The 57671-nt window shown below is 50.8% G+C and carries 58 protein-coding genes (1 of these 58 running past the window's edge); 45 read left to right on the top strand and 13 right to left on the bottom strand.

The window, feature by feature from the left end; genetic code table 11:
- Together DW819_RS06565 and DW819_RS06560 are read left to right on the top strand one after the other, a co-directional pair.
- Window positions 1–398, top strand: the 3' portion of a protein-coding gene (locus DW819_RS06565; RefSeq protein WP_243025656.1) for a Na+/H+ antiporter NhaC family protein. The gene continues 985 nt to the left of window position 1, outside the view; 398 of the gene's 1383 nt are visible here — the last part of the coding sequence; its start codon lies off the left edge, out of view; the stop codon is at window positions 396–398.
- Between the two features lie 9 nt (window positions 399–407).
- Entirely contained in the window at window positions 408–1583 is a 1176-nt protein-coding gene (locus DW819_RS06560) for a M20 family metallopeptidase (protein WP_118732605.1), read from the top strand.
- A gap of 74 nt (window positions 1584–1657) precedes the next feature.
- On the opposite strand, the gene DW819_RS06555 is transcribed toward DW819_RS06560, so the two are convergent.
- Together DW819_RS06555 and DW819_RS06550 are read right to left on the bottom strand one after the other, a co-directional pair.
- Entirely contained in the window at window positions 1658–2005 is a 348-nt protein-coding gene (locus DW819_RS06555) for a type II toxin-antitoxin system RelE/ParE family toxin (protein WP_118531469.1), read from the bottom strand.
- A 3-nt stretch (window positions 2006–2008) separates the two neighbouring features.
- Window positions 2009–2254 carry a type II toxin-antitoxin system prevent-host-death family antitoxin gene (locus DW819_RS06550; RefSeq protein ID WP_118531467.1) on the bottom strand — a complete coding sequence of 82 codons (246 nt, stop codon included), beginning with the start codon at window positions 2252–2254 and terminating at the stop codon, window positions 2009–2011.
- A gap of 242 nt (window positions 2255–2496) precedes the next feature.
- Here DW819_RS06550 and DW819_RS06545 point away from each other — a divergent pair, with 242 nt between their 5' ends.
- From DW819_RS06545 to DW819_RS06515, 7 genes are all read left to right on the top strand, one after another.
- Window positions 2497–3453: a substrate-binding domain-containing protein gene (locus DW819_RS06545; RefSeq protein ID WP_118732604.1), complete on the top strand. Its 957-nt coding sequence runs from the start codon at window positions 2497–2499 to the stop codon at window positions 3451–3453.
- A 204-nt stretch (window positions 3454–3657) separates the two neighbouring features.
- Window positions 3658–4509: a phosphate ABC transporter permease subunit PstC gene (gene pstC, locus DW819_RS06540; RefSeq protein ID WP_118732603.1), complete on the top strand. Its 852-nt coding sequence runs from the start codon at window positions 3658–3660 to the stop codon at window positions 4507–4509.
- Window positions 4510–4520: 11 nt separating this feature from the next.
- Complete coding sequence (gene pstA / locus DW819_RS06535) at window positions 4521–5414, top strand: phosphate ABC transporter permease PstA (RefSeq protein WP_243025654.1); 894 nt, start codon at window positions 4521–4523, stop codon at window positions 5412–5414.
- 12 nt (window positions 5415–5426) lie between these two features.
- Window positions 5427–6176 (top strand): phosphate ABC transporter ATP-binding protein PstB, encoded by a 750-nt coding sequence (gene pstB, locus DW819_RS06530; RefSeq protein ID WP_118732601.1) that lies wholly within the window; start codon window positions 5427–5429, stop codon window positions 6174–6176.
- Window position 6177: 1 nt separating this feature from the next.
- Window positions 6178–6825 (top strand): phosphate signaling complex protein PhoU, encoded by a 648-nt coding sequence (phoU, locus tag DW819_RS06525; protein WP_118531462.1) that lies wholly within the window; start codon window positions 6178–6180, stop codon window positions 6823–6825.
- Between the two features lie 13 nt (window positions 6826–6838).
- The gene (locus tag DW819_RS06520; protein WP_118732600.1) at window positions 6839–7513 is read left to right on the top strand and encodes a response regulator transcription factor; all 675 of its coding nucleotides are present in this window, start codon (window positions 6839–6841) and stop codon (window positions 7511–7513) included.
- On the top strand, window positions 7510–9195 hold the full coding sequence (locus DW819_RS06515) for an ATP-binding protein (protein WP_243025652.1): 1686 nt from the start codon (window positions 7510–7512) through the stop codon (window positions 9193–9195). Before DW819_RS06520 ends, DW819_RS06515 begins: the two co-directional genes overlap by 4 nt.
- 9 nt (window positions 9196–9204) lie before the next feature.
- Here DW819_RS06515 and DW819_RS06510 read toward each other — a convergent pair whose 3' ends face one another.
- Window positions 9205–10065, bottom strand: coding sequence for a class I SAM-dependent methyltransferase (locus DW819_RS06510; RefSeq protein ID WP_118732599.1), 861 nt, complete (start codon window positions 10063–10065; stop codon window positions 9205–9207).
- Window positions 10066–10348: 283 nt separating this feature from the next.
- Here DW819_RS06510 and glf point away from each other — a divergent pair, with 283 nt between their 5' ends.
- From glf to DW819_RS06490, 4 genes are read left to right on the top strand one after another with little or no spacing between them, the layout of a single operon-like run.
- Entirely contained in the window at window positions 10349–11452 is a 1104-nt protein-coding gene (gene glf / locus DW819_RS06505; RefSeq protein ID WP_118732598.1) for a UDP-galactopyranose mutase, read from the top strand.
- 1 nt (window position 11453) lies between these two features.
- Window positions 11454–12446 (top strand): glycosyltransferase family 8 protein, encoded by a 993-nt coding sequence (locus DW819_RS06500; protein ID WP_243025650.1) that lies wholly within the window; start codon window positions 11454–11456, stop codon window positions 12444–12446.
- Complete coding sequence (locus tag DW819_RS06495; protein WP_118732597.1) at window positions 12443–13441, top strand: glycosyltransferase family 2 protein; 999 nt, start codon at window positions 12443–12445, stop codon at window positions 13439–13441. The genes DW819_RS06500 and DW819_RS06495 overlap by 4 nt, the downstream gene beginning before the upstream one ends.
- Window positions 13438–14331, top strand: coding sequence for a glycosyltransferase family 2 protein (locus tag DW819_RS06490; RefSeq protein ID WP_118732596.1), 894 nt, complete (start codon window positions 13438–13440; stop codon window positions 14329–14331). The genes DW819_RS06495 and DW819_RS06490 overlap by 4 nt, the downstream gene beginning before the upstream one ends.
- 639 nt (window positions 14332–14970) lie before the next feature.
- Here the strand turns inward: DW819_RS06490 and DW819_RS06485 are convergent.
- From DW819_RS06485 to DW819_RS06470, 4 genes are all read right to left on the bottom strand, one after another.
- Entirely contained in the window at window positions 14971–15513 is a 543-nt protein-coding gene (locus DW819_RS06485; RefSeq protein WP_118732595.1) for an NADH peroxidase, read from the bottom strand.
- Window positions 15514–15617: 104 nt separating this feature from the next.
- Window positions 15618–16013 (bottom strand): transcriptional repressor, encoded by a 396-nt coding sequence (locus tag DW819_RS06480; protein ID WP_118732594.1) that lies wholly within the window; start codon window positions 16011–16013, stop codon window positions 15618–15620.
- Between the two features lie 106 nt (window positions 16014–16119).
- Window positions 16120–17058, bottom strand: a complete 939-nt coding sequence (locus DW819_RS06475) for a LysR family transcriptional regulator (protein WP_118732593.1) — start codon at window positions 17056–17058, stop codon at window positions 16120–16122.
- The gene (locus tag DW819_RS06470; protein ID WP_347560180.1) at window positions 17051–17803 is read right to left on the bottom strand and encodes a phosphatase; all 753 of its coding nucleotides are present in this window, start codon (window positions 17801–17803) and stop codon (window positions 17051–17053) included. The genes DW819_RS06475 and DW819_RS06470 overlap by 8 nt, the downstream gene beginning before the upstream one ends.
- 168 nt (window positions 17804–17971) lie before the next feature.
- Between DW819_RS06470 and DW819_RS06465 the strand changes: the two genes are divergently transcribed.
- From DW819_RS06465 to DW819_RS06415, 11 genes are all read left to right on the top strand, one after another.
- Window positions 17972–18697 (top strand): S1 RNA-binding domain-containing protein, encoded by a 726-nt coding sequence (locus DW819_RS06465; protein ID WP_243025648.1) that lies wholly within the window; start codon window positions 17972–17974, stop codon window positions 18695–18697.
- Between the two features lie 65 nt (window positions 18698–18762).
- Window positions 18763–19425 carry a GTP pyrophosphokinase family protein gene (locus DW819_RS06460; RefSeq protein ID WP_118732591.1) on the top strand — a complete coding sequence of 221 codons (663 nt, stop codon included), beginning with the start codon at window positions 18763–18765 and terminating at the stop codon, window positions 19423–19425.
- A 3-nt stretch (window positions 19426–19428) separates the two neighbouring features.
- The gene (locus DW819_RS06455; RefSeq protein WP_118732590.1) at window positions 19429–21231 is read left to right on the top strand and encodes a glycerophosphodiester phosphodiesterase; all 1803 of its coding nucleotides are present in this window, start codon (window positions 19429–19431) and stop codon (window positions 21229–21231) included.
- 28 nt (window positions 21232–21259) lie between these two features.
- Complete coding sequence (gene dtd / locus DW819_RS06450) at window positions 21260–21718, top strand: D-aminoacyl-tRNA deacylase (RefSeq protein WP_118732589.1); 459 nt, start codon at window positions 21260–21262, stop codon at window positions 21716–21718.
- A gap of 63 nt (window positions 21719–21781) precedes the next feature.
- Entirely contained in the window at window positions 21782–23182 is a 1401-nt protein-coding gene (locus DW819_RS06445; RefSeq protein WP_118732588.1) for an aminopeptidase, read from the top strand.
- Between the two features lie 107 nt (window positions 23183–23289).
- Window positions 23290–24354, top strand: coding sequence for a trigger factor (tig, locus tag DW819_RS06440; RefSeq protein WP_118732587.1), 1065 nt, complete (start codon window positions 23290–23292; stop codon window positions 24352–24354).
- 49 nt (window positions 24355–24403) lie between these two features.
- Window positions 24404–24991, top strand: a complete 588-nt coding sequence (locus DW819_RS06435; RefSeq protein WP_118732586.1) for a xanthine phosphoribosyltransferase — start codon at window positions 24404–24406, stop codon at window positions 24989–24991.
- The gene (locus DW819_RS06430) at window positions 24988–25788 is read left to right on the top strand and encodes an HAD family hydrolase (protein ID WP_118732585.1); all 801 of its coding nucleotides are present in this window, start codon (window positions 24988–24990) and stop codon (window positions 25786–25788) included. Before DW819_RS06435 ends, DW819_RS06430 begins: the two co-directional genes overlap by 4 nt.
- Complete coding sequence (hemC, locus tag DW819_RS06425) at window positions 25789–28371, top strand: hydroxymethylbilane synthase (protein ID WP_118732584.1); 2583 nt, start codon at window positions 25789–25791, stop codon at window positions 28369–28371.
- A complete protein-coding gene (locus tag DW819_RS06420; protein WP_118732583.1) occupies window positions 28368–28820 on the top strand; it encodes a bifunctional precorrin-2 dehydrogenase/sirohydrochlorin ferrochelatase in 453 nt (150 codons plus the stop codon). Before hemC ends, DW819_RS06420 begins: the two co-directional genes overlap by 4 nt.
- Complete coding sequence (locus tag DW819_RS06415) at window positions 28786–29085, top strand: hypothetical protein (protein WP_118732582.1); 300 nt, start codon at window positions 28786–28788, stop codon at window positions 29083–29085. The genes DW819_RS06420 and DW819_RS06415 overlap by 35 nt, the downstream gene beginning before the upstream one ends.
- A gap of 68 nt (window positions 29086–29153) precedes the next feature.
- On the opposite strand, the gene DW819_RS06410 is transcribed toward DW819_RS06415, so the two are convergent.
- The 4 genes from DW819_RS06410 to DW819_RS06395 form a co-directional block, all read right to left on the bottom strand.
- Complete coding sequence (locus tag DW819_RS06410) at window positions 29154–29570, bottom strand: HI0074 family nucleotidyltransferase substrate-binding subunit (RefSeq protein ID WP_118732581.1); 417 nt, start codon at window positions 29568–29570, stop codon at window positions 29154–29156.
- Entirely contained in the window at window positions 29551–29832 is a 282-nt protein-coding gene (locus DW819_RS06405) for a nucleotidyltransferase domain-containing protein (RefSeq protein WP_118732580.1), read from the bottom strand. Before DW819_RS06405 ends, DW819_RS06410 begins: the two co-directional genes overlap by 20 nt.
- Before the next feature lie 82 nt (window positions 29833–29914).
- Window positions 29915–30508, bottom strand: coding sequence for a LysE family transporter (locus DW819_RS06400; protein WP_118732579.1), 594 nt, complete (start codon window positions 30506–30508; stop codon window positions 29915–29917).
- Window positions 30509–30570: 62 nt separating this feature from the next.
- Complete coding sequence (locus DW819_RS06395; protein ID WP_347560179.1) at window positions 30571–31983, bottom strand: alanine/glycine:cation symporter family protein; 1413 nt, start codon at window positions 31981–31983, stop codon at window positions 30571–30573.
- 160 nt (window positions 31984–32143) lie between these two features.
- Here DW819_RS06395 and DW819_RS06390 point away from each other — a divergent pair, with 160 nt between their 5' ends.
- The 3 genes from DW819_RS06390 to DW819_RS06380 all read left to right on the top strand — a co-directional run bounded on the left by DW819_RS06390 (window position 32144) and on the right by DW819_RS06380 (window position 36234).
- Entirely contained in the window at window positions 32144–33325 is a 1182-nt protein-coding gene (locus DW819_RS06390; protein WP_347560178.1) for a CCA tRNA nucleotidyltransferase, read from the top strand.
- 100 nt (window positions 33326–33425) lie between these two features.
- Entirely contained in the window at window positions 33426–34403 is a 978-nt protein-coding gene (locus DW819_RS06385) for a phosphotransferase (protein WP_118732577.1), read from the top strand.
- 94 nt (window positions 34404–34497) lie between these two features.
- The gene (locus DW819_RS06380) at window positions 34498–36234 is read left to right on the top strand and encodes a phospho-sugar mutase (protein WP_118732576.1); all 1737 of its coding nucleotides are present in this window, start codon (window positions 34498–34500) and stop codon (window positions 36232–36234) included.
- An 82-nt stretch (window positions 36235–36316) separates the two neighbouring features.
- Here the strand turns inward: DW819_RS06380 and DW819_RS06375 are convergent, their stop codons facing one another.
- The gene (locus DW819_RS06375; RefSeq protein WP_243025645.1) at window positions 36317–37963 is read right to left on the bottom strand and encodes a L,D-transpeptidase; all 1647 of its coding nucleotides are present in this window, start codon (window positions 37961–37963) and stop codon (window positions 36317–36319) included.
- A 178-nt stretch (window positions 37964–38141) separates the two neighbouring features.
- On the opposite strand from DW819_RS06375, the gene DW819_RS06370 reads away from it, so the two are divergent.
- From DW819_RS06370 to DW819_RS06285, 18 genes are all read left to right on the top strand, one after another.
- Entirely contained in the window at window positions 38142–39179 is a 1038-nt protein-coding gene (locus tag DW819_RS06370) for a glycosyltransferase (protein ID WP_347560177.1), read from the top strand.
- A 17-nt stretch (window positions 39180–39196) separates the two neighbouring features.
- Entirely contained in the window at window positions 39197–40651 is a 1455-nt protein-coding gene (locus DW819_RS06365) for a lipopolysaccharide biosynthesis protein (protein ID WP_118732575.1), read from the top strand.
- Window positions 40648–41736: an ATP-grasp domain-containing protein gene (locus tag DW819_RS06360; RefSeq protein WP_243025643.1), complete on the top strand. Its 1089-nt coding sequence runs from the start codon at window positions 40648–40650 to the stop codon at window positions 41734–41736. Before DW819_RS06365 ends, DW819_RS06360 begins: the two co-directional genes overlap by 4 nt.
- Window positions 41733–42857, top strand: coding sequence for a DegT/DnrJ/EryC1/StrS family aminotransferase (locus DW819_RS06355; protein WP_118732574.1), 1125 nt, complete (start codon window positions 41733–41735; stop codon window positions 42855–42857). Before DW819_RS06360 ends, DW819_RS06355 begins: the two co-directional genes overlap by 4 nt.
- On the top strand, window positions 42854–43576 hold the full coding sequence (locus DW819_RS06350) for a glycosyltransferase family 2 protein (protein WP_118732573.1): 723 nt from the start codon (window positions 42854–42856) through the stop codon (window positions 43574–43576). Before DW819_RS06355 ends, DW819_RS06350 begins: the two co-directional genes overlap by 4 nt.
- 45 nt (window positions 43577–43621) lie before the next feature.
- Window positions 43622–44896 carry a lipopolysaccharide biosynthesis protein gene (locus DW819_RS06345; protein ID WP_243025641.1) on the top strand — a complete coding sequence of 425 codons (1275 nt, stop codon included), beginning with the start codon at window positions 43622–43624 and terminating at the stop codon, window positions 44894–44896.
- On the top strand, window positions 44886–45830 hold the full coding sequence (locus tag DW819_RS06340) for a glycosyltransferase (RefSeq protein WP_118732571.1): 945 nt from the start codon (window positions 44886–44888) through the stop codon (window positions 45828–45830). The genes DW819_RS06345 and DW819_RS06340 overlap by 11 nt, the downstream gene beginning before the upstream one ends.
- Window positions 45827–46177 carry a DUF2304 domain-containing protein gene (locus DW819_RS06335; protein WP_118732570.1) on the top strand — a complete coding sequence of 117 codons (351 nt, stop codon included), beginning with the start codon at window positions 45827–45829 and terminating at the stop codon, window positions 46175–46177. The genes DW819_RS06340 and DW819_RS06335 overlap by 4 nt, the downstream gene beginning before the upstream one ends.
- Complete coding sequence (locus DW819_RS06330) at window positions 46158–47822, top strand: DUF2142 domain-containing protein (RefSeq protein ID WP_243025639.1); 1665 nt, start codon at window positions 46158–46160, stop codon at window positions 47820–47822. Before DW819_RS06335 ends, DW819_RS06330 begins: the two co-directional genes overlap by 20 nt.
- A gap of 33 nt (window positions 47823–47855) precedes the next feature.
- Window positions 47856–48422, top strand: a complete 567-nt coding sequence (rfbC, locus tag DW819_RS06325) for a dTDP-4-dehydrorhamnose 3,5-epimerase (protein WP_118732569.1) — start codon at window positions 47856–47858, stop codon at window positions 48420–48422.
- A gap of 3 nt (window positions 48423–48425) precedes the next feature.
- The gene (locus DW819_RS06320) at window positions 48426–49238 is read left to right on the top strand and encodes an ABC transporter permease (RefSeq protein WP_118732568.1); all 813 of its coding nucleotides are present in this window, start codon (window positions 48426–48428) and stop codon (window positions 49236–49238) included.
- Window positions 49239–49311: 73 nt separating this feature from the next.
- Window positions 49312–50346, top strand: a complete 1035-nt coding sequence (locus tag DW819_RS06315; RefSeq protein WP_118732567.1) for an acyltransferase — start codon at window positions 49312–49314, stop codon at window positions 50344–50346.
- An 89-nt stretch (window positions 50347–50435) separates the two neighbouring features.
- Window positions 50436–51047, top strand: coding sequence for an HAD family phosphatase (locus tag DW819_RS06310; protein WP_118732660.1), 612 nt, complete (start codon window positions 50436–50438; stop codon window positions 51045–51047).
- Window positions 51044–52381 (top strand): M18 family aminopeptidase, encoded by a 1338-nt coding sequence (locus DW819_RS06305; protein ID WP_118732566.1) that lies wholly within the window; start codon window positions 51044–51046, stop codon window positions 52379–52381. Before DW819_RS06310 ends, DW819_RS06305 begins: the two co-directional genes overlap by 4 nt.
- Before the next feature lie 36 nt (window positions 52382–52417).
- Window positions 52418–53878, top strand: coding sequence for a glutamate--tRNA ligase (gltX, locus tag DW819_RS06300; RefSeq protein ID WP_118732565.1), 1461 nt, complete (start codon window positions 52418–52420; stop codon window positions 53876–53878).
- Window positions 53879–53894: 16 nt separating this feature from the next.
- Complete coding sequence (locus DW819_RS06295) at window positions 53895–55826, top strand: ATP-dependent helicase (protein ID WP_118732564.1); 1932 nt, start codon at window positions 53895–53897, stop codon at window positions 55824–55826.
- On the top strand, window positions 55826–56362 hold the full coding sequence (locus tag DW819_RS06290; RefSeq protein ID WP_118732563.1) for a cob(I)yrinic acid a,c-diamide adenosyltransferase: 537 nt from the start codon (window positions 55826–55828) through the stop codon (window positions 56360–56362). The genes DW819_RS06295 and DW819_RS06290 overlap by 1 nt, the downstream gene beginning before the upstream one ends.
- Window positions 56363–56459: 97 nt before the next feature.
- A complete protein-coding gene (locus DW819_RS06285; RefSeq protein WP_118732562.1) occupies window positions 56460–56789 on the top strand; it encodes a DUF1292 domain-containing protein in 330 nt (109 codons plus the stop codon).
- A 600-nt stretch (window positions 56790–57389) separates the two neighbouring features.
- On the opposite strand, the gene DW819_RS15630 is transcribed toward DW819_RS06285, so the two are convergent.
- On the bottom strand, window positions 57390–57671 hold a 282-nt coding region (locus DW819_RS15630; RefSeq protein ID WP_347560176.1), incomplete at its 5' end, for a hypothetical protein.

The following is a 57671-nucleotide window of genomic DNA, read 5'->3' as shown; positions in this document are numbered from 1 at the left end:
AAGCTGGTGGTATTATTGATACGATTATTTTTGCCTCCAGTAATATGCTGAACCATGTGCCAAGATTTCTGTTGGGACCAGCGATGTTCCTGGTAAATGTACTTGTAAATCTGGTTATTGTTTCCGGAAGTGGTCAGGCGACGGCTGTTATGCCGATCATGGCGCCTCTTGCAGATCTTGTTGGTATTACACGACAGACTTCAGTTCTGGCATTTACGTTTGGAGATGGTTTCTGTAACTATGTTCTGCCACATTCCTCTGCTTTGATGGGTATTTTGGGTGCAGCAAATATTCCGTATGATCGCTGGATGAAGTTTATGTGGAAGCTGTTTTTAATTTGGTTGCTTCTTGGCAGTGTCTTGTGCTCGATTGCACAGATTATTGGTTATGGAGTATAAGGAGAATTTATGAAACAGAAAATAAAAGATTTTGTGCAGGAACTTCTGCCAGAACTGATGACCATGGCAGATGCCATTTACGACAAGCCAGAAATGGCATTTCAGGAAACATTTGCCTCCACTCTTCTGGAGGACTGGTTGGAGAGCAGAGGGTTTACCGTGCAACGTGGATTGGGTTCTCTAAATACAGCGTTTCGTGCAGAATATAACTGGGGTCATGACGGACCAAGAATCGGATTGCTCTGTGAATATGATGCACTTCCAAATGGGCATGCATGCGGACACCAGTTGCAGGGACCGGCAATTCTTGGAGCCGCAGCTGCCATAGCTCATCTCTTTAAAGAAAAGGACTTCACTTTGATTGTTTACGGAACTCCTGCAGAAGAAGGCAAGGGTGGTAAAGTGATCATGATGAAGGAAGGATATCTGAAAGATTTGGATATTGCGCTTATGATGCATGGGGGTCCAGCCACGCAGACGGATATTAAATCGATGGCAAAGATTAGTGCCACGGTTACTTTCCATGGAAAGAGTGCTCACGCTGCGTTGAAACCTGAAGCTGGACGCAGTGCGCTGGATGCGATGTTATTGTCTTTTCAGGGAATTGAGTTTTTGAGGGAGCATGTTCGAGAGGATAGCCGGATGCATTATGCCATTTCTAATGGCGGAGGCGCAATGAATGTTGTACCCGCGGAGGCTGCTGGTGAATATGGTCTGCGCTCTTACGATTCCACTTATCTGGATGAATTGATTCGTCGGTTTGAACTGGTTGTCAGAGGTGCGTCCATGATGACAGAGACAACTTGTGATATTTGTTATCATCAGCGTATTGAAGGAAAAATTCCGGCAAAGAAATTGAATGCATTGCTCATGGAGAATGCCGTTTTATATCATGCTCCAAATTGTAAGCCGGATAGAGAAAAAACAGGATCTACAGATTTTGCAAATGTTATGCATGAGATTCCTGGCGCATGCATTCGGGTTGCTTTTGTTCCAGAAGGAAGTTCCTCCCATTCACAGGAGTATCTGGATTGGGGAAAGACACCGCAGGCATACCGAGCCATCGCTTTGGGGAGCCAGATTCTAGCTGCAACAGTGTATGATCTTCTGGATGATGAGGAGAAGTTCCGTGCTGTTCAGGATGATTTTGCTTATCAAAAGCAGTTAGCAATAAAAAACAATTAGTTTAGTTTTGCAATTATAGGCCCATGAGGCCGCAGCAAATGCGGCTTCGCGGGCCTATAATATTTTGTGGAAATTTATGATTCTTTCCAGTAAGAATCGGAATCCGAAGAATTGGATATTCCAAAAAGAATTTGAATGAAATTCTGCTGTTCATTTAACACACGCACTATTTTGATGCTTTGTTTTTCAATGCGGTAGAACACATAGTTTGGACCGGCAACCAGATAACGATAATCGGAGGCTACAGCAAGTAAGTCGCGCAATGGCGGTCCCGAATGTGGAAAAAGTTCTAGTTGGCGGATTGTTGATGCTAATTTTTTGATTTTATTGCTGGCAACGGACATACCAAAATTTTCTTCGATGTATGCTTTTATTGTCTGCAAGTCATGCAGTGCCTGCGGTGTATATTCTAACAGATACATATGTTATACTCCCAAAAGTGCTTCTACCTGATCAGCAGAAAGCCATCCGTTTTCACGGGCTGATTTTTCCCCCTGCTCCAGATGGGCAAGTAGTTGTACAGCAGCTTTCAATTTATCAAATTCTTCGATTTTTACAATGGCAAATTCGCCGCGTCCATTGCGGGTCAGAAAAACAGGATGGTCTTCCTGAACTTCTTTTAAAACCTCAGTATAATTTCTTAAATCGGATATAGGTTTAATATTCGGCATGATTTCACCTCCCGTCATTTTCTGTTTTTATTATATGTAATACTTACAAACTTATCAAGTAAATTCGCATGTTAATTTACAGCAATTCTATTTTACACCGATTTTACATTCCCCCTCTTTTTGATTTTACATTCGGATTTTACAATGCAGTTGTGGTTGAGAGATGGAGAACATGAAAGCCACGATAACATAGAACGTAATAAAGAATATTCATAAACAGAGAGAAGAGGAGAGAACGTATTATGAAGAAAACATTAGCAATGGTATTAGCAATGGGTATGACAATTGCAAGCCTGACAGCATGCGGCGGAAGCAAACCGGCAGAGACTACCGCAGCAGCAACCGGGGCACAGACCGAGGCAGCAAGTTCTGCGGCTGACACTAAGACAGAGATCACTGAGCCGGCCGGCGGCAAGGCAGAGGGACCGATTACCGTAGTTTCCCGTGAGGATGGTTCCGGTACCAGAGGCGCATTCATCGAACTGTTTGGCATTGAGAGCAAGAATGATGCTGGCGAGAAGGTAGACAACACCACCGAGGATGCTGAGATCACCAACAGCACCTCCGTTATGATGACCACCATCGCAGGCAATAAGGGTGCTATCGGATATGTTTCCCTGGGTTCCTTAAATGATACCGTAAAGGCAGTTGACATCGACAGTGCCGAGGCAAGCGTCGATGCAATCAAAGCTGGCGAGTACAAGGTAGCACGTCCGTTCAACATTGCAGTAAAAGATGATTTAAGCGATGTTGCATCTGATTTCATTACCTTCATCATGAGCGAGGATGGCCAGAAGGTGGTTGAGGACAACGGTTATATCAGCCAGGGCAATGAGGGTGCTTACACCGCTTCTGGTTTAAAGGGCAAGGTTGTTGTTGCAGGTTCTTCTTCCGTAACCCCGGTTATGGAGAAACTGAAAGAGGCTTATGCAGCTGTAAACCCGGATGTGGAGATTGAGGTTCAGCAGTCTGATTCCACCACTGGTATGACTTCCGCAATCGAAGGTGTCTGTGATATCGGTATGGCATCCAGAGACTTAAAGGACAGCGAGCTGGAAGCCGGCTTAACCCCGACTGTCATCGCTATGGATGGTATTGCAGTCGTAGTCAACAACGAAAGCCCGGTTAGCGAGCTGACTAGCGAGAACGTAAAGGACATCTTCACCGGCGAGATTACCGATTGGGCAGATGTTCAGTAAGCAGTAACAGCAAGACACCTGAAACAGATGGTCTGCTGTAGAATCGCAGTAGTTTAGAAAGAAAACAAACAGGGCAGCAGGGCGACATCGTTGAAGCGCGGCGCAGACCGTAACGAAGAACCGGCTGCCCTGTCTGACTGTAAGGCATGCGGAAAGATAAAGGTTGCATATCTTCCGCTTTTATAAGGAAAGAAAGTGAGAACCATGAAAAATCTGAAAGAACAGCTGATGCACGCGGTATTTTTACTCAGTGCCTGCGTGTCCATTCTGTGTGTTGCCATGATCTGTGTATTCCTGTTCGCAAATGGTATTCCGGCGATCGGAAAGATCGGAGTCCTGAACTTCTTAACCGGCGAAAAGTGGAAACCGGGCAATAACCTCTTTGGCATCCTGCCGATGATCTTAGGCAGCATTTACGTGACGGCCGGTGCCGTCATCATCGGAGTGCCGATTGGCATTCTGACTGCAGTCTTTATGTCGAAGTTTTGTCCGAAGCCGGTGTACAAGGTAGTAAAGCCGGCAATCGATCTGCTGGCAGGAATCCCTTCGGTTGTATATGGATTCTTCGGTATGGTTGTGATCGTACCGGTCGTATCTCAGCTTTTTGGCGGAAGCGGAAAGAGTATGCTGACCGCATCGATCCTGCTCGGTATCATGATTCTGCCGACCATCATCGGTGTTTCGGAATCTGCCATCAATGCAGTGCCGTCCAGCTACTATGAGGGTTCCCTGGCACTGGGAGCCAGCCATGAGCGCAGCGTATTCTTTGCAACACTCCCGGCAGCAAAATCCGGTATCCTGGCCGGTGTGATTCTGGGTGTGGGCCGCGCCATCGGCGAAACCATGGCCGTCATTATGGTAGCCGGAAACCAGGCACGTATGCCGAAGGGTATCCTTCAAGGTGTCCGCACCATGACTGCCAACATTGTTCTGGAAATGGGCTATGCAACGGACTTACACCGGGAAGCGCTGATCGCCACGGCGGTAGTTCTCTTTGTATTCATTCTGATCATTAACCTGTCGTTTTCAATCATCAGCAGAAAGGCGAATGCATAATGGAAGCAGCTATGGAAAAGAAAAATATGGAAATTCAGGCAATCAACCATCAGACCATTGGTCAGCGGTTGAAATCCTATAAACGCAGTCCGCTGTCACTGGTGCTTTTACTTCTGGTATCGGTATCTGCACTTCTGACAGTGCTGACACTGCTGTTTTTAATCGCGTATATTCTGATCAAGGGAATCCCCTATCTGACTCCGAGCCTGTTCGCATGGGAATACACAACGGAAAATGTATCCCTGATGCCGGCTCTGGTCAACACGATAGTCATGACAGGGCTTTCTCTGCTGATCGCAGTTCCTCTCGGCATTTTCGCAGCCATCTACCTGGTAGAATATGCGAAGCGCGGCAACCGGCTCGTGAGCATCGTGCGGATTACCGCTGAGACCCTGACCGGTATTCCTTCTATTGTATATGGTCTGTTTGGATTTCTTTTATTTGCCGTGGCACTGGGCTGGTCTTACACCATCCTGGGAGGTGCCATGACGCTGGCGATCATGATCCTTCCGACGATCATGAGAACCACGGAGGAGGCTCTCAAAGCTGTTCCGGATTCTTACCGGGAAGGAAGCTTTGGCCTTGGAGCCGGACGTCTCCGCACCGTTTTCCAGGTGGTTCTGCCATCAGCAGTGCCTGGAATTCTGGCAGGTATCATTCTGGCAGTCGGCCGTATTGTAGGCGAGACTGCGGCACTGATGTATACAGCGGGAACCGTTGCAGGTATTCCATCCAACCTATTCGGCTCAGGCCGTACTCTGGCAGTACACATGTATGTGCTGACCAATGAGGGACTTTATACCAACCAGTCCTACGCCACCGCAGTTGTCCTGCTGGTGATCGTAGTCTGCATCAACGCAGTATCCGGATTTATCGCAAAGAAAGTGTCCGGAAAGGCTGCTTAAAAGGAGAACAAAATGGATAAGCTCACAATCAGCAATATGGAATTGTATTATGGCGATTTTAAAGCCTTAAAAGGAATTAATCTGAACATCCAGACCAATGAGATTACAGCTTTTATCGGTCCGTCCGGCTGTGGTAAATCCACCTTATTAAAATCCCTGAACCGCATGAATGACCTGGTCGAGGGCTGCCGCATCACCGGAAGCATCCTCTTAGACGGTGAGGATATTTACGGAGACATGGACATCAATCTTTTGAGAAAACGGGTTGGTATGGTATTCCAGAAACCGAATCCGTTTCCAATGAGCGTTTATGACAATATTGCCTACGGCCCGCGTACCCACGGCATCCATTCCAAGGCGCAGCTCGATGACATTGTAGAGAAATCCCTGCGTGACGCGGCAATCTGGGATGAGTTAAAGGACCGACTGAAAAAGAGCGCCCTCGGACTTTCAGGAGGACAGCAGCAGCGTCTGTGTATCGCGAGAGCCCTGGCTGTACAGCCGGAGGTGCTTTTGATGGATGAGCCGACCTCTGCACTGGACCCGATCTCCACATCCAAGATTGAAGACCTTGCAGTAGAACTGAAAAAAGACTATACTATCGTCATGGTAACCCATAATATGCAGCAGGCAGCACGAATCTCCGACAAGACCGCGTTCTTCCTGATGGGTGAAGTGATCGAGTTCGGTGAGACTGAGCAGATTTTCTCCATGCCGAAGAATAAGAAGACAGAAGATTACATTACGGGGAGGTTTGGTTGATATGCGCAATCGATTTGATGAACAGTTAGAGCTTTTGAATGTTGAGTTGATCCGTATGGGTGCTCTTTGTGAGGATGCCATTTCCTATGCATCCCGTACCCTGATGGGAGAGGGGGATTTTGCGGAAGAGGTCTACAAAGTCGATCATGAGATCGACCAGAAGGAGCGCGATATCGAGAATCTCTGCATGCGGCTGCTTTTGCAGCAGCAGCCAGTGGCCAAGGATCTGCGCCAGGTTTCCTCAGCTCTGAAAATGATCTCTGATATGGAACGAATCGGCGACCAGGCATCGGATATTGCCGAGATCTGCGGCTTTGTGGATGACCGCGAGGCAAAGAGCCGTCTTCATATCCGTGATATGGCAGACGCTACCATGCGCATGGTGACCCAGAGCATCGATTCCTATGTAAAGCGTGATCTGAACATCGCAAAAGAAGTGGTTCAGTATGACGATGTGGTCGATGAGCTTTTCGGAAAGGTAAAACAGGAACTGATCGGCATGCTGGGTTCCGGAAATATTGATGAAAAACAGGGTGAATTCTGCATTGACATGCTGATGATCGCCAAGTACTTTGAGCGGATCGGAGATCATGCAACGAATATTGCAGAGTGGGTGGAATATTCCATCACGGGAACCCATCTGGAATAGAAGGAGAACAGAAATGATCTATCTGGTTGAAGACGATGAAAGTATCCGGGAACTGGTAATCTACACTTTGCAGACCACAGGACTTACGGCAAAGGGCTTTCCCTGCGCAAAGGATTTCTGGAATGCCATGAAGCAGGAATATCCATCCCTGGTGCTTCTGGATATTATGCTGCCCGACGAGGACGGCCTGACCATCCTGAAAAAGCTTCGGGATAATGGTCCGACCAGGCGCCTTCCGGTCATCATGCTGACTGCAAAGGGAACCGAATATGATAAGGTGGTAGGGCTGGACAGCGGTGCCGATGACTATATACCAAAGCCATTTGGCATGATGGAGCTGGTATCCAGAGTACGTGCGCTTCTGCGCCGGACCGAGCCGGAAAAACGGGCGGACAGCTGTGAGGCCGGCGCCATCCATGTGGATTTAAACCGGCACGTGGTCATGGTTGACGGTCAGATCGTCAATCTCACCTTCAAGGAATTTGAACTGCTTTGTTATCTGATTGAAAACAAGGGCATGGTCTTAACCAGAGATCAGCTGTTATCCAAAATATGGGGTTATGATTTTGACGGAGAAACCCGCACGGTGGATGTCCATATCCGGACATTACGACAGAAGATTGGCGAGGCCAGCCGCTGCATTGAGACCATCCGCGGAGTCGGCTATAAGCTGGAGGATGAAACATGAAAATCAAAAGAAAAATCTACTGGAATCTGTGTCTGGTAGCGCTTTTGACCATGGTTGTATCTGCACTGATCACAGCGCTCCTGTTATGCCAGGATCTGCAGACCCAGATGCGTCATTCCGTTATGACGGAGGTCCGTTATCTAGAATCTGCCATGGAGGTGTCCGGAGAAGATTACCTGGCACACTTAAAGAGCCGCGGAGACGGTAACAGTGAGAACCGGATCACCTGGGTCGCTCAGGACGGTACGGTGCTCTATGACAGCTTTGCAGACAGTGAAAGCCTTGAAAATCATAAAGACCGGCCGGAGATCGCTGCGGCATTCAAAAACGGCCGGGGACAGAGCGTCCGCACATCCAGAACCCTTGCGGAGCAGACCTATTATTACGCAGCCCGCTTGAGCGATGGAAGTGTGATCCGGGTAGCAAGTACCACAAAAAGCGCACTGGCCACGGTCTTTCATACCGTTCCGGTCATGATCGCCATGGGTATTCTCATTGTGTTTGGTGTGCTGATCCTGGTGGAGCTTCAGACAAAGCGGATCATAGCACCGATCAACAAGATGGATCCGGACAATCTGCAGGCCGGTGAGGTTTACGATGAGCTGGCTCCGCTGGTACGCCGCCTGGAAAAGCAGAAAGAAACCATCCGCGGGCAAATGCAGATCCTACGGGAAAAGCAGGAGGAATTCTCTGCGATCACGGAAAACATGCAGGAGGGCTTTCTTGTTGTGAACAGCAGAGGCGATGTCATGTCCTACAATAAGAGTGCCACGAGGCTGCTGGGAATTCCGGTGGAGCAGACAGAGGATCACAAGGCCAATATCAATATCATCAGCCTCAACCGATCTGAGAAATTCCGACAGGTGGTAGACGGCGCCTTAAAGGGTTCCCACTGCGAGCAGATGCTGGATGTGGGTAACCGCCATTATCAGATCATTGCCAATCCGGTTGCAGAGTCAGAGGAAAGAAGCGGTGCGGTGGTCGTCATCCTCGATGTCACCGAGCAGCAGAGCCGGGAAGAGCTTCGCCGGGAATTTACCGCCAACGTCTCACACGAGCTGAAAACTCCGCTCACCTCAATTTCCGGATATGCCGAGATCATGATGAACGGGCTGGTTCAGCCGTCCGATATGGGCCGTTTCTCGGGCAAGATCTATCAGGAGGCGCAGCGCCTCATTACCCTGGTGGGTGATATTATCCGCCTGTCCCAGCTTGACGAAGAAAAAGCCCAGCTGGAAAAGCAGCCGGTGGATCTGCATATGATCGCATCGAATGTGATAAAACGCCTGCAGGATGTAGCAAAGAAAAATCAGATCACTCTGATGCTTACCGGAAAGCCGACGGTAGTAAACGGCAATCCGCAGATCCTCGATGAAATGATCTACAATCTTTGTGACAATGCCATTAAGTATAACAAACCGTTTGGTGAAGTGGAGGTTAATGTGTCTATGGCCAAAGAACATCCGGTGCTGACTGTAGAGGATGACGGCATCGGTATTCCGGTGGACGACCAGGCCCGTATTTTTGAGCGCTTCTACCGGGTAGACAAAAGCCACTCCCGCCAGATCGGAGGAACCGGTCTGGGACTCTCCATTGTAAAGCATGGAGCCATTTACCATAAGGCGAAGGTGGAGCTTAAGAGCGCACTGGGCGAAGGAACCACGGTGCGAATCGTATTCTGAAATTGTAATTTATTTCTCCCACCGTCCGGATGCGCCGCATGGCAGCACCAGACCGGTTTCGGTGACCGGAAGCCCGATTTCCTGGGCATCTACGTGGCCTCCGAATTTCGGAACGATCTCGGTGCTCATCATGTAGGTGAGGACTGCCGGAGCCAGGCCGGTGGTGTAGGAGTTGATGAGGAAGAAGAGCGGGTCATCGGATAAGAGCTGTGCGCACAGCTTTACCAGCGGATGGATCGCGTCCTCGATTTTCCAGATCTCGCCTTTCGGACCGCGTCCGTAGGATGGAGGATCCATGATGATGGCATCGTAATGGTTGCCGCGGCGGATCTCGCGTTCTACAAATTTTACACAGTCATCTACCAGCCAGCGGATGGGTGCGTCACTTAAGCCGGAGGATGCGGCATTCTCTTTTGCCCAGCCGACCATGCCCTTGGAGGCATCTACATGAGTCACGGAAGCGCCTGCCCTGGCAGCGGCCAGGGTTGCTCCGCCGGTGTAGGCGAACAGATTCAGTACCTTAACCGGACGTCCTGCATTGCGGATCTTGTCACCGAACCAGTCCCAGTTGGCAGCCTGCTCCGGGAACAGTCCGGTGTGCTTGAAGCTGAATGGCTTTAAGTTGAAGGTAAGGCCTTTATAGCCGATGGTCCACTGCTCTGGAAGATCAAAGAATTCCCATTCGCCGCCGCCTTTGGCACTGCGATGATAGTGTCCGTTCATGTGCTTCCAGCCTCTGTGGGTCTTTGGGGTATCCCAGATGACCTGTGGGTCCGGGCGCACTAAAAGGTATTCGCCCCATCTTTCCAGTTTTTCTCCTTTTGAACAGTCAATGACCTGATAATCTTTCCAGCCATCTGCTAACCACATATATTTTTCCACCTTTCGTAGTTGGTTATCACATTTTTGTTTGTTGCTTCGGGATTTTTCCCGGAATCGTTGGTTTTCCTGCGAAAGCGGCAGGAACTCCTAACAATTATAGCAGTAAAACGTTGTGGTGTCCATGAAATTAGTGCCCCCTGAAATTTACTTTTTGGCAAAGCTATAGTATAGTAGAAATCAGAGAAAACAGACGGTTCTGAAGAAATCGGAGATTTGTCCGGCAGAAGCGGAAACCGGTCAGACTAGAAGAAAGACAAGGTGGACGAGAGTTATGAAGAAATATGATTATGTACTGGTTGGAAGCGGACTTTATGCAGGTGTCTGGGCGTACGAGGCAAAGAAACGTGGAAAAACCTGTCTGGTTGTGGAAAAACGCGATCATATCGGCGGAAATGTGTATTGCGAGGATGTAGAGGGGATTCATGTGCATCGTTACGGAGCACACATCTTCCATACCAGCGACCGTCAGGTGTGGGATTATGTAAATAATCTGGCTGAATTCAACCGCTACACCAACAGCCCGGTAGCCAATTACAAGGGCGAGATGTACAATATGCCGTTTAATATGAATACCTTCAGCAAGATGTGGGGCATCAGCACTCCGGCAGAGGCAAAGGCGATCATAGAGGAGCAGAAGAAAGCAGTGACCGGTGAGCCGGGAAACCTGGAGGAGCAGGCCATCAGTCTGGTAGGAACCGATATCTACCAGAAGCTGGTAAAGGGCTACACCGAGAAGCAGTGGGGACGTGACTGTAAAGATCTTCCGGCATTTATCATCCGCAGGCTCCCGGTACGTTTTACCTATGACAATAATTATTTTAACGATCTGTACCAGGGCATCCCGATCGGTGGCTATAATGTGATCATTGACAAGCTGTTTGAAGGCTGTGACATTGAAACTGGCGTGGATTATCTGGAGCACAGGGAACATTATGATGCGCTGGGTGAGACTGTGGTATACACGGGAACCATTGATGCCTATTATCAGTATCAGTTTGGCAAGCTGGAGTATCGCAGCCTGCGATTTGAGTCCGAGGTACTGGAGGAGGAGAATCATCAGGGTGTGGCTGTGGTTAACTATACAGATCGGGAAACTCCGTATACCCGTGTGATCGAACACAAGCATTTTGAGTTTGGTACCCAGCCGAAGACCGTTATCACCAGAGAGTACCCGGCCGACTGGAAAGAGGGCATGGAAGCTTATTATCCGGTGAACGATGAAAAGAACCAGGCGCTGTACCAGCAGTATGCGGCATTGGCTGAGAATGAGAATCACGTGATTTTTGGCGGTCGGCTGGCAGAGTATAAGTATTATGACATGGATAAGGTGATCGCATCTGCGCTGAAGCGCACGGCGGAATGCATGGGGGAATAGTATGAACCGGGAATGTATGAATGTGGTTTACGCCTCGAATGACGGATATGCCAGGCATCTGGGAACATCCCTCTATTCTCTGCTGGATAAGAACCGGGATTTTGCGGAGATTGCTGTCTATGTGCTGACCCTGGGGCTTTCGGAGGAAAATCAGGAGAGGCTTCGGGAAATCGCAGAGTATTTTGGGCGAAGACTGTTTTTTTTAAACCTGGATGATCTGCGGGAGCGCATAGGCTATGAAGTGGACACAGGCGGCTTTGACATCAGTATCATGCTGCGTCTCTTTATGGGGGATATGCTGCCGGAAACCGTGGAGCGGGTGTTATACCTGGACTGCGATACGGTGGTGCTTCAGTCTTTGAAACATCTGTGGAAAGAGAATCTGGAGGGAAGCATTGTGGGGGCGGTGATGGAACCCACGATTTATGAGACAGTGAAGGAATCCATTGATCTGGGGGAAGAGGATCCCTATTATAATTCAGGGGTTCTTCTGGTCGATCTGAAGCAGTGGCGGGAGCAGGAGATCCAGAAAAAGCTTCTGGAGTTCTGGAAGAGCAGGGGCGGAAAATTGTTTGCCAGTGATCAGGATGTGATCAACGGTACGCTGAAAGGACAGATTCATACCCTGATGCCGCGTTACAACTTCTTTACGAATTACCGGTATTTTTCCTACCGGGAGCTGATGCATCTGGGAAAGACCTACAAGGCCGTGACACCGCGGGAGCTGCAGATTGCAAAGAAGCATCCGTCTATCATCCACTATATGGGAGATGAGAGACCCTGGATTGCCGGCAATCTGAATCATTACCGCAGGGCTTATGAACTGTATCTGGCAAAGACCCCTTGGGCGGGAGCCGAGAAGGAACACGGAAAACGCACCTATATGCTGGCATACCACATGCTGGATTATGCAACGGCCATCTGCCCGCCGGTACGCCGTATGGTGAGCCGGAAGCTGGGCATGAAGCTGGTGGAACGGAGGAAGAAATCATGATAACAGTTTTGATGGCAACGTATCAGGGAAGGCAGTATCTTGAGCAGCAGCTAGACACGATCCTGGCTCAGACTGTGCCGGTAAAGATCCTGATCTCCGATGATGGCTCTGATGACGGAACCCGGGAAATGCTGGAAAATTATGCCGGATGGTATCCGGAGCAGGTGGTTCTGCATCACAGAACAGAGCATCCAGGTGGTGCGGCAGGAAACTTTTTCTGGCTGATGCAGGAAGCCCTGAAGGATGAGAAAAATGAATATATCCTGTTCAGTGACCAGGATGATGTCTGGGAGAATGATAAGGTCAGCGTGATGCTGCACCGGATGAAGGTGCTGGAAAAGGGACTGGGCAGACAATGCCCGATCCTGCTGTATTCCGATATGGAAGTGGTGGACGAAGAGCTTTATGAGATCAGTCCCAGCTTTGCGGCGTATACCCATCAGGACCCGGACCGCAGCAGCTTTGCGGAGCTTCTGGTGGAAAATCAGGTGACAGGCGGAGCCTCCATGATCAACCGGGCGCTGCTTATGCGCTGCGCGAAGGCACCGGAGGTTTGCTGCATGCATGACTGGTGGATCGCCCTGACCGCATCCTGTTTTGGTATCATCGAATTCATGCCGAGGGCACTGTCCAAATACCGCCAGCACGGAAATAATGTGCTGGGCGCAAAGGATGCAGGCAGCTTTGGAGAAATGAAAGCACGACTGGGACGCGGCAAAGAGGTAGAACAGAATTACCGCCGGATGTTAAACCAGGGCATTGCTTTCGGCCGCCGGTTCTGGAAGGACATGGACAAGGTACAGCGCATGACGCTGCGGGCATTCCTGGCGTTGCCGTACCAGTCAGCAGCAGGGCGGCTGAAGAATATCCGTTACAATCACTTCTATAAAAACTCCGTATTACAGACGCTGGCTATGTGCATGACAATCCCGAGGGCGGAGAAGATGCGGCAGCCGAAATGTGAGCAGGCTGTGGGACAGGAGCAGGAAGCATGAGTATGCAACTGAGCTGTGTGATTCTGAATTACAACGATGCGGAAACTACCGAAAAACTGGTGAAGCAGATTGCGGATTACGATGTATTGCACCAGATTATTGTAGTGGACAATGCCTCCACGGATGATTCCCTGGAGCGGTTGAGAAAACTGGAGTTTGATGCAAATGCAAGTCAATCCTGCAAAGTCCGTGTGATTTCCGCCGACCACAACGGCGGCTACGGCTCTGGCAACAACCTCGGTGTCCGCTGCGGCGCGGAACAGGGTGCAACCCATGTTCTGATCGCGAATCCGGATGTGGTATTTTCGGAGCAGTCCCTAAAAGCCATGCTGGCAGTTTTTGCCCGTCATCCGGAGGTGGGAATCGTGACCACCCGGATCCGTGACGCGCGGTTTCCGAATCTGAAAAACGGCTGGCCGCTGCGCAGCTTCATGCGGGAACTTTTGAGCATGGGTCCGGTGAGCCGCCGCCTGTTAGGAAAGACGTTTGACTACCCGGATTCCTGTTTTGCAGGCCGGAGTGCCGTATATGTGGGTGCCGTGCACGGTTCCATGCTGATGGTGGATACAGAAAAATTTCTGGAAGCTGGAGGCTATGATGAGGGAATCTTCCTCTACGAGGAAGAGCAGGTGTTGGGCCGCCGGATTCAGAATGCCGGTTACCGCAGCGTGCTTTTATTAAACCAGCACTATGATCACGAACATTCCACTTCCATCAGCAAATCTTTCTCCGATGCCATGAAACGTCAGCGGCTGCGGGAGAAGAGCACCCTTTACTACATGAGACACTATCTGCATATCAGTCCGCTCCAGGAGCAGATCGCGAAGCTCTGGTTTGCCGGGATCCGGATGGAAATGCAGGTGGCGAAGCTTGTGGGAATAAAAATTTAAAGAATAACTAATAGAGTCCGAAGGTTCGGTCAGACCATACAGAATAAGCAGATGCTGTGAAATTTTGTACTTCATTCGCTCCGCCGCCTATTGCCAGACCTGCGAGCAAAACTCGCGTGCTCTGCACGCTCAGACAATGCTCTCCGGTCTGGCGCTATGCTCGCTCATGAATCTGCGAACGCGTCACTGGCGCGTTCTTGATATGCAATGCAAGAAAATTCCAACGCATCTGCTTATTCTGTATAGTCTGACCGAACCTTCTACTGTATTGGTTATTCTACGATAATAATAAACGCAGCCAGAACGTTGCTGACGAAAGCCTGTAAATCCGGCTTTTATCTGATAGTAGCGTTCTGGCTGTGTTTTCTTTTTATGGAAGAGTTAATATGGGCTGCAGTTACTTTTTTGTAGTGGAGTCAATACAGCAGGAAGTGAATGAGACCGCTTTCCGGGATTTTCAGCATATCAGGTGTTTGCATCTTGAACACACGTGTACGAATGCAGCGGATGTAGTCCGATGCAGGCGAACGCGTGTTGTGAGAGCAAGCAAACAACGATATGTGAAAATAGAGGAAGGCGGTCTCATTCTCTTCCGGACCTTTATTAGTTCCGTCTAATTGCTATTTGGAAATCAGGCAATTAACCGAAGTATCTCTTTAACAGGCCCTCAAATGCCTTGCCGTGTCTTGCCTCGTCTCTTGCCATTTCATGAACGGTATCATGGATTGCGTCGAGATTTGCTGCTTTTGCGCGCTTAGCCAGGTCAAATTTACCCTCGGTTGCACCGTGCTCTGCGGCAACTCTCATCTCCAGGTTCTTCTTGGTGGAGTCGGTAACAACCTCACCTAACAGCTCTGCAAACTTTGCAGCGTGCTCAGCCTCTTCGTAAGCTGCCTTCTCCCAGTAAAGGCCGATCTCCGGATAGCCCTCTCTGTGAGCAACTCTTGCCATAGCCAGGTACATACCTACCTCGGAGCACTCACCCTCGAAGTTTGCTCTTAAATCTGCCAGGATATCTTCGCTGACGCCCTGAGCAACGCCTACAACGTGCTCTGCAGCCCATACCATTTCGCCTTCCTGCTCTTTAAACTTGGAAGCAGGTGCCTTACATACCGGGCAGAATTCCGGTGCAGCGTCTCCCTCGTAAACATAACCACATACTGTACAAACCCATTTCTTCATGACTTTTCTCCTTTACATGTGAATATTTGATATGGTTTTGGCCCGGATACCGGTACTGACCTGCCGGTATCTGTCCGTGATGCTCTGTGTAACCTGTGTGATACTTAATGGCCTTCCTTCTGAAAGCAGTTCGCGCAGCGTCCGAAAAAGAAGACAGTGTGGTCTTCAATCTGGTCTGCGGTACAGCTCTGTGCTTTCTGGTCGATGTCGGCAAGCGGTTCCATGGGAAGGTCTGTGACAGCACCGCAGCTTCTGCATACAAAGTGGTAATGCAGGCTGGTATCTGCGTCAAAGTGGTCCTTTCCATCTCCAAAGGCGAGCTTCTGTGCCTCTCCCAGTTCTACAAGAAGGTTTAAGTTTCGGTAAACCGTACCGAGACTGATGTTTGGGAACTCCTCGCGAATGCTTGCGTATACGGCGTCTGCGGTTGGATGATCCTTGCGGCTCATAAGACTTGCTTTGATGGATTCCCTCTGACGACTGTATTTTAATGTCTTCATGGCAGCTCCTTTTCATCAATAAATAATAGTAATAATTACTATAATTGAATTATAGCAAATGCGGAGCAGGATGTCAATCCTTTTCTCCGCATTTGCTATAAAAATTTTATATCATTTTCTTTGCCGTTTGTATGAATTCTTTGGTAGCCTGTGACATATAATGACCCTTGTGGTAACCGATGGCCAGAACGCCGTGAGCCTTTGGATGATCCAGGGAATAGAAGTTTAACGGACCCTGTCCGTTTTTCAGTTCCTCGATCTCAGCCTGTCCGGAGATGAACATGCGTGGATAGAAGGTGATGCCCATGCCTTTTTCAGCCAGGGCCAGCACCGTCTGGATATTCTCGGTTTCCAGCACGATATTCGGCGTGATCTGTGCTTCTTCGAACATTTCGTCTGCGATAGTACGGACGCGGTTTCCCTTGTTGATCAGAAGAAATGGGCAGCCGGCCAGAAGCTTTAAGTCCGTGTGTTCTGAAAGCTGTTGTTTTATCTCCTTTAAGCGGCCCGGGAACGCATGCTCCAGCACAATGTCAGGAACAGCCAGCAGGATTTCCTCTTCACAGATTGGTACGGTTTCGACATTTTCTACTTTAAAGGGAAGCATGTCAATGATCAGGTCAATATTTCCGTGGAGCAGGTCATTTGCCAGCTCGGAGGAATTGCCCTCCACCAGCTTCAGGTCGATATTCGGAAAGCGGTCCTTAAAGACCGGCAGGATTTCCGGCAGGATGACGCGACCTCTGGTGTGGGAAAGCCCCAGGGTGAGCTGACCCACAGAGAAGTCCTTGATATCGGAAAGCTCGCGGTAGGTCTCGTCCCGCAGCTCCAGCATTTGTCTGGCCTTAGCCTTTAGTGCCTGACCGGCATAGGTCAGGGTCAGGGGCGTAGTGCGGTTGAAGAGGATGACATCGAATTCTTTTTCCATATTAGAGATATGGTTGCTTAAGGATTGCTGGGAAATGAACAGCTTTTTGGCAGCCTTGGTAAAGTTCAGCTCCTCGGCGGCTACCAGAAAATATTCCAGGTTTAAAAAGTTAATCATGTGCCTGACCTCCCAGATAGAGTGTTTTACGTAAATACGGGATATACTCCGCAGCTTTTTCAATGGAGGTGTTTACGACCAGCTCCTCCGGGAAGCCAATCTCATCAAAAAGTGCCTGTGCGCGGGTGTGATTTCCAACGTCGGCATCGCTGTGCGCGTCACTGTCCATAATGACAGACACCTTGTACCTGCGGCACAATTCCAGCATCGTGATATAATTCTCTCTTGCATTTAAACGATGGCATTCCGGGTGCAGGGAGCTGGAATTGACCTCCAGAAGCACATGGTGCTCTTTTGCGGCGCAGACCAGGGTTTCGTAGTCAATGGGGAAGCGGCCATCATCCGGATGACCGATGATCTGGACCGCCGGATTTTTCATGGCGCCGAGATAGGCAGCTGTGTTCTGTGCTGTGGTCCCGCTGTCATAGCAGGGTTCATGGATGCTGGCAACTGCATAGTCTAAGCCGGCAAGATAGCGCGGCTCAAGGTCGACATTGCCTTTGTAGTCGATGATATTCAGCTCACAGCCAAGCATCAGCTTTACTCCGAACTGTTCCCGGGGAACAACCCTGAAATTGATGAAATAAAACGGATGGCAGGCGCCGGGAATGCGGGGGGCATGCTCGGTTATGCCAAGGAGCCTTACTCCCTTTTCGGAAGCGGAACGGATCATCTCCTGCATGGTGTTGTAGGCGTGACCGCTCATGATCGTATGGGTATGAAGATCTAAAATATCGTGGATCATAGTCATTTCTCCTGATAAAAATATCGTGTACAAACTAATAGAATTATAACACGCTTTCCGGCCAAAAACCAGAAAACTATAGCAAATCTATAGCAAATTCGCAGGAAATATGGTAAAGTTATTATTATGGAATCGTTCCATGCCGGAACGGGAAAAGGAGTAAACATTATGAGTGAAGTAAAAGAAACAATGGAAGATTTTGCCAGCGAGCTGGAAGCATCTTATAAGGAATATGACGCACGCCGCAATAACGCATATCAGGATCAGGAAGGTCCGGATGCTGAGAAGTGGGCAGAGCTTGCACAGCAGATGGAAGACAAGACCGTTTTAAAGGTAAAGGTAAAAGAGGCAGTTAAGGGCGGTCTGGTAGCCTATGTTGATGATATCCAGGGCTTTATCCCTGCATCCCAGGCAGCAGATCATTACATCGAGAAGCTGGAGGATCTGGTCGGCCAGCATCTGGAGGTAGTTCCGATCACCGTTGACATGGAGAAGAAGAGACTGGTTCTCTCCGCAAGAGCCGTCCTTCAGGAGAAGAAGGCTGCTGAGCGTGCTGAGAAGCTGGCCGCTGTTGAGGTTGGCTCTGTTGTGAATGGTACGGTAGACAGCTTAAAGGATTACGGCGCATTCGTAAATCTGGAAAATGGTTTAAGCGGACTCCTGCATGTATCCCAGATCAGCAATCAGCGTATCAAGCATCCGGGCGTTGTATTAAAAGAGGGCCAGAACGTGACGGTAAAGATCACCGGCGTCAAAGACGGTAAGATCAGCCTCAGCATGAAGGCACTGACCGCAGAGGGTGAACCGGAAGAGCCGGTTGAGAAATTTGAGTACAAAGAGACCGGTGAAGCAACCACCGGACTGGGAGCACTGCTGAAGGGCCTGAAGTTCTAAAAATTTTCATCCGGCTGAAGTGCATCAATCGTTACTGTATATGGTAATCAAAGGAGGGATAGATATTGGTATATATCCCAAATGCCTACAGTCAGCTGGATCAGTGGAATTCTGTGATGTTTCTGTATGAATCAGCACTGAAGGCAATCAATACAAAAATCGAGATCTTAAACGAAGAGTTCATTCACATGTATGGGCATACGCCCATTGAACACATCAAATCCAGGGTGAAGACCCCGGACAGCATCGTCAAGAAAATGAAGCGCAATGGCTATGAGGTGACCATCGAAAACATGGTAGAAAAGCTCAGCGACATTGCAGGCATCCGCATCATCTGTTCCTTTAACCAGGATATTTACCAGATTGCGGATATGATCGCACGCCAGAAGGATGTTACAGTCCTCTATGTGAAGGACTATATCCGTAAGCCAAAGCCAAATGGCTATAAGAGCTATCATATGGTGGTGACCATTCCCATTTATCTGACGGAGGGTCCGGTAGAAACCAAGGTGGAGATCCAGATCCGAACTATTGCGCAGGATTTCTGGGCCAGCCTGGAGCATAAGATCTATTACAAGTTTGAAGGAAGCGGTCCGGACTCTCTGCAGGCTGAACTGAAGGCATGCGCCGATATGGTAGATATGCTGGACGCAAAGATGTTTTCTTTGAATCAGTCAATCTTGGAGACCCGAAGGGCTCAGGAGGATGAACTGGAACCGAAAGAGTAATTTATGAAGATACTGACAAAAGATACCTGGCAGATTATACGGCAAAACTGGAAAAATATTCTTTTGTTCGAACTTTTATACCGTGGAATCACGACACCGGTTTATATGCGGCTTGTCAGCCGCGGGATCCGGCTGGCGTTGCGGGCAGCGGGGTACAGCTATCTGACACCGGCTAATATCGGAAATTTTCTGATACAGCCGGTAACGCTGCTTGCCTTTGCAGCAGCGGCGTTTGTCGGGATCCTGATCCTGTCACTGGAGACAGCCGGACTGGTTACGGCATTTCAGGGGTCAGCCTATTATCAGAAGCTGACCCCTTTGCATATCCTCTGGGGCGGTCTTCAGAAAATGAAGGATGAGATGGAAAAACGTAACTGGCAGCTGCCGCTGTTTCTGGCAGCCCAGTATCTGCTGATCCATCTGCCCTTTATCCTGAGAACCATAGTCCGTTATAAACCGGCCAATTTCATTTTTCAGGAATTGAAGAAACAGCCGGTGGCAGTGACCTTTCTGATCATCCTGCTGATCTTCGGGATTCTGGCAGTGATCCCACGGTCACTGACCGTGTATGGCTGCATGATCGAACAGAAGCATTTCCACAGCGGCGTGGTGCGCAGCTGGCAGATGACCCATAAACGTAAATGGAGGATTGCTTCTCTTGCCATGTTCTGGGAACTGGCGGTTATCCTGCTGGCTTCGGCTGTTTATGCAGTTTCGGTGTGCGTGGCGGCGGTCTGTGTGGTATATTTTTCCAGACAAAGCCTGGCAATGGCCGTGCTGCTTTCAGCGGCGGACCGTCTGGAGACCGGCATCATTTATCTGGCCTCCATGCTGGCATTTGTGATGGTATTTGCTGCGCTTTCCGTGGCGTATTACCAGTACGGGAACCGCAGATTTCATGCAGATCGCTGGGATTTCGGTTACCCGGCCAGGGGAAGCATAAACCGCAAGACGATGGCAATGGTGCTGGCAGCGCTGCTCAGTGTTGGACTGTTTTATATTTATGACCTGGTCCGCAATGGTTCCGAGCTTTCAGAGGAGCTTCTGATCGAGACTGAGATCACGGCACACCGCGGCAGCTCCGTGACTGCGCCGGAAAACACGATCCCGGCCATTGAGAAGGCCATGGAAGAGATGGCGGACAGTGTTGAGATCGATGTTCAGATGACTTCTGACGGTGTGATCGTACTGGGGCATGATGCCAGCCTAAAGCGGGTAGCAGGAGTAAACCGTTCCATTGCATCCATGACCTTTGCACAACTGGAACAGCTGGATGTGGGCTCCTGGTTTTCCAAAAGCTATGAGGGAACGCGGATCCCGGCTCTCAGCGAGGTGTTGGAACTATGCAGCCAGAAGATCGGTTTAAATATCGAGATCAAATACGTTGGAAAAAACAGTGAACTGCCGGAGAAGACTGCAGAGATGATCAAGGCCTATGGAATGGAGAATCAGTGTGTGGTAACTTCCACAAACCTTCCGTACCTGAGGCGGGTCAAAGCGGTTCTGCCGGAGGTGCGTACCGGATATATCATATCTGCGGCTTACGGAAATTTTTATTCCAGCGAGGATGTGGATTTCATCAGTATCCGCTCCGGCTTTGTGACGTCTGCGCTGATGCAGAATGCTCATGAACAGGGTAAAGCTGTCTATGCCTGGACCGTGAACAGCAAAAGTGAGCTGGAGCGGCTGACACTTCTCGGAGTAGATGGTATCATCACCGACCGGCCGGTCCTGGCCCGGGAGATCGTTTACCGTGAGGAGGCAACGGAGTCGCTGTTTGAATATCTGAAGCTGGTGCTTCGATAAAAATAAGAGAGTTACAGGAGATACAACCATGCGTGTAGTTTTACAGAGAGTGACACAGGCCAGTGTCAAAGTAGACGGTGAGGTCATCGGAGCCATCGGCAATGGTTTTCTGATCCTGCTTGGCGTTTCAGATGAAGATAATGAGACCGTGGCAGACAAGATGGCAGACAAGATCTGCAAGCTGCGGATCTTTGCGGATGAGAACGGAAAGACCAATCTGTCTCTGACGGATGTGGGCGGGGAACTTCTGGTGGTGAGCCAGTTTACTCTGTACGCAGACTGTCATAAGGGCAACCGGCCGAGCTTTGTCAGGGCGGGAGCACCGGATAAGGCGAACAGGATTTATGAATACTTTGTAGAGCGCTGTAAGCAGTACGTTCCGAAAGTGGAGCATGGAAGCTTTGGCGCAGATATGAAGGTAGAGCTGTTTAATGACGGACCGTTTACCCTGGTGCTGAATGCCGATGAGAACGGAATCGTTTCATAGTCAGATACAATAGAAAAAGGGCGTTCTGCCGGAAGCCGGCATGAGCGCAGAAGGAGAATAAGCATGAGTGAGAAGGAGAAAACAGCAGGCAGACTGCTGGAAGAGCAGCTGACATTTTGCTTTCCGCATATCGGGAAGGAAGCCCCTGGACAGATCGAAGAGGCGGCTGCATTCTGTGAGGGATACAAGGCATTTTTAAATGAAGGAAAAACAGAGCGGGAGTGCGTGGAGGCGGCTGTAAAGCGCCTGGAGGCAGCTGGCTACACAGCAGTCGATTTTACAAAACAGTATCAGCCGGGCGATAAGGTATATTTTGTGAACCGGAAGAAAGCCATCATCATGACCACCTTCGGCCAGAAGCCGCTGAAGGAGGGCGTGCGCATCAACGGCGCGCACATCGACTCCCCGCGCCTGGATTTAAAACCGAATCCGGTTTATGAAAAAAACGATATAGCATACTTTAAGACCCACTATTACGGCGGCATCCGCAAATACCAGTGGGGTACCACACCGCTTGCCATGCACGGTGTAGTCATTAAGAAAAACGGGGAAAGTGTAAAGATTTCCATCGGCGAACAGGATGGTGATCCGGTATTCTGTGTCAGCGACCTTCTTCCGCATCTGGCTGCAAAGCAGAATGAGAGAAAGCTGAGTGATGGATTAAAGGGCGAGGAGCTGAATGTCATCATCGGTTCTGTTCCGTTTGTGGATGATAGTGTAAAAGAACCGGTGAAGCTGATGGCGTTAAAGCTGCTGCACGAGAAATACGGTATTACCGAGGCAGATTTTTACCGTGCAGAGATCGAGATGGTTCCGGCACAAAAGGCAGTGGATGTCGGACTGGACCGCAGTATGATCGGCGCTTACGGGCAGGATGACCGCATCTGTGCCTATACCGCCATGATGGCTGAGATACAGGCAAAAACTCCGGAATACACCACCGTGACGGCTCTGGTAGATAAAGAAGAGATCGGTTCCGAGGGCAACACCGGTATGAATTCGGATTTCTTAAAGCATTATCTGGAGCGTCTGGCCCAGATGCAGGGTGCGGATGTCAAGGATCTGTGCCAGCATACACTGTGCCTTTCCTCTGATGTAAACGCAGCCTATGATCCAACCTTCGGGGATGTGTTTGAGGCAAACAACTCCTGCTACATCAATAAAGGCTGCGTACTGACCAAATACACCGGTGCCCGCGGCAAATCTGCGTCCAACGATGCAAGCGCAGAGACCATGGCGAAGGTGATCGGAATTATGGAGGAGAATGGCGTGTACTGGCAGGCAGGTGAGCTTGGTGCGGTAGACCAGGGCGGCGGTGGAACCATTGCCAAGTATGTAGCGCATATGGACATCGATGTAGTAGATCTTGGTGTGCCGATTCTTTCCATGCATGCTCCGTTTGAGCTTTCCTCCAAGCTGGATGTGTACAATACATACAAAGCCTTCTGTGCATTTTACAAATAATGAACGAGACCTGAAAAATTTATGAAATTGTCGTGAAATGCTTTTTTTAACGGCCACAATATGCTATAACATATAGAAATATAGAAAGGCAAAATGAGGAAGATATTATGAAAAAATATGTGAGACTGACCCTTTGCTGCGCGGCAGCCGTAATGCTGGCATCAGGATGCGGCAAAAAGTCAGATACAGTTGAGGAGACCACCACCGCTGCAAGTGAGACCCAGGCAGAGATCACCGATAAAGGGGAAGTGACAAACCTTGGCCAGTACAAAGGTGTTGAGGTTACCAAGCAGGATACCACGGTGACAGAGGCGGATCTTGACCAGCGGATCGCAAGCATTCTGAAGGCGAATCCGGAGGTGACCGAGATTACAGACCGTCCGGCCCAGAAGGGTGACACGGTCAATATTGACTATGTTGGCATGAAGGATGGTGAGGCTTTTGATGGCGGCACCGCAGAGGGCTATGATCTGGAGCTTGGTTCTGGCGTGTTCATTGACGGATTTGAGGATGGACTGATCGGAGCAAATACAGGCGAGGAGCGCAGTCTGAACCTGACCTTCCCGGAGGACTATGCCAATGCAGATCTTGCCGGACAGGCCGTTGTGTTTGATGTAACCGTAAACAAGATTGAGGAGAAGAAAAACGCGGTATTAGATGACGCATTTGTACAGCGCGTTTCTGATTTCTCTACGGTAGACGAGTTTAAGGCAGACACCATGGAAACTCTTCAGAAGGAGAAGGAGCAGAGCGCGGCACAGCAGGTTGAGGATGACGCATTTGCGGCAGCTATGGACAACTCCGAATACAGCTTAAATGAGGCTGCAGTGGAGCAGCAGTATAACAACCAGGTAAGCTATTATGAGAATATGTTCTCCTCTTATGGCTTCACCATGGAAAGCTACGCGGAGATGATGGGTCAGACAGAGGATGAATTCAAGGCAACCTTACATACTGCAGCGGAAAATGCCATTAAACAGCAGCTTCTGATCGCTGCGGTAGCAGAAAAAGAGGGATTTACCGTGGATGACGCAGATCGTGAGAGCCTTGCAGAGCGCTATGGTACTGACGTAAAGACTCTGCAGGACACTTATGGCGCTGACATGGTAGATGAGACTGCTATGATCTACAAAGTAGTTGAATTCATCGGCAAAAATGCCGTTGTAAAATAAATACAGAATCCAAACATAAAATACCAGAAAATATAAGGGGGATATCCAGATGCAGCTCTTAAAGGACAGAATTCGGAAGGATGGAAAGATCAAAGCAGGAAACGTATTAAAGGTAGACAGTTTTTTGAACCACCAGATGGACACCGATCTTTTTGTGGAGATCGGTAAGGAGTTCAAACGCCGCTTCGCCGACTGTGAGATCAACAAGATCCTTACGATCGAGGCATCCGGGATCGGTATTGCCTGTGTCGTGGCACAGCAGTTCCATGTGCCGGTTGTATTTGCAAAGAAAACCCAGACCAAAAATATTGCAGGTGATGTTTATACCAGCAAGGTAGAGTCCTATACTCATGGACGTGTTTATGACATCATCGTCTCCAAAGAGTTCCTTGGAAAGGGTGATAAGGTTCTTCTGATCGATGATTTCCTGGCAAACGGAAAGGCGCTGGAGGGACTGGCAGCTGTGGTTGAGGAGTCTGGAGCAGAGCTGGTAGGCGCAGGCATCGTGATCGAGAAAGGCTTCCAGGTAGGCGGAGACATCATTCGTTCAAAGGGAATCCGTCTGGAATCTCTGGCAATTGTAGAGAGCATGGATGAGAAGAACGGAACCATCGTCTTCCGTGGAGATGAAGCGTGAGTAAAAGAAAAGCCCTGTTTTTTGACATTGACGGTACGCTGCTCAGCGAGGTGACAAAAACGGTCCCGGAAAGCGCAAAGAAGGCTCTTTCCCTGGCTCGTTCTCTGGGGCATCTGGTATTTATCAACACTGGGCGCTCATACGGAGAGATTGGACAGGTCCGCCATATTGCGGAGGTTGACGGCTGGCTCTGCGGCTGCGGCACCTATGTGGAATCTGAGGGAAAGACCCTGTTAAATCGGCTGATGTCGGTGCAGCAGGTGCAGCGGATCGCCCGCCTTGCAGTAGACTGCGACGCAGATATTTTCCTGGAGGGTCCGGGGGTGTGCTACTACTGCAGCCAGTCCGGGCGTATGCCCTTTGGCCAGCAGCTGCGGAAAAATTTCGGAAATACCATTGAATGGCTGGATCCGGAAGCAGTATGCGGCGAAATCAACAAGTTCTGTATTCTGACAGACTCACAGAGTGACCGCGCCGGGCTGTTCCGGGACCTGGATCTGGACATCGCGGTGATCGACCGTGGCGAGGGCTTTTATGAGTGTGTTCCGGAAGGATTTACCAAGGCAACGGCCATTGATGTGGTGCTGGAGACCTACGGACTGACTCTGGAGGATGCCTATGTCTTCGGAGACAGTACTAATGATATTGCCATGTTTGAGCATGTACCGAATGCGGTACTCATGGGAAAACACAGCCCGGAGCTGGAGCCCTATGCCAGTTTCCTGACAAAAAACGTAGAGCAGGATGGCATCTGGTATGCCATGGAGAAGCTAGGATTATTGAGTGAGGAAGTATAAATGAATAACAACACATTGCGGATCGGAACAAGAAAGAGCCGGCTGGCAATGGTTCAGACGGAAATTGTGCGGGAAGTGATTCTGGCACATTTTCCATTTTTAGAGATCGAAATCGTGCCCATGAGCACAAAGGGCGATAAAATTCTGGACCGTTCCCTGACCAGCTTTGGCGGAAAGGGTGTATTTACCAAGGAACTGGAGGACGCGCTTTTAAAGGGCGAGATTGATCTGGCTGTTCACAGTGCAAAAGATATGCCGATGGAATTTCCGAAGGGTCTGACAGTGGGGGCGGTTCTCTCCCGCGAAGATGCGTCGGATGTGATGGTGACAACAGACGGGACGCCGGTCAGGGACATGATACCGGGCAGTGTGATCGGGACCAGTTCTCTGCGCCGCCAGATCCAGATCCGGCAGATGAATCCACAGGTGAAGGTAAAGCTTCTTCGCGGAAATGTGCAGACACGGCTCGAAAAATTGAAGAGTGGACAGTATGATGGAATTCTGCTGGCTGCGGCAGGGCTGAACCGGCTGGGGATTGGTGGAGAAAATCTGGCTTCCGGGGCAGGTTCGGAGCGGTCCGGGAAGCTGTGCATGGCGGAAGCGCAGACAGAAGCTGCAGATCCCCTGTATTTTGAACATCTGCCGATGCAGCAGTTTGTTCCGGCGGCCGGTCAGGGCATTCTGGCAGTGGAAATCCGTCAGGGCGAGCTGACCGAGATCATGCGGGCAATTCATTCTGTGGAAACTGAGGCGGAACTGACTGCGGAGCGGGAATTTCTGACTATTCTTGGCGGAGGCTGCAACGCACCGTGCGGAGCACACTGCAGGCTGGATGAGGCAGAAAACAAGCTTTCCATGCATGTGATGTATGCAAGGGACGGTGTGCATCCGGAGTACCGGAGTGAAGCGGTGCTACTGGATGGCAGCTTGAAGGATTTGCCGGAACAGCAGCGGAAATGGGAGCAGGCGCAGACTGCTGCTACAGGAGCAACCTGTGCAGAAAGTACGGAATCTGTGCGAATGACACTGCTTACAGATGCGAAGAAGCTGGCCCGCGACCTGGCAGTTCTGGTGCGCTGCAAACCGGTCTATCTGGTGGGCGCGGGTCCGGGAGACACAGGACTCTTTACAGAGAAAGGACTGGACTGTGTGCGCCGGGCGGACGTGATCGTCTACGATAACCTGATCTCCGGTTCAATTCTGAATGAAGCCCGGCTGGATGCGGAGCTGATCTACGCGGGGAAGCGCTCCGGAAGCCACCATATGAAGCAGGAGGAAATCTCAGCCCTTCTGGTGAAGAAAGCCCTGGAAGGATACTCAGTGGTGCGCTTAAAAGGCGGCGATCCGTTTATTTTCGGGCGCGGCGGAGAGGAAGCGCTGGAATTGTCGAAAATGGATATCCCCTTTGAGATTGTGCCTGGAGTTTCTTCCTCCTACAGTGTTCCGGCCTATGCCGGAATTCCGGTGACCCACCGGGGAATGGCCTCCTCTTTCCATGTGATCACCGGTCATGAGGATGGCAATAAGACAAGTTCCGCGCTGGATTACCAGACCCTTGCAAAGGAAGAGGGAACGCTGGTCTTTCTAATGGGACTGAAAAACCTGGACAAGATTGCAGACAACCTTATTGCAAACGGAAAGGATCCGAAGACTCCGGCGGCGGTGCTGGAGCGGGGAACGACTGCGGCGCAGAGAAGTGTAAGGGCGGATCTGGCGCATATCGCGGAGGCGGCAGAGAAAGCAGGACTCAGAACCCCGGCCATTTCCGTGATTGGTCCGGTGGTGGAATTAAAGGATACCCTGTCCTGGTTTGGGCGGGGTGTACTGTCCGGAAGACGGATTATGGTTACGGGCACCAGGGCTTTTGCACGGGAGATGGAGGAAGCTTTCCAGCCGCTGGGAGCAGAGCTGGTGGCTTTAAGTCTGATAGAGGTACGTCCGCTTTGGAATGAACGGATTGCTGAGACGCTAAGGCAGCTTGGCAATTACCAGTGGATCGTATTTACCAGCGGAAACGGTGTGGAGCTGTTCTTCGCCTTACTCCGGGAACAGGGCATCGATCTACGTCGGCTGATGCAGGTGAAGTTTGCCGTAATTGGGCGGAAAACAGCAGAGATTCTGCTACGGCATGGCTTCCGGAGTGATTTTGTGCCGGAGCAGTTTTCCGGGGCAGATCTGGCAGCAGAATGGATCCCGACCTTAAAATCGTATGAGAAGGTGGCATTATTCCGGGCAGAAAACGGATCCCATGTGTTAACGGAGGCGCTGGCAACGGCCGGAATTCCCTATGATGATATTGGACTTTATGAGACCTGGACCGATCTGCGCCGCCAGGAAGAGTTAAACCGTGTGATCAGTGAAGTGGATTATGTGACGGTGGCCAGCAGCTCTGCAGCCCAGGCGCTGGCGGCGATGCTGGAGCCGGAACAGCGGAAGAAACTGACTGCAAAGCTCATTTCCATAGGTCCGTCCACCACAAAGACCATGGAGAAGCTTGGCCTGCCGGTGTATGCGGATGCCGTGGAGTACACAGCGGAAGGTATGGCGTCAGTAATCCGGGCAGATGTGGAGGAAATGCTTTGAACTTTCCCTTGTTTATAAACTTGAAGGATAAAAAGGTACTGATCGTGGGCGCCGGAGCCATTGCGGCCCGACGCGCCACGGTGCTTACGGAATTTGGCGCAGAGGTGATGGTGGTGGCACCGGCGGCAGGAGACAGCGTGCGGGAACTCGCAGAAGCAGGCCGCCTTGTTTGGAAACGTCACGCATTTTGTGAGCAGGATCTGGAAGCCTTGAACCGGTCCTTCCTTGTCATCGCAGCCACCAGTGATCGGGCGGTGAACGACCACATTGTACAGCTCTGCCATGAGCGGCATATCCCGGTCAATCACGCCGGAGACCAGACTCAGTGCGATTTCCAGTTCCCGGCCATTGTGCGGAACGATCCGGTGGTGATTGGTGTGAATGCCGGAGGAAAAGACCATGGGCTGGTAAAGCGTGTGGCAGCAGAACTGCGGGAGTGGATGGCATGACGATCAAGGATCTGGCCAGAAACGTGTGATCGCGGCGGCGGTCCTTGGTCTTAAAGGTCAGGGCATCCAGATCGCAAATCCGGAGTCCGCATTTCTGGAAATGGACACCGTGAAACGGGTTGTGTTTCATGGCGCGGAAACATTTTTCGGCGGCTATTTCCTTGGGATTCCGGCAGTTGCGGTTGGCACAATGCTTCTGATCGTGGTATCGCTTGCGACAGGCGGAAAAGCACAGGAAAACGTAGGGGGAGATTTTTTTGAGTGATACATAAAAAGACCTTAGCGTTCACAAATCAGTGAATGGTAAGGTCCTTTTGGGTTTTGAGAACCGTTTTAAGAAGATTGAGATGTCTGCAAATAAGTTTCGGCAACTTTTTGAAAATGTAGAAACAGCGGATAGTATACATTGATAATATCTCTGAATTTCTCGGAAGCAAAACTTCCGTCATAGTCATGTGCAAGCTGATTTCGGGTTTTCAGCATCTGCATCCAGGTGTCATCGTCGATCAGACGGTTGGTGAATGCCTGCTGCAGAGTCTCTCTCGGAGAACCGGTGGCAAAATCCAGAATTCCCATATTTTTCACCAGAATATCTTTCATGACTTTCCAGGCAATGTCGAAGGTGAGACTGAAATTAAGAACGGTTCCCTCCAGAACAAAATCAGCGGACGGATCAGCATATCGGCTTTTTTCCAAATTTTTTAAGCTTTTGCAGAATGTGTTGTAGCGATTAATAGATTTGTTTTCCATATTTTCTGATATCCTCCAATAAATACTCGTTGTGGATGCTGTCGAAATCAAAAATATCGATTTTACGAAGGGTATCGATGCTTTCCAGATCTTTCTCCAGTTTTAGAATATCGCTGCAGCCATAAACAACGAAGTCAATGTCGCTGGTAGGAGTGGCGGTTCCGGTGGCAAAGGAACCAAAAAGATCCAGGCGGGTAACGTGATTGCGCCTGCAAATAGCGGAAACTTTTTCGATTAATTCCGGAATAGGCATAACATTCATAATTCAAACTCCCTTCAGATTCCCTGGAACTCATTATAAAAGATTCTGTTCGAGATTACAACACATTGCTGGGCAGGTATGCCTAAAATGCACCGGTGATCCGCAGTGAACACCACACCAGGAGCAATGCCATAACAGCATTCATCAGCTTATAGTAGTTGCTGTAAAATTGCTTCAGCACATTTCCTGCAAATGCCCAGATTAGGTTTCCGAGTGCGCCAAGGATCATCAGATAAACGGCAAAGAAAAAGAGCATGTGGATTCTGGATTCGTAAGGAAGGATGTAAGCGGAAAACATGGTAAGTCCGTAAATGATGATCTTCACATTGACCAGCTGCAGGATAAAACCCATAAGCCAGGTTGGCTTTTTCTCCTGGACCTGGTCGGATGGAGGACGCCGCTTTAAAGTCTGCCAGGCCAGATACAAAATATAGGCTGCTCCGAGATACTTCATGACAGGCTGGATTCCTGGGATCACTGTGCCGAGTGTACTGCAGAAAAACCCGGAAAGACACATCAGCGTGAGGGAACCGCTCCAGATGCCGGTCATAAAGCTCAGGTTGCCGGACACCCCGTACTTGCTTGCCGTGGAAAGCAACAGGATATTGTTGGGGCCCGGTGACCACACGGTGAGAATGGCGGAAATGGTCATCTCGATCAGGACAGACAGCGGCATGAATGATTCCCCCTTTTTTCTCGAAACTCTATAAATTCTGTAATAGCTTCATATTTTCATGATTACTGCAAATGTTTCTTCTCTTCATACTGTTTTAATAATTCCAGTGCTTCCTTTGACATCGGATATAGCACCGCAATATTAAACAGCGTCATCAGTCCGATCCCGACATCGCCCAGATCCCAGACAACCGTGTACTGCTCAAGGCCACCGATAAACAGCATGATAAGAGCCAGCACCTTGTAGGCAGTCTGGTAACACCAGCGGTTTCCAAAGAGGTATGCCACGTTGGAACGGGCGTAGAAGAGAATGCCGATGAAGGTGGAGAAGCTGAACAAAGCCAGGGTCACTGCAATAAAAATGACACCGGCATATCCCAGGTGGTACTGCATGGCGGTCTGCAGGAGATCCATGCCGGCAAGGCCGCCTGTCAGCTCTTCCGGAACCAGCAGCATGATCATGGCAGTGCAGCTGCAGATTACAAGGGTGTCAATCAGAACGCCAAGCGACTGGGTCAGACCGGTATGGACCGGATCTTTGCTCTGGGCGGCGGCAGCCGCGCAGGGAGCGGAGCCGGAACCAGCTTCATTGGAAAACAGGCCGCGTTTGACTCCGTTCATAAGAACAGCTCCAAAACTGCCGGATACCGCCTGACGCATGCCGAAGGCCTCTGAAAAGATACGGCTGAATACGGACGGAAGCTTTGGCAGATTGACCAGGATGATGAACAATGTAAGCAGGAAAAAACCAACCGCCATGATCGGAACCATAATATCCAGAACTTTTATGGTTGCGTTTTTCCGAAGCACAATGACTGCAGCCAGTAATACCAGAAGGATCGTGGTGACGATGGGCGGAATCCGGAATGCGTTGGCAAAAGCAGAGCTTACGGAATTGCTGATTACCTGGCTGATGCCGCACCAGCAGATCAGGCCGGAGATGGCAAACAGGGAGGCAGTCAGGGAATGTCTGAGGGTTTTTCCGGTTTTTGCTTCGACAAAATGGTGAATGTAGTAAGCCGGTCCTCCGTGATAGCCGCCGTAAAGAGGGTCCGGTTCTTTGTATTTTTGTGCCAGAGCAGCTTCTACAAAGGCAGTAGAAGCACCGAGAAGGGCAGTCACCCACATCCAGAATACGGCACCGGCACCCCCCAGGGAAACTGCAGCTACGACGCCTACCAGATTTCCCATGCCAACACGGGTGGCAGTGGAGATGATGAGCGTCTGAAATGAGGACAGGCTGTCCGGCGTTTCTTTTTTCTCTTTCAGGGCTTTCATCATGTCAGAGAACAGGCGAACCGGAAGCAGCCGGGTACGGATGGTAAAGTAGACTCCGGCCGGGATGAGCAGCAGAAGCATCAGGGAGATGCCCACAGAGCTTCCCATGACCGGAAGGGTAAACAGATCACCCCACAAAAAGGTATAAACGGTTTCAATGAGCTTTGTAATCAATGGTAAAAATCCTTTCTGAATCATGTTTTGGCAGCTGCGCAGGGAGGCGCAGCTGCTGCAATGCCTCTATTATATAATTTGTAGCGCAGTTTGTAAATCCGGAAGTCATTCTTGTTTTTTTTCAGGATGACCTTTATAATGATTCTGAAATGTTGGAACAAACAGGAAAGAGAGAATTTACGATATGAACAGCATGCAGATTCCTGCCCATGTGGAGCAGATCATTCATACGTTAAACAGCCACGGCTACGAGGCCTTTGCAGTAGGCGGCTGTGTGCGTGACACCCTGCTTGGACGCAAACCCGGTGACTGGGATATTACTACTTCTGCAAGGCCGGAGCAGGTAAAGGCATTGTTCCGCCGAACCATCGACACCGGCATTCAGCACGGCACAGTAACTATCATGATGGACCGCACCGGTTATGAGGTGACGACATATCGCATTGACGGTGAGTATGAGGATGGACGTCATCCAAAGCAGGTGGAATTTACTTCAGATCTTCTGGAAGACCTGCGCCGCAGGGATTTTACCATCAATGCCATGGCCTACAGTCATGCGACCGGGATCGTGGATGCCTTTGACGGTGTGGCAGATTTAAAAGCCCGCCGTATCCGCTGTGTGGGCAATGCCATGGAGCGCTTTACGGAGGATGCGCTGCGCATTTTACGTGCTATCCGTTTTTCCGCGCAGCTTGATTTTGAGATTGAGAAAGAAACCTTTGAAGCAATTTCCGTGATCGCACCGAATCTGGCAAAGGTGAGCAAGGAGCGCATCCAGATGGAGCTTACAAAGCTTCTCTGCTCTGAGCATCCGGAAAAGATCCGCGAAGTCTATGAGACCGGCATCAGTACTTATGTGTCACCGGCCTTTGCCGCGTTGGACTGGCAGAATGCCCGGGTATCTGCAGCGCTGCCGAAAGAAAAATATGTGCGCTGGGCAGCCTTTCTTCGCTGTGGAAACAGTCCGGAAAACGCAGTGCGGGTACTTCGGGATTTAAAGCTGGACAATGAAACGGTCTCCAGGGTAAAGACCCTGGTGACCTGGGCAGATGTAACTCCTGCGGCCGATGAAGCTGAGGTACGCCGTATGATGAGCTGCATGGAGCCGGAGGTCTGGGACAGTCTGATGGAGTTAAATGGCTATGGAACGGAAATTCGTGCTCTGGTTGCCCTGATCCGCGGGCGCGGCGACTGCTTAAGCTTAAAAGAGCTTGCCGTAAAGGGCCAGGATCTCATTGCTACCGGGGTGAAGCCGGGCAAGGAGATGGGTACCATGCTGCATGAGTTGTTAGAGCATGTGCTTGAGGTGCCGAAGGATAATGAGAAGGAGACGTTGCTGAAGCTTCTTGCAGATATGCACAGATAGGAAATTTATGGCAGAAACGTATAATCCCTGAAATCTTTTCATAGGTTGGAGAGTAACAGTTGCGGCGCCGGACCGCCGCGCATGAAGTGGAGGGGTGAGCGTGAATGACAGCTATCTGGAGGTCTTAAAGCAGTACGAGGGAGAGGTGACAGGTGTCCGGCGCGGACGGGGTGCATGGATCTGTGAGTACCCGGACGGGCCCCGGCTTTTAAAAGAGTACCGGGGAACAGTAAAGCGCCTTGAATTTGAGGACGCGGTGCTGGGACAGCTGGAACAGCAGGGGCTCTGCAGGACAGACCGTTATGTGAGAAATCTGGAAGATGGTCTGGTGACAGCAGGGCTGGATGGAGTAAAATACATTCTGAAGCGCTGGTTTTTGGAGCGTGAATGCAGCCTTAGGGACCGGCGCGAGATCCTTTTTTGTGCCAGACAGATCGCGCAGCTTCACCGGGGACTGCAGGAAATTCCCTGGCAGGAGGAATGGAACTTAGGATCTACGGTTGTACCGGCTTTGTCGGAGGAGATGGCGCGCCACAGCCGGGAGATGAGGCGGGTGAGAAATTTTATCCGGGGAAAACGCAGGAAAACAGAATTTGAGTTACAGGTCATGCAGAGCTTTGATGCGTATTACGCCCAGGCTCTGGAGGCAGAAAAGGGGCTGGAGCCGCTGGATCAGAATCAGGCGGGAAACCGGCTCTTTTTGTGTCACGGGGATTTAGACCAGCATCATATTTTACCAGGAGATCAGGAGGCAGTGTTCATTGAATTCAGCCAGATGCATCTGGGACATCAGGTGAGCGATCTGTACCGGTTTATGCGGAAGGTTATGGAGAAGCATGGCTGGGATGAATATCTGGGATGCTCTATGCTGGATGCTTATGATGCCATGCTTCCCATGAGCCGCAATGACCGGCGCTGCCTGTATTTTCTGTTTTTATACCCGGAGAAATACTGGAAGCAGTTAAACTATTATTACAATGCCAACAAGGCCTGGATCCCGGAGAAAAATATGGAAAAATTAAAGACGCTGGAGTCGCAAAGGGAGGCAAGAAGGAGATTTCTGTCGAGAATAAAATAGGTACCACAGACAGGTTCATCTTCCTTTTTTTCCCGCACTGCGGTATAATTAAAACAGTTTTAAATATGAGGGAGCACAGGAGGAATGTGTTTTTATGAAAGACTACATGAAGATTTACCGGGAATGGCTGTCCAATCCGTATTTCGATGAGGATACCAAGGCAGAGCTGAAGGCGATTGAGCATGATGAAAACGAGATTAAAGAACGTTTTTATATGGATCTGGAGTTCGGTACCGCAGGACTGCGCGGTATTATCGGCGCCGGTATTAACCGCATGAACATCTATGTGGTACGCCGCGCGACCCAGGGTCTCGCAAACTACATCATCAGGCAGGGCGGCAGTAAGAAGGGCGTTGCTATCGCCTACGATTCCAGACACATGTCTCCGGAGTTCGCTGATGAGGCAGCACGCACCCTGGCAGCAAACGGTATCAAGGCTTATAAGTTTGAGTCCCTGCGTCCGACTCCGGAGCTCTCCTTTGCAGTGCGCGAGTTAGGCTGCATTGCCGGCATTAACGTAACCGCAAGCCACAACCCGCCGGAGTATAACGGCTATAAGGTATACTGGGAGGACGGCGCTCAGTTTACTCCGCCGCATGACAAGGGTGTAACGGAAGAGGTTCTGGCCATTGAGGATCTGTCCACCGTGAAGACCATGAGCGCAGAGGATGCTATGGCGGCCGGTCTTTATGAAGTGATCGGCAAAGAAATTGATGACAAATACATCGCTCATGTAAAAGCACAGGTTGTAAACCAGGATGCCATCGACAAGATGCAGAAAGACATCACCATCGTTTACACCCCGCTCCATGGAACCGGTAACATCCCGGTACGCAGAGTGCTGAAGGAAATCGGCTTTGAGAATGTATATGTTGTACCGGAGCAGGAGCTTCCGGATGGCGATTTCCCGACCGTAAGCTATCCGAACCCGGAGGCAGCAGAGGCGTTTGCCCTCGGCTTAAAGCTGGCTGAGGAGAAGAACGCAGACCTGGTTCTGGCAACCGACCCGGATGCAGACCGTCTTGGCGTTTATGTAAAAGATACCAGATCTGGCAAGTACATTTCCCTGACCGGTAACATGTCCGGTTCCCTGCTGTGTGAGTATGTCCTGAGCCAGAAGGCAGCCAAGAATGCAATCCCGGCAGACGGCGAAGTGGTGAAATCCATCGTCAGCACCAACCTGATCGATGCAGTGGCAGCTTCCTACAACTGCAAGCTGGTAGAGTGCCTGACCGGATTTAAGTGGATTGGCCAGCAGATCTTAAAAGAGGAGCGCACCGGTGTTGGTCATTATATGTTCGGTATGGAAGAGAGCTACGGCTGCCTGATCGGCACCTATGCCCGCGATAAAGACGCGGTTTCCGCAACCGTTGCCCTGTGCGAGGCTGCAGCATACTACAAGACCAGAAACATGACCCTGTGGGATGCAATGGTAGCAATGTATGAGAAATACGGCTACTACAAGGATGCAGTCAAGTCCATCGGACTGTCCGGCATTGAGGGTCTGGCAAAGATCCAGTCCATCATGGAGCATTTCCGTAACAACACTCCGGAAGGTTTCGGCGAGTATAAGGTACTTTCCGCAAGAGACTACAAGAACGACACTATCCGCGACATGGCTACCGGTGAGGTAACCCCGACCGGCTTGCCGTCCTCCAATGTGCTCTATTACGACATGAACGACAACGCATGGCTTTGCATCCGTCCGTCCGGCACCGAGCCGAAGATCAAGTTCTACTACGGAATTAAGGGAACTTCCTTAGAGGACGCAGACGCGAAGTCCGAGGCACTTGGAAAAGCATTGATGGCAGAAGTGGACAAGCTGCTGTAAATTAAGAATACGTGATACAGAAAAATCCCCCGTGAACTGCCAGGCAGCTCACGGGGGATTTTTTTGTGCTTTTACAGGAAATTTACTGATTCTGGAATTTTGCCAGGATCCGTGCGGTTTCTGCATTGATCATATCCTGGGTTACGTTCGGGTCACTCGGATCCCAGGTCTGCTCAAACGGAATCTCTGCTGCAATGGTCGGACGCTCAAACGGGCCTGCAACGGAAGAATTGTAAACCTGTACGGTAGTTCCCAGTGCACAGTGGTCATAAACCCATTTTGCGTCACCGCTCACCAGTCGGATGCAGCCTGCGGAACGGGCGATACCCATGTTGTTGTAGGTGCTTGCCCATACAGTCATCGGGTTTGCGGCATCGTAGATGATGGAGTGGATCAGAATCGGAAGTCCTGCACCGAGACGGGTTGCATACTGGGTGTATACATCATGGATCATCAGTCTCCAACGGTATTTTTCCGGAGTCTTGAAGGTGCCGACCGGGGTATCATCACCAACGGAGGTCAAGAAGGATTTTACCGGGATGATGTAGCCGTTTCCGCCATCCTGTGCGTAAATGGTCATGCAGTTCATTTCCTTGTTGATCTTGATGAGATACGGACCATCGCTGCCAAGCAGGGATTCGACATCGCTCCACATCCGGCCGTCTTCTCCGAAGTAGTATTTCAGGCCGTCGATGTACTGCCAACCGGTTACCGGAACGGAGTCCTTAAAGTAGTAGCGGTCACTGCCAAGCCAGCCCCAGCCGGTGTAGCTGTCGCCGTTGCCGTGGATATAGCGCATCTGGCCGTCTACATACTGGATGCCATCTGCATGGGCAGATTTTAAGGTGTTGGAGGTGTCAAGGCCGCTGGCGGTATTTTTGGCGAAATAAGCAAGACGGAAACCGGTCAGGTAAAGTCCGGTGTTCATGGTACCTACGGTCTCGCCGTTTTTACCCCATCCGGTCTGGGTGCCGTCGCTTAACAGGGCAGAATAGTAAATGTCATACTGGTCATTCACCGGGCCTGCGAAGCGGTACTGGATGGCCTCAACCGGATGCCAGGCATTGCCGTCAAAGAACGTCTGCTGACCGTTTAATGCCCAGCCGGTCCAGCCGGTGGAGGAGTTATAAGCGCGGTACAGCACGTTTCCGAAGATATTTTCCAGAAAGGTGGAAATGGAAGAAAACGGCACGCCGTCGGTTGAGATCTGCTGGTCGTTGACAAAGGCGCCGGACCAGTTATGGCTGTCATTTAAGAGAACTGTAGTCTGCAGGCGCGGCTGACGCAGAGGAACGGAAAGGGGGCCGGTGTGGCTGGCTTCTGCTTCAGCCTCAGCGGCAGCCTGCTCAGATTCCAGCTGGTTTGCCTGATCCTCGGTCAGGGCATTGTCCTGGCCGCTCGTAACGTCCTGGGAAGCTTCGGAAGCCGGGGCGGATTCCGGTGCGGTGGTCTGCACGTTCTCTGCCTGGGATGCGCCTGAAGTTTCCGTGGTGGTGGAACCGGGAGCTTCCGTGGAGAATGTGTGGCCGTCAGAAGTGGTTTCTGTGGAAGCTGCAGTGCTTCCCGGACCGACAGCTCCCGGACCGGTCACCGCGGTCTTTTTGGTAGTGTCAATGACGCCGCTGGTTGCTGCGGTGGCATCTGTTGCCGCAAGGGCGCTGGTAACAGATCCGGCCATCATTATGCCAGCCATCAGCAGTGCGAATCCTGCTTTTGTATGTTTACGCATGGTTAAAAAACCTCCTGAAAATAATAAATATACCATTCATTGTTAATCTATCATAAATAGGGTGAAAAGACCATATCTGATTTACAATTTATTGGCAATCATGTAAAATAAAAGGGATTAGCAATAAAAATGTAAGGGAATTGTCACAGAGTTGGGAAGAAAAGGAAAAAACAGGATCATGATGGTGCACGAAGAAAAAAAGGATATGGAAAATAAAAGGAGGGAACCTGGTTTTGAAGCAGAGTGCAAAGGCTCCGGCATTATGGTCAGTGTCTGCTGTATCACATACAATCAGGTCTCCTATATCCGGGACGCGCTGGAGGGCTTTGTAAACCAGCAGACAGATTTTGCCTATGAGGTCCTGATCCACGATGATGCGTCCTCAGATGGAACGGCAGAGATCATCCGTGAGTACGCAGAACGGTATCCGGACCGGATATTCCCAATCCTGCAAACGGAAAACCAGTACTCAAAGGGACTGACCAACGTCAGCGGAACCTTCAATTTTCCGCGTGCCAGAGGAAAGTATATTGCCATGTGTGAAGGGGACGACTACTGGACCGATATGCACAAGCTTCAGAAACAGGTGGATTACCTGGAAGCGAATCCGGGCTGTTCTCTTTGTTTCCACAGCGCAAAGATCGAGGTGCAGGGAAAGGCACTGACGGAGCATGCCATGCGTCCCTATAAGGGCAGCCGCATGATCTCTCCGGAGGAGATCATTGACAAGACCTCCGGATATCCCACGGCATCCCTGATGTTTTACCGGGAAATGGTAGCGGAGCTGCCGGAATTTTATAACAACGCACCCATCGCGGATATTCCGCTGCAGCTGCTTTCTGCAAACCGCGGCTGGGCCTGGTACATGGATGAACCCATGTGTGTGTACCGCCTGGGCGGTGCGGCTTCCTGGACTACTCTCATGAAGCAGGGGGATTACGAGAAAAAGCAGCAGGATTATGCGGAGGCCATGACGGCAATGTATCATGGCTTTGATGCTTTCAGCGGAGGCCGGTTCCACAACACGGTGGAGCATGCCATCCGGCGGCTTCTGTTCCTGACCCGGGTGAACACCAAACATTATGAAACTGTATTAAATAAGGAAAACCGGGAATTTTACCGGGAACTGAATGCAAGGACAAGGTTTTTTATCCGGTTTGAGACTTCGGCACCAAAACTGTATGGGTGGCTGCAGAAGCAGTTTCACCAGAAATAAAATCGAAAGAGATCATTATGAGTAACGAAACAGGAATGAAAAATAAAGTGGCAAGCGGACTGTTCTGGAAGCTTCTCGAAAACGGAGGAGCCCAGGGCATCCAGTTTGTGATCGCGATTCTTTTAGCCAGGCTGTTAACTCCGGCGGAGTACGGTGTGGTGGGGATCATCATGATCTTTATCACCATTGCAAATGTATTTGTCCAGAGCGGTTTTTCCACGGCTCTGGTGCAGAAAAAGCAGGCTGACGAGGTGGATTTCTCATCGGTCTGCTATTTTGAACTTGCGGCATCGGTTGTATTTTATGCGTTGCTGTATCTGGCGGCGCCGGCTATCGCGGAGTTTTACGCAATCCCGGTATTAAAGCCCATTGTGCGGGTACTGGGTATCGTGCTGTTTCCGGGGGCAGTCATCTCAGTGCAGACGGCCTATGTGTCCCGGAACATGGAGTTTCGGGGACTCTTTTTTTCCACCCTGGCTGCTTCTGCCATTTCCGGCGTCATCAGTATTTTCATGGCATATCGGGGATTTGGTGTGTGGGCTATGGTATGGCAGCAGATTAGCTACTACATCAGTCTGATGGTCGTGCTGTTCCTTACGGTTTCCTGGAAGCCGGGCCTGTGCTTCGGCTTTGACCGGATCCGGACCATGTTTGCCTTTGGATGGAAGCTTCTCTGCGCTTCCTTGTTAGATACGGTATTTAATAATCTGTATGGACTTTTGATCGGAAAGATATATAATGAAGAGTTGTTGGGCAGCTACAACCGCGGAGAACAGTTTCCAAAGCTGATCGCCACCAACCTGGGGGCGGCCATTCAGGCGGTGCTGCTTCCGGCTTTTTCTGCCTGTCAGGATGACAGGGATAAGGTGCGGGATATGGTGCGCCGGGCCATCCGCTTAAGTTCCTTTGCGGTGATCCCGATGCTCATGGGACTGTTTGCGGTGGCGGATACGCTGGTACTTGCCCTTCTGGGAGAAAAATGGCTGATCTGTGTACCATTTTTGCGGATCATGTGTGTTTCCTACTGCTTCTGGCCGATTCATATTACGAATCTGCAGGCCATCAACGCAGTGGGACGCAGCGATATCTTTTTAAAGCTGGAGCTGGTGAAGAAGGCTTTGAGTATTCTGGCCCTGGTCATCGGCATGCAGTTCAATGTGTTTATCATGGTGTGCATCAAGGCATTTCAGGATTTCGTGTGCACCTTTGTCAATGCGGCGCCGAACAAAAAGCTGCTTGGCTATGACATTGCCCACCAGTGGATGGATGTGGCCCCTCCGGCTGCATTATCTGTTGTGATGTGCGGAGCTGTCATGGTCTTTGGCACGTGGCTTCCGCCTATGTCGGTATGGCTGAAGCTGGTACTGCAGATCGTTTGTGGGGCCTTTGTATACATTGTGCTGGCGGAAGCCTTCCGCCTGGAAAGCTTCTGCTTTCTGGCAGGCATGGTAAAGGAGAGGCTGAAAAAATGATGGAGAATGAGGTTATGAAAAAAACAGTGATCGTTACGGCTATCGGGTCGTTTTCTGCCCAGAACGTGATTTCTGCCTGCCACAAGGCAGGTATGCGGGTTGTGGGCTGCGATATATACCCGGCTGAGTGGGTGGTAAACTCCCGGGATGTGGATGTATTTTACAGGGCCCCCTACGCCACCGGCCGGGAACAGTATCGGAATTTTCTGAAAGAGCTTTGTAAAAAAGAACAGGCCAGCGTGCTGATGCCGCTGACTGATGTGGAAATTGACGTGATCCAGCAGTGGAGGACAGAGCTGGCGGAGGATTTCAAAATGCTGGACGCAGAGGTCTGGCTTTCCGATGCTTCTGCTGTCAGCCTTTGCCGGAATAAGGAGAAGATGGAAGTGTTCCTGCGGGAGCGGAAGCTCTGCCGGACCATTCCGGGTGTGCGGCTGGCAGAGCTTGAAACCATGTTGTGTTCCTATCCGCTGGTGGCCAAGCCCTTTGACGGGCGGAGCAGCCAGGGCCTCCGGATCCTGGAATCCAGAGAGGATCTGGAATTCCTGCTGCATACCTGTAGCGAGGAGCAGAAACAGCAGTATCTGGTGCAGCCGAAGATCGACGGACATGTTATCACTGTGGATGTGGTGAGAAATCCGGAAACCGGACAGATATCCTGCCTGCCGAGGCGGGAGCTTCTGCGCACCTTAAACGGTGCGGGAACCTCAGTCTGCGTATTCCGAAACGGACTGCTGGAGCAGCAATGCCGGGATATTGCGGAAGCGGTGGGTATCCGGGGCTGTGTAAATATGGAATTTATCGAGGCAGATCAGGAAAAGAACGAGTATTATTTCCTGGAATGCAATCCGCGGTTTGCGGGCGGTGTGGCATTTTCCGGCGCTGCAGGCTACGATATGGCAGATGCCCATATACGCTGCTTTACCGGAGAAAAACTGGATGAGCTGTCCGTGACCGGCGAGCAGTACATTGCAAGACGGTACGCGGAGTATTCCATGAACAGCCAGGATAAAGCAGCTGGCGCAGGGCAGACGGACAGCCCGTGCAATGCCACAAGTCAGGCGAAGGGAGAGAATGACAGATGATAAAACGACATGAAGAGCCGGTTATGGTGACCCGTTCATCACTGCCGCCTCTGGAAGAATATGTGGAAATGTTAAAGCCCATCTGGGACAGCGCCTGGCTGACCAACATGGGCGAATACCATGAAACCTTAAAGGAAAAACTGAAAGCATACTTAAAAACGCCGAATCTGGAGCTGTTTGTCAACGGCCATATGGCGCTGGAGCTGACGCTGCAGGCCATGAAGCTGACCGGTGAGGTTATCACGACTCCCTTCAGCTTTGCCTCCACCACCCACGCTATCGTGCGAAACGGCCTGACTCCGGTATTCTGTGATATCAATGAGGAAGACTATACCATCGACGTGGACAAACTGGAAAGCCTCATCACGGAGAAGACCTCCGCAATTGTTCCAGTCCATGTATATGGAAATCCCTGCGATGTAAAGCGCATTCAGGAGATTGCGGACCGTCATGGCTTAAAGGTCATTTATGACGCAGCCCACACCTTTGGTGAGGAGCTTGATGGCGTTGGTATCGGTGAGTTTGGCGATGCCTCCATGTTCAGCTTCCATGCCACCAAGGTATTTCACAGCATCGAGGGCGGCGCGGTGGCATTTCATGACCCGGAATTAAAGGATCTGCTGTATCAGCTCAAAAACTTCGGCATTACCGGTTATGAGCAGGTGGAGTATGTGGGTGCCAACGGAAAGATGAATGAGTTCCAGGCGGCCATGGGCCTCTGCAACCTGCGCCATGTGGACGCGGACATTGCTAAGAGAAAAGTTCTGACAGAGCGTTACCGGGAGCGCCTGGGCGGCGTGGAAGGCATCCGTCTCTGCAAAGAAAAGGCTGGCGTGCGTTACAATTATGCTTACATGCCGGTGGTGTTTGAGGGCTACGGCGCAGACCGGGACGAGATCTTTGCGGCGCTGAAGGAGTACAACATCTTTGCTCGCAAGTATTTCTATCCGTGCATCAACGATTACGCATGTTACCGGGAACAGTTCTCTTCGGATGACACACCGGTGGCAAAGCGGATCGCCTCTGAGGTGCTGACACTGCCGTTATACCCGGATCTTTCCCTGGAAACAGTGGACGAGATCTGCGATATCATACTGAAATGTGGAGAAAAGTCGAAATGAACAAGGTGCTGATCGTGATTCCCGCCTATAATGAGGAAGCGAATATCGAGAATGTGGTACGGGAGCTGGAGGATAAGTATCCGCAGTTTGATTATATTGTGGTCAATGACGGCTCCAGAGACCGGACAGCAGCCATTTGCCGGGAAAACGGTTTCAACCTGCTGGATCTTCCGGTGAATCTGGGCCTTGCAGGCTGCTTTCAGGCAGGAATGAAATACGCTTACCATAAAGGATATGAATATGCCATCCAGTTTGATGGTGACGGGCAGCACCGGCCGGAGTTCATTGAGCCTATGATGGAAAAGATGAAAGAGGGCTATGAAATTGTCATCGGAAGCCGGTTTGTGAATGCGAAGAAGGACTGGTCCATGCGTATGCTGGGAAGCCGTCTGATTGAAATGGCCATCCGCCTGACAACGGGCGTGACAGTCAACGATCCGACCTCCGGCATGCGGATGTTCGATCGGGAGATGATCAAAGAATTTGCCCTGAACTTAAACTACGGACCGGAGCCGGATACCGTGTCTTACCTGTTAAAGCAGGGAGCAAGGGTGGCCGAGATTCCGGTGCACATCGCGGAGCGGGCTGGTGGCGAGAGCTATTTAAAGCCGATGGTGGCTGTGCGGTATATGGCTCGGATGCTTCTGTCGATTTTGCTGATCCAGAATTTCCGGAACAGTTCAGCCATGCGCCGTGACAGAAGCAGCCAGAGAATATAAACGTAACGGAGTACAATCACTATGAAACACTGGACGCACCTTCTTATGAAGACAGGGATGAGCCTGGAAAAAGAGAATATGATCTGGAATATGACAGGAAGCTTCTTCTATGCCTTTGCCAGCATGGTGCTTTCCTTTCTGGTATTGCGCATTGCGGGGGAGGAGCAGGGAGGAATCTTTTCCTTCGGGTTCAGTACCGTAGGGCAGCAGATGTTTCTTCTGGCCTACTTTGGAATCCGTCCGTTCCACATCACGGATGGGACAAACCAGTACCGGTTCGGGGATTACCTGCATCACCGGTATGTGACCTGCACCCTGGCACTGCTTCTCGGAGTCGGATATCTGGCGTGTATCGGTTATTCCTGGCAGAAGGCGCAGATCATTTTCCTGCTGATCGTCTACAAGGTGATCGACGGTTTTGCTGATGTGTATGAGTCGGAATTTCAGCGTCAGGGTTGCCTGTACCTGACCGGACGCTCCAATACATTCCGTACGATTTTGTCGGTGGGGGTATTTCTGGCCACGCTGGTTTCGGGGGCAGGACTGTTTGCCGCCTGCGCGGCAGCGGTTCTAGGACAGATTGCCGGTGTAGTACTGTTTGACATTGTGGTTTTAAGAGAACTGAAGCGGGTGGATTACGGATGGAGCGCAAAGCAGGGCGTTTCCTTAACGGCATCGTCTATTCTTTTGTTTGTATCGGTGTTTTTGGATTTTTATATTTTTTCCGCTGCAAAATATGCCATAGATGCCCATCTGGGCGATGCGGCCAGCGGCTATTTCAATGTGATCTTCATGCCGACCTCCGTCATAAATCTGGCGGCGGGCTTTGTTATCCGCCCGTTTCTGACGTATCTGACGGACTGCTGGAATGAACACCGGTTTTCTGATTTTAAAAAGAAGCTTCTTACCATCATGGCGGTGATCGGAGGCCTGACGGTGCTGGCGGTGGGAGGGACCGTGGTGTTTGGCAGACCGGTCCTGGCACTTTTAGAGTGGCTGCTTGGCAAATCCTACAGCGGAACGCTGACGGCGCTGTGGCCGGCATTTATTATGATCGTGCTGGGCGGCGGCTTTTATGCAGTGCTGAATTTATATTATTATGTATTGGTGATCCTGCGCAGGCAGAAGCTGATTTTTGGCATTTACGCAGTGCTGACTGTGCTTGCGGCCATTCTGGCACCGAGGCTTACGGTGGCGCTTGGAATCTTCGGCGCAGCGTTTGCCTATCTCATTTTGATGATCGTGATGGCAGCAGGCTTTGTGGGCGGTGCCTGGTTTGAGATACAAAAAGAAATACGGGAGGTGCGTCATGACAGTTGATGTTTTGATTCCGGTGTATAAGCCGGACCGGCGGTTTGCGAGACTGCTTCAGATGCTCAGGAAGCAGACTGTGGTACCGAACCGGATCATCATTATGAATACAGAAAAATCTTATTGGAACGCGGACGGATACCGGAATATCCCCGGTATGGAGGTCCATCATCTGACGAAGGAAGAGTTTGATCATGGCGGTACACGTAATCTGGCGGCGTGGTATTCCGAATCGGATATCATGATATTCATGACGGATGATGCAGTCCCACAGGATGAGCATCTGATCGAGAACCTGCTGAGGGGGCTGGAACAGAAGGGACCGGAGGGTGAGACCGTGGCGGTAGCTTATGCAAAGCAGCTTCCCGCAAAGGACTGCCGCACGATCGAGCGTTATACCCGCGCCTTTAACTACCCGGATAAGCCCATGGTCAAGACGAAAAAGAATCTGGAAACCATGGGGATCAAGACGTACTTTGCTTCCAATGTCTGCTGTGCGTACCGCAAGGACATTTTCCGGAAGCTGGAGGGCTTTGTGAACAGCACACTTTTTAATGAAGACATGATCTACGCGGCAACGGCCATGGATGCAGGTTACGCGGTGGCCTATGTGCCGGAGGCAAAGGTGGTCCATTCCCATAACCTGACACCCATGCAGCAGTTTCACAGGAACTTTGATCTGGCAGTATCCCAGGCAGAGCACCCGGAGATTTTTGCGGAGCTGAAATCTGAGGGCGAGGGCATCCGCCTGGTGAAGCAGACGGCAAAATATCTGCTGGCGCATTTCCGGGGCTTTCTGATCCCGGAGCTTGTGGTCAGCAGCGGCTGCAAATATCTCGGCTATAAGCTGGGAAAACAGTATGAGAAGCTTCCCAGGAAGATGATCCTCTGGTGCAGCATGAGTCCGCTTTACTGGGAAAAGAAATGGAGAAGAAAATCATGATGACCATAACCCTGCGAATTGCGCTGATCCTGGTGTCCCTTGGCACCTTTGCCATGATCATGCGCAAGATACGCCAGTCCCGGATGCAGATCGAGAGCGCGATCTTCTGGATCGTGCTGGCCCTGGTGCTGGTGGTATACAGCGTATTTCCGAAGGTGGCCGATGCCTGCGCCAGTCTTCTGGGAATCTACGCAACAACCAACTTTTTATTTTTGTTTGCGATCTTTGTGCTGATTTTAAAGGTGTTCTTTATGAGCATCCATATCTCCCAGCTGGAAAGCAAGATCAAGGAACTGGTACAGGCCATGGCGCTTGAGGAGAAAAAATATGAAGAAGAGAAGCACTAGCCTGATTGCCGGGATCATGTGCCTGGCGGCTGCTGCGGCCTGGCACAGCCTGGATGTGCGCGCCGGGATCCATGAGACCGGTGCCTCCTGGCAGATGGGGCGGTATCTGCTGCTGATCGTGCTGGTTCTGGTACTGACCACGGTCTGCGGCTATTTCCTGCTTGAAAAGGCTGTCCCCTGCTCTCTGCCGAAGCTGGCAGTGCTTATGACGGGCGGTCTTGGCATCCTTTATCTCTTTGTTCTGCCGCCGCTTACGGCGCCGGATGAGATCAGCCACTATGTCAGCGCTTACCGGCTTTCTTCACAGATGACCGGGCAGCCCCAGCGGGACCGGTATGGCCGGGTGCTCTTGCGGGCGCAGGATGCCTGGATAGAAGACCTGAACGGGGATTTTGTGTATGAGCCGGATGAGGACGGCAATCTGCAGGTGACGGCTGAGAGCCGGGAACAGGCAGCGAAGCTGGGCGAAACGCTGGAGGAGTCCACCTACGAGCTGCTTCACAGCCTGGGCCTGAACGGGCAGTACGCTCCGGAGCGCACCGCAGAGATTGAGGCGCTGGGATCCTATGTCAGCTCCACCTACCCGCCGGTTACCACCACGCCTCTTGCCTATGTGCCTCAGGCCATCGGCATCAGCCTGGCAAGACTTCTGGGCCTGAACACCGTCAGCCTGCTTTATTTCGGACGATTCTGCAACCTGCTCTTCTTTGTGGCCATGCTGTATTGGTCCATGAAGCGGATCCCTTTCGGAAAGGAAGTGCTTTTCGGTGTAGCCGTGCTTCCCATGAGCCTGCATCTGGCGGCATCCTTTTCTTACGATGTGATGATCCTGTCCTGCATGTTTTTGCTGACGGCAGTCTGTCTGGATCTGGCCTATGAAAGAGCACAGGTCCGGGCGTGGGATATTGTGCTGTTAGCAGTCCTGGCTGCTGTGGCCGGCCCCTGCAAGATGGTCTACGCACCGATGCTGGGCCTGTGCCTTTTGATCCCTATGCAGAAATTCGGCAAGGTGCGAAACTGGTTTATCAGTGCCTTTGCAGTGGGAATAGCCTGGGGCATGGCCATGTATCTGGTAAACAGCCAGGTGATTGCCACCTACGCAGCCGCTACGGAGGCTGACAGCTACGTGGCCTGGGCCGGGGAGACAGGCTTTAGCATGAGCCTTCTCATCCATGATCCTGTGCTGCTGGTGCGGATGTTTTACCAGACACTGCTCTGGAATGCCAAGGACATGCATATCACCATGATCGGAGGCTGGCTTGGCAATCTGGATCAGGTGCTGGATGTGCCGTACCTGGCGGTCTGGACGTTTACCCTGTGTCTGACCGGCCTGGCTTTAAAAATCCCGGGAGAGCAGCTTCGCATGAGCGGGCGTCACAGAGTCTGGACCGGATTTTTATGTGCGGCCTGCGCTGGTCTTACCATGCTGTCTATGCTGATTGCCTGGACACCGGTCAGCTCCCGGGTGATCCTGGGTGTTCAGGGGCGGTATTTCCTGCCATTTCTGCCAGTGCTTTTATTGGCGCTGAAAAATCAGACAGTGGTTTTGACAAAGGATAAAAACCGTAGTATATTGTATCTGATGTGCTGTCTGAACGGTTACGCCCTGGTGCGCCTGTTCAGCATCGTGTGCATCCGGCTTTAAATTTTATATGAAGGAAAAGTGAGGAAGAAAACAATGGGAAAGATCAAAGTGACATCCTGCGACATAGAGGGACTTTATGTGATCGAGCCAACCGTATTCAAGGATGAGCGCGGTTACTTTGTAGAGACTTACAACCAGAATGATTTCAAAGAGGCTGGCCTGAACATGGTATTTGTACAGGACAACCAGTCCATGTCTGTAAAGGGCGTACTGCGCGGCCTGCATTTCCAGAAGCAGTATCCGCAGGGCAAGCTGGTGCGTGCCATCCGCGGTGCGGTATTTGATGTGGCAGTAGACCTGCGCGCAGACTCCAAAACCTACGGCAAATGGTTCGGCGTAGAGCTGACTGCAGAGAATAAGAAACAGTTCTATATTCCGGAAGGCTTCGCCCATGGCTTTCTGGTCCTGTCTGATGAGGCTGAGTTTGCCTATAAGTGTACCGATTTCTATCATCCGGGCGATGAGGGCGGCCTGGCTTATAATGATCCGGAGATCGGCATTGACTGGCCGTTTGAGGAAGGCGTAGAGCTGATCATCTCCGAGAAAGACAAAAAGTGGAGTGGTCTGAAGGACACCTTCAAATTTAATGAGGAAAATTAACGTATGAATTATGTAATTTCTCTGATGAAAGAAATCGTCAGGAAACGAAAACTCATCTGGGATCTGGCAAAGGCAGATTTTCGAAAACGCTTCGTGGGCTCCTATTTCGGCATGGTCTGGATGCTGGTCCAGCCTATCGTTACGGTACTGATTTATTTCTTCATCTTCCAGGTGGGATTTAAGAGTGTGCCGCCGGTTCCGGGTGTCCCTTACGTGTTGTGGCTGATCCCGGGCATTGTACCGTGGTTTTTCTACAGTGAGGCATTAAACTGTGTGACCGGATGTCTGCAAGAGTACAGTTATCTGGTCAAGAAGGTTGTATTCCAGGTAGAGATCCTGCCCATCATCAAGCTGATCTCCTGCATGCTGGTGCATGCGTTTTTCGCCGGGATCATGCTGGCCGTGTTTTTGTGCTACGGACGTTTTCCCATGGCAACCTGGATCCAGATCCTGTATTACAGCTTTGCGGCTGCCATGCTGGCGCTGGCCTTTGGATATCTGACCTCTGCCATCAATGTCTTTTTTAAGGATATGGCGCAGATCGTTAGCATCTGCCTGCAGTTTGGCATGTGGCTGACTCCGATCATGTACCAGGAGACCATGTTTGCTGACAAGGCACCATGGTTTGTGACAATCCTGAAACTGAATCCGTTCTACTATGTGGTGGCAGGTTACCGGGACAGCATGCTGACCGGAAACTGGTTCTGGGAGCGGCCAAAGCTTGGCATCTACTTCTGGGTGGTGACTCTGGTGATCGGACTTCTGGGACTTCGGGTGTTTAAGCGGCTGCGCCCGCATTTTTCCGATGTATTGTAACAGGCGGATGAATCTGGTGTCCGGTTTTCGGACTGCAGACTGATAAAATGTGTGACAGACGAGGGGGAATCATATGACCGAGTTAGAATTTCGCAACAAAGTCACATGGTTCTCTTTTGCACTCAGTCTGCTGGTGATCTGGGTTCATTCCTACAACGCGGAGCTGTTTCTGGGATATCAGGCAGCCACCGGTATGGTCTATGTGCTGGAACACCGGATCGGAGACTGGCTCGGGCAGATTGCGGTGCCGGGCTTTTTCATGATCTCCGGTTACCGGTTTTACCGGGATTTTGACTGGGGAAAACTGAGAGGAAAATGGCAGCGACGTATTAAGAGTCTGCTGGTCCCCTATATCGTGTGGAATTTTCTGTATTACCTCAGCTATGTCATTGCCAGCCGTATTCCTGCGGTGGGGGATGTGGTAGGAAAGGGTGTTGTGGAATTTTCGCTTACGGCTGTGGTGGATGCCGTGGTGGCCCACACCTATAACAATGTATTCTGGTATTTATACCAGCTTCTGTGGCTTGTGCTGCTGGCCCCGGTGCTTTATCCGCTGTTAAAGCGGGTGTGGAGCGGCCTTTTGCTTCTGCTGTTTTTCTGGATCCTTGTGCAGGTAAAGCCAGATGGCTTTCCGGTGAATCCGGATGCGATGATCTATTATGGAAGCGGAGCCATGCTTGCGCTTTACTGCCGGGATACGGTGGAGGGCGCGGGAAATGGAAAACGTCTTGCAGCCGGGCTTTTCAGTCTCCTGGCAGCAGCGGCGATTTATTATATCGGGCTCTGGCGGGCCTGTGTTCCATCCTTTGTCCTTTGCCGGTTATGTGCGGTGACGGGATTCTGGCTGGTGCTTCCGGGCAAGTCTCTTCCGGAGGCAAAGGATTTTATGAAGCATAGCTTTTTCCTGTATGCGGTGCATTTTGCCCTTGTACGGCTGATCAACAAGGGAGCGGCCATGCTGATGGGCGGCGCAGTGCCGGAATGGTACGGTCCGTTTGGCCTGTTTCTGGTAATGCCGCTTCTGGTTCTTCTGATCAGCACAGTGATGGAAAAAACTCTGCGGCGGTATATGCCGGGACTTTGGAAGCTGCTGACCGGAGACCGCTGATGCAGGAAGTGTGTCAGCTGCAGAAAAAACAGCAAAAAGGTGAAAAGAAAAAGCGGGGGAGTCTGACAGAAAATAAAAGGAGAGGGATAATGATCAAAAATATCGTGTTTGATATGGGGAAGGTCCTTATTTATTATGAGTCTATGCGGGCCTGCCGTCATTTTATAGACAATGAGGCTGACCAGAAGGCCGTCTGTGCGGCGGTGTTTGATTCGCCGGAGTGGGTCCTGTTAGATATGGGCGTGATTTCCGAAGAAGAGGGCTTCAGAAAAATGTGCGCCCGGTTGCCGGAGCGTCTTCATGAGGCAGCAAAGCAGTGCTTTGACAACTGGGACAAATACTGCATGTGGAAAAATGAAGAGATGGAAGCGCTGGTGCGGGAATTAAAGGCAAAGGGCTATGGCCTTTATGTCTGTTCCAACGCATCTATCCGCCTTCCATCCTGTTATAAGGCAGTCATTCCAGCAGTGGAATGCTTTGACGGACTGCTCTTTTCTGCGGAAGTGAAATGCATAAAGCCGCAGAAGGAGATGTATGAGCATTTCTTCAGACGGTTTGGATTAAAGCCGGAGGAGTGCTACTTTATTGATGACCTGCCGATGAATATTGAAGGGGCGAGAGCCTGCGGCATGGACGGTCACTGCTTCGCGGATGGAAGCGTAGAGAACTTAAGAAAGGATTTAGAGAAGGTATTATCATGAGCAAGGCAAATTTAAACTTTGACGAGACCAACAGAGAGCTGCTTGCGTTTCTGGATCACAGCCCGAGTGCGTTCCACGCAACCGCGAATATGTGCGAGATGCTAAAGGAGGCCGGCTGCACCCGCCTGTATGAGGGGGAGAAATGGAAGCTGGAGGCCGGCCGCGGCTACTATGTCACCAGAAATGATTCTGCCCTGATCGCGTTTTTCATTCCGAAAAAAGATTTTACCGGTTTTCAGATCATGGCAAGCCACAGTGATTCTCCGGTCTTCAAGATCAAAGCCAATGCAGAGATCGAGGTGGAGAACCAGTATGTAAAGCTGAATGTGGAGAAATACGGCGGCATGATCTGCTCCACCTGGCTGGACCGTCCGCTTTCCGTAGCAGGCCGTGTGATCGTGCGCACCGCTGACGGCATCGCCACCAGGCTGGTAAATGCAGACCGTGATCTCATGATCATCCCGAATCTGGCTATCCACATGAACCGTCAGGTGAACGATGGATATGCGTTCAACCCGCAGAAGGATATGCTCCCGCTGTTCTGTGAGGCAGCAGAAAAGCAGGTGAAGGGCTGCTTTACCGAGCTGATCGCAAAAGAGGCCGGTGTGAAGGCTGAGGATATTCTGGATACCGACTTATTCTTATATAACCGCATGAGAGGTACCCTGCTGGGCGCGGATGGTGAGTTTCTGGCAAGCCCGCACTTAGACGATCTGCAGTGCGCATTCTCTTCCCTGAAGGGATTTTTAGCAGCAGAGCCGAAGGACAGCGTAGCTGTTCACTGTGTATACGATAACGAGGAAGTTGGCAGCGGAACCAAGCAGGGCGCAGAATCCACCTTCTTAAAGGATGTCCTGCACCGCATCAATACCGGTATGGGACGCATGGAGGAGGAATATCTGACCGCGCTGGCATCCAGCTTCATGGTATCCGCAGACAATGCCCATGCCATCCATCCGAACCAGCCGGACAAGGCTGACCCGACTAGCCGCCCGTATTTAAACCAGGGCATTGTCATTAAGTACAGCGCAAACCAGAAGTACTGCACCGATGCCGTATCCGCAGCGGTATTCAAGACCATCTGCGAGAAGGCAGAGGTTCCGTACCAGGTATTTTTAAACCGCTCTGACATTCTGGGCGGCTCCACCCTGGGAAATATTTCCGGTACCCAGGTAGCGCTGAACACGGTAGATATCGGCCTGCCGCAGCTGGCCATGCATTCCAGCTATGAGACAGCAGGAAGCCGTGACACCGCATATCTTATTGAGGCCGCAAAGGTGCTCTTCTCCGGAAGCTTTGCCGGAAAGGGTGACGGCAGTTACAAAATTGGTTAATCAAAAAATTCATATATCAACAAAGGAGCTTCTATCATGACAAAGATCAGAACAAGATATGCACCGAGCCCGACCGGCCGTATGCATGTAGGTAACTTAAGAACCGCGCTGTACGCATACCTCATCGCGAAGCATGAGGGCGGCGATTTCCTTCTGCGTATTGAGGATACCGACCAGGAACGCTATGTAGAGGGCGCTACCGAGATTATCTACCGTACCCTGGAGGAGACCGGACTCGTTCACGATGAAGGCCCGGACAAGGACGGAGGCTGCGGCCCGTATGTACAGAGTGAACGCCAGAAAGCCGGCATTTACCTGGAATACGCAAAGAAGCTGGTAGAAAAAGGTGAGGCCTATTACTGCTTCTGTACCCAGGAGCGTTTAAACTCCTTAAAGAAGACCGTCAACGGAGAAGAAATCATGACCTATGACAAGCACTGCCTCCATTTAAGCAAGGAAGAGGTAGAGGCAAACCTGGCAGCAGGCATGCCGTATGTCATCCGTCAGAATAACCCGACTGAGGGAACTACTACCTTCCATGATGAGATTTACGGAGACATCACCGTAGACAACTCTGAGCTGGATGATATGGTTCTGATCAAGTCCGACGGCTACCCGACCTACAACTTTGCAAACGTAGTGGATGACCATTTAATGGGTATTACTCATGTCGTGCGCGGAAACGAGTATCTGTCTTCCTCTCCGAAGTATAACCGTCTGTACGATGCCTTCGGCTGGGAAATCCCGGTTTATGTACACTGCCCGCTGATTACCGATGAGTTCCACAAGAAGCTCTCCAAGAGAAGCGGACATTCCTCCTTCGAGGATCTGATCGACCAGGGCTTTGTATCCGAGGCAGTTGTCAACTATGTGGCACTGCTGGGCTGGTCCCCGACCGATAACCAGGAGATTTTCTCTTTAGAGGAGCTGGTAAAGGCATTTGACTACCATAATATCAGCAAGTCTCCGGCTGTATTCGATATCACCAAGTTAAAATGGATGAACGGCGAGTACTTAAAAGCTATGGATGCAGACCGCTTCTATGAGCTGGCAGAGCCGTACTTAAAGGCTGCCATCACCAAAGAACTGGATCTGAAGAAGATCGCAGGCATGGTCAAGACCCGTATCGAGATCTTCCCGGACATTGCTGCACAGGTAGATTTCTTCCAGGAGCTGCCGGAATATGATGTGGCAATGTACACCCATAAGAAGATGAAGACCAATTCCGAGAATTCCCTTGAGGTATTAAAAGATGTGCTGCCGATCCTCGAAGCCCAGGAGGACTTCACCAACGACGCTCTTTACGCTGCGTTATCTGCTTATGTATCTGAGAAAGGTTACAAGACCGGTTTTGTAATGTGGCCGATCCGTACCGCAGTATCCGGAAAGCAGATGACTCCGGCCGGCGCGACCGAGATCATGGAAGTACTTGGAAAGGATGAGTCTCTGGCGCGTATCCGCAAGGGTATTGAGCTGCTCGGAGCAGTGAACGCATAAGAAAGGAACCGCATACATGGCGTTTCATGAGGCACAGCTGCAGGCAATCCATCATCGGGAAGGCCCGATGATGGTGCTGGCAGGACCGGGATCAGGCAAAACGACCGTTATTACCCACAGGGTGAAGTATCTGGTGGAGCAGTGCGGAGTGGAGCCGGGCAGCATCCTGGTGATTACATTTACAAAAGCCGCTGCGCAGGAAATGAGGCAGCGATTTGAAAAGCTGATGGAGGGGCGCAGGCTCCCCGTCAGCTTTGGTACGTTTCACGCGGTATTTTTTTCTATTTTAAAGCGTGCCTACCGCTATGACGCATCTAACATTGCCCGGGAAGAGCAGCGCACCCGGATCATCCGGGAACTGGTGGATAAACTCCGGATGGATGTGGAGGACGAGGCAGAATTTACGTCCCAGATCCTCACCGAGATCAGCCTGGTAAAGGGCGAGATGATGAATCTGGACTACTATTATTCCAAAAACTGTTCGGAGGAGCTGTTTAAGAAGCTGTACCAGGGCTATGAGAAGGCCATGATGGACAAAGGGCTTCTGGATTTTGACGATATGCTGGTACTCTGCTATGAGCTGTTTACCCAGCGAAAGGACATTCTGGCGGCGTGGCAGAACAAGTACCGGTATATTCTGATCGATGAATTTCAGGACATCAACCGGGTACAATATGAGATAGTCCGGATGTTGGCAGCGCCCGGGAATAATCTGTTTATTGTGGGCGATGATGACCAGTCCATCTACCGGTTCCGGGGCGCAAAGCCGGAGATCATGCTGGGCTTTGAGAAGGATTATCCCCAGGCCAGGAGGACACTTCTGGGGATAAACTATCGCTCTACTTCAAACATTGTGGATGACGCCGGAAAACTGATCCGGCATAACAAGACCAGGTTTGACAAGGAAATCCGGGCTGCGAGAGGTGCGGGAAAGCCGGTGGTTACCGCTGGCTTTGCCGATGCCCAGGCGGAGACCCGCAAGATCGTGAAGGAAATCCAGGATTATGTACAGATGGGATATCCATATTCGGATATTGCGGTGCTCTACCGCACCAATCTGGAACCGCGGCTTCTCATGGAGCGGCTGATGGAATACAACATTCCGTTTCAGATGCGGGATGCCCTGCCAAACATTTACGAGCACTGGATCACCCAGGATCTTCTGACCTACATCCGCATGGCGGCAGATCCGCTGGCGGAACAGCACCAGGCAAAGCGGGCCGATGCCCTGCGCATCATCAACCGGCCGAAGCGTTACATCAGCCGGGAAGCGCTGGACGGAGCCGTCATTTCCTGGGACAGTGTGAAATCCTGGTACAGGGCGAAGGACTGGATGGTGGAGCGGATCGAGGATCTGGAGTATGATCTGAAAATCTTAAAGAAGTTGGCGCCGGTGGCGGCAGTGAATTATATCCGCAAGGCCATCGGCTATGATGAATATCTGACAGATTATGCGGAATACCGGCGCATGAAGCCGGAAGAGCTGTTTGAACTGGCAGACCAGATCCAGGAGAGCGCATCCGGCTATAAGACTATGGAGGCCTGGCTTCTCCACATGGAGGAGTACGGCGAGCAGCTAAAGCAGCAGGCCCAGAACCTGGGCGAACGGGATTTGAACTGTGTGGCACTCATGACGATGCACAGCTCCAAGGGCCTGGAGTTTCCGGTGGTCTACATCATGGACGCCAATGAGCGGGTAACGCCCCATCATAAGGCCGTGCTGGTGGCAGACTTAGAGGAGGAACGCCGCATGTTTTATGTGGCCATGACCCGGGCCAAAGACCGTCTCCATGTCTATTACACGAAGGAACGGTACGGAAAGCCCCAGGAGAGGTCAAGATTCATTGATGAATACCTGTATCCCGATGGCGCACCGCCCGGGGAGTTCAGGCCTGGGCCGCAGCAGAATGGAGCTGCGGGAAGCTATAACAGAAAGGCGGTGCGGTGATGGAGAAAAACAGACAGGGTCTGCTTCACATTTATTGCGGTGACGGCAAGGGAAAAACCTCCGCAGCCGTGGGAATGGCGGTCCGTGCAGCAGGCTGTGGCATGAAAGTCCTGGTGATACGTTTTCTGAAGACCGAAAACTCCGGGGAAGTGGAAGTGCTCCGAAGCATTCCCGGCATTACCGTAACCCCCTGTGACCGTACCTTCGGCTTCGTGTTTCGCATGACCGAAGAACAGAAGCAGGAAGCCGCCCTCTATTATCAGAGCCGGTTTGAGGCTGCGGCAAAAGAAGCTGTGCAGGGACAGTATGACCTGCTGATCCTGGATGAGATTCTGGCCTCCTGCAATTACGGTATGGTGCGGGAAACGTCGGTTGTGGAATTTCTGAAGAACAGGCCTGAAAAGCTGGAGGTTGTGCTGACCGGGCGGAATCCGTCAGAGACATTTCTGGAACTGGCAGACTATGTATCTGAAATCCATATGCGCAGGCACCCCTATGAGAAAGGAATTCCGGCCCGCAGGGGAATCGAATTTTAGTTATTGCTTTTGCGTCAGCTATCTGATAAAGTGGAGAGGTAATATGTTTACCAGACGAAACCATTGAAAACCAATTTTAAAAGTGAGGTACATTTTTATGGCAAAGAACCAGAACGAAGAGATGGATTTAGAGCAGGAGGAGATGACTGTTACCCTGACCTTAGATGACGGCAGCGAGGTAGAGTGCGTTGTGCTCACCATCTTTGAGGCAGGCGACCGTGACTATATCGCACTGCTCCCGACCGAGGGTGCAGAGGCAGACGAGGGCGAGGTATACTTATATCGCTACGAGGAAGACGCAGACGGCAATCCGAGCCTGGACAACATTGAGGACGATGACGAGTACGAGGTAGTTGCAGACGCATTCGATGAGCTTCTGGACGACCAGGAGTTTGACGAGATCGTAGGAGAAGACGACCTGGATTAAAAATTTGCTTCATAAAACCAAATAAGGTCCGAAGTTCCGGGGCAGTCATACAGGACCGCAGACACTGAGTGGAATTTTTTACTTCGTGCGCTCCGCCGCCTATTGTCAACCCTGCGACCCAAACTCGTGCGCTTTGCGCACTCAGACAAGGGTCTCCGGGTTGACGCTATGCTCGCGCACGAAGAAAATTCCAATGTGTCTGCTTGTTCTGCATGACAGCCCCGGAACTTCTGTTTTACTGGCTATTCTACAATAATAAACGCAGCAAGAACGTTGCTGACGAAAGCCTGTAAATCCTGCTTTTATCTAATCGTAGCGTTCGAGCTACGTTTTCTTTTTATGGCAGAGTTAATATAGGCTGTAACTACTATTTTTTGTAGCGGAGCCAATACAGCAGGAAGTGAATGAGACCGCTTTCCGGGATTTTCAGCATATCAGGTGTTTGCATCTTGAACACACGTGTACGAATGCAGCGGATGTAGTCCGATGCAGGCGAACGCGTGTTGTGAGAGCAAGCAAACAACGATATGTGAAAATAAAGGAAAGCGGTCTCATTCACTTCCGGACCTTTATTAGTTCCGTCTTATAATTGCAATATGCCTATTTTATTGCGTGATATGTTTCATAAATTTTATCCAGGTCATAGTTTGGTGACATCGGAACTGCGATCTGACAGATTGCTTTTACGAAATTTGGATCCATTTCCAGAATATCCGCGATCTGTTCCGGTGTGTAATTTTTTTGCATTTTTGCAAGAATCAATTGAATAAAAGCCTTGGTCTTTCCTTCGCTTTTGCCACGCTCGTGCCCCATATTCCAGTACTGCTCCTGAAGCATTTTGTAGTTTTTTTCTTCGTCATATTCATAGATACTCATTTTCAC

It is taken from the genome of Clostridium sp. AM33-3 (genome assembly GCF_003480315.1).
Classification (GTDB): Bacteria; Bacillota; Clostridia; order Lachnospirales; family Lachnospiraceae; genus Brotaphodocola.
The sequence above is the reverse complement of the archived record's forward strand: the minus strand, read 5'-3'. Positions and strand labels throughout refer to the sequence as shown.

Coding starts and splice junctions, on each gene's coding strand:
- DW819_RS06560 (WP_118732605.1), top strand. CDS start 408: ATGAAACAGAAAATAAAAGATTTTGTGCAGGAACTTCTGCCAGAACTG.
- DW819_RS06555 (WP_118531469.1), bottom strand. CDS start 2,005: ATGTATCTGTTAGAATATACACCGCAGGCACTGCATGACTTGCAGACA.
- DW819_RS06550 (WP_118531467.1), bottom strand. CDS start 2,254: ATGCCGAATATTAAACCTATATCCGATTTAAGAAATTATACTGAGGTT.
- DW819_RS06545 (WP_118732604.1), top strand. CDS start 2,497: ATGAAGAAAACATTAGCAATGGTATTAGCAATGGGTATGACAATTGCA.
- pstC (WP_118732603.1), top strand. CDS start 3,658: ATGAAAAATCTGAAAGAACAGCTGATGCACGCGGTATTTTTACTCAGT.
- pstA (WP_243025654.1), top strand. CDS start 4,521: ATGGAAAAGAAAAATATGGAAATTCAGGCAATCAACCATCAGACCATT.
- pstB (WP_118732601.1), top strand. CDS start 5,427: ATGGATAAGCTCACAATCAGCAATATGGAATTGTATTATGGCGATTTT.
- phoU (WP_118531462.1), top strand. CDS start 6,178: ATGCGCAATCGATTTGATGAACAGTTAGAGCTTTTGAATGTTGAGTTG.
- DW819_RS06520 (WP_118732600.1), top strand. CDS start 6,839: ATGATCTATCTGGTTGAAGACGATGAAAGTATCCGGGAACTGGTAATC.
- DW819_RS06515 (WP_243025652.1), top strand. CDS start 7,510: ATGAAAATCAAAAGAAAAATCTACTGGAATCTGTGTCTGGTAGCGCTT.
- DW819_RS06510 (WP_118732599.1), bottom strand. CDS start 10,065: ATGTGGTTAGCAGATGGCTGGAAAGATTATCAGGTCATTGACTGTTCA.
- glf (WP_118732598.1), top strand. CDS start 10,349: ATGAAGAAATATGATTATGTACTGGTTGGAAGCGGACTTTATGCAGGT.
- DW819_RS06500 (WP_243025650.1), top strand. CDS start 11,454: ATGAACCGGGAATGTATGAATGTGGTTTACGCCTCGAATGACGGATAT.
- DW819_RS06495 (WP_118732597.1), top strand. CDS start 12,443: ATGATAACAGTTTTGATGGCAACGTATCAGGGAAGGCAGTATCTTGAG.
- DW819_RS06490 (WP_118732596.1), top strand. CDS start 13,438: ATGAGTATGCAACTGAGCTGTGTGATTCTGAATTACAACGATGCGGAA.
- DW819_RS06485 (WP_118732595.1), bottom strand. CDS start 15,513: ATGAAGAAATGGGTTTGTACAGTATGTGGTTATGTTTACGAGGGAGAC.
- DW819_RS06480 (WP_118732594.1), bottom strand. CDS start 16,013: ATGAAGACATTAAAATACAGTCGTCAGAGGGAATCCATCAAAGCAAGT.
- DW819_RS06475 (WP_118732593.1), bottom strand. CDS start 17,058: ATGATTAACTTTTTAAACCTGGAATATTTTCTGGTAGCCGCCGAGGAG.
- DW819_RS06470 (WP_347560180.1), bottom strand. CDS start 17,803: ATGATCCACGATATTTTAGATCTTCATACCCATACGATCATGAGCGGT.
- DW819_RS06465 (WP_243025648.1), top strand. CDS start 17,972: ATGAGTGAAGTAAAAGAAACAATGGAAGATTTTGCCAGCGAGCTGGAA.
- DW819_RS06455 (WP_118732590.1), top strand. CDS start 19,429: ATGAAGATACTGACAAAAGATACCTGGCAGATTATACGGCAAAACTGG.
- dtd (WP_118732589.1), top strand. CDS start 21,260: ATGCGTGTAGTTTTACAGAGAGTGACACAGGCCAGTGTCAAAGTAGAC.
- DW819_RS06445 (WP_118732588.1), top strand. CDS start 21,782: ATGAGTGAGAAGGAGAAAACAGCAGGCAGACTGCTGGAAGAGCAGCTG.
- tig (WP_118732587.1), top strand. CDS start 23,290: ATGAAAAAATATGTGAGACTGACCCTTTGCTGCGCGGCAGCCGTAATG.
- DW819_RS06435 (WP_118732586.1), top strand. CDS start 24,404: ATGCAGCTCTTAAAGGACAGAATTCGGAAGGATGGAAAGATCAAAGCA.
- hemC (WP_118732584.1), top strand. CDS start 25,789: ATGAATAACAACACATTGCGGATCGGAACAAGAAAGAGCCGGCTGGCA.
- DW819_RS06410 (WP_118732581.1), bottom strand. CDS start 29,570: ATGGAAAACAAATCTATTAATCGCTACAACACATTCTGCAAAAGCTTA.
- DW819_RS06405 (WP_118732580.1), bottom strand. CDS start 29,832: ATGAATGTTATGCCTATTCCGGAATTAATCGAAAAAGTTTCCGCTATT.
- DW819_RS06400 (WP_118732579.1), bottom strand. CDS start 30,508: ATGCCGCTGTCTGTCCTGATCGAGATGACCATTTCCGCCATTCTCACC.
- DW819_RS06395 (WP_347560179.1), bottom strand. CDS start 31,983: ATGATTCAGAAAGGATTTTTACCATTGATTACAAAGCTCATTGAAACC.
- DW819_RS06390 (WP_347560178.1), top strand. CDS start 32,144: ATGAACAGCATGCAGATTCCTGCCCATGTGGAGCAGATCATTCATACG.
- DW819_RS06380 (WP_118732576.1), top strand. CDS start 34,498: ATGAAAGACTACATGAAGATTTACCGGGAATGGCTGTCCAATCCGTAT.
- DW819_RS06375 (WP_243025645.1), bottom strand. CDS start 37,963: ATGCGTAAACATACAAAAGCAGGATTCGCACTGCTGATGGCTGGCATA.
- DW819_RS06370 (WP_347560177.1), top strand. CDS start 38,142: ATGATGGTGCACGAAGAAAAAAAGGATATGGAAAATAAAAGGAGGGAA.
- DW819_RS06365 (WP_118732575.1), top strand. CDS start 39,197: ATGAGTAACGAAACAGGAATGAAAAATAAAGTGGCAAGCGGACTGTTC.
- DW819_RS06360 (WP_243025643.1), top strand. CDS start 40,648: ATGATGGAGAATGAGGTTATGAAAAAAACAGTGATCGTTACGGCTATC.
- DW819_RS06355 (WP_118732574.1), top strand. CDS start 41,733: ATGATAAAACGACATGAAGAGCCGGTTATGGTGACCCGTTCATCACTG.
- DW819_RS06350 (WP_118732573.1), top strand. CDS start 42,854: ATGAACAAGGTGCTGATCGTGATTCCCGCCTATAATGAGGAAGCGAAT.
- DW819_RS06345 (WP_243025641.1), top strand. CDS start 43,622: ATGAAGACAGGGATGAGCCTGGAAAAAGAGAATATGATCTGGAATATG.
- DW819_RS06340 (WP_118732571.1), top strand. CDS start 44,886: ATGACAGTTGATGTTTTGATTCCGGTGTATAAGCCGGACCGGCGGTTT.
- DW819_RS06335 (WP_118732570.1), top strand. CDS start 45,827: ATGATGACCATAACCCTGCGAATTGCGCTGATCCTGGTGTCCCTTGGC.
- DW819_RS06330 (WP_243025639.1), top strand. CDS start 46,158: ATGAAGAAGAGAAGCACTAGCCTGATTGCCGGGATCATGTGCCTGGCG.
- rfbC (WP_118732569.1), top strand. CDS start 47,856: ATGGGAAAGATCAAAGTGACATCCTGCGACATAGAGGGACTTTATGTG.
- DW819_RS06320 (WP_118732568.1), top strand. CDS start 48,426: ATGAATTATGTAATTTCTCTGATGAAAGAAATCGTCAGGAAACGAAAA.
- DW819_RS06315 (WP_118732567.1), top strand. CDS start 49,312: ATGACCGAGTTAGAATTTCGCAACAAAGTCACATGGTTCTCTTTTGCA.
- DW819_RS06310 (WP_118732660.1), top strand. CDS start 50,436: ATGATCAAAAATATCGTGTTTGATATGGGGAAGGTCCTTATTTATTAT.
- DW819_RS06305 (WP_118732566.1), top strand. CDS start 51,044: ATGAGCAAGGCAAATTTAAACTTTGACGAGACCAACAGAGAGCTGCTT.
- gltX (WP_118732565.1), top strand. CDS start 52,418: ATGACAAAGATCAGAACAAGATATGCACCGAGCCCGACCGGCCGTATG.
- DW819_RS06295 (WP_118732564.1), top strand. CDS start 53,895: ATGGCGTTTCATGAGGCACAGCTGCAGGCAATCCATCATCGGGAAGGC.
- DW819_RS06290 (WP_118732563.1), top strand. CDS start 55,826: ATGGAGAAAAACAGACAGGGTCTGCTTCACATTTATTGCGGTGACGGC.
- DW819_RS06285 (WP_118732562.1), top strand. CDS start 56,460: ATGGCAAAGAACCAGAACGAAGAGATGGATTTAGAGCAGGAGGAGATG.